Here is a 57671-nt window from a genome sequence, read left to right as displayed (position 1 = left end):
GGGGTGAGCTGACGGCATCGCCGTCACGCGAAGGTCTTGATGGTCTGGATCACGCCGTCGAGCTCCTTGCCGGCGGGATCCTTCAGCGCCGCCTCGCGCAGCCGGCGCGCCCAGTCGGCGGCATCGTCGCGGCGCGCGATCAGCTTGACCGCGGACAGCGCTTTGTCGAATTTCGAGAGGCCGCGGCTGTGGGTGTCGGAATAGCCCTTCACCAGGCGGCGGCATTGCAGCACCTCGACGCCGAGCTGATAGTTGGTCGCGACCGCGTCGGTTGCGACCTTCAGCCATTCATCACGATGCGCGGTCTCGACCGCATGACGCAGCGAGCGGCGGCGCATGCCGCGCATGCCGCCGACGGCGTAGAGCGCAAGGAACCAGGGCAGCGAGTAGGTCCGCACCCGCCGTCCTATGTTGATGCGGCGATCGAGCCAGCCGACCAGGCCGGGCCGTGCATCGAGCCAGCGGGCAAGCCCGGCCGGCAGCGTGCCCATCACCTCTTCCATGCGCGGATGCATGAACTCGGTGGTCTGCAGCAGCTGGTTGTCCGCCAGCTCAAGCTCCTTCTCGACGCGGGCGCGGCGGGTGGCGCGAGTCTTCAAATCGGCGACGCGGATCACGTCGTCATAGCTCATCGCATTGGCGAGATATTTTGCCGCGGTCTGCGTGAAGGCGAAATCATGCGCAGCGCCGTTGCTCGCGCGATCGGCCGCATGCAGCGACTTCAGGATGTCGAGATACTCCGCGCCATAGGCGATATCCTGGAAGTCGACGACCTTGCGCAGGCCGGCCTGAGCCATCGCCACAGCCTGCTGCGGCAATTCCTGCTTCATGCGGGTGATCAGCGCAGCGAGCTGCGGGTCGGACACCGGAGCAGGGGCGGCGGTTGCCTTGGCCGGTTGCGCAGCCGGCGCAACGTCAGGCGTCTTGCCTTGCGCGCGGTCAAAGGCCGCGTCGAAGGTCTGGATGCTCGCCTTCGCGCCCTTGCCGCCGGCGCCGATCACGTCGAGATAGCTCTCGCGGGTAAAGGGCAGCACGCCGGAACTTGCCAGCGCGCCGAACAGCGCGGCCGAGATCACGCTGCCATTGGCGATCGACAGCGCATTCATGTCGAAGATGATCTCGTTCTTGGCGGCAACGCCGATCGCGCCCGATACGGCGCTGCCGTCGGCGATGCCGTTGCCCGGCGCGATCTTCTCGCCGATCGCAAAGGAGCGGTGATTGGAGGCGATCAGCGTGGTGCGGTCCGGCGTCACCAGGCCGCGCAGGATCGAGCGCCCGGCCTCCATGAACTCGGAGGCCATCACGACGTCGACGTCGCCCGGCGTCGGCGTCAGCGACAGGATCGGCTTGCGGCCATCCAGCGGCGGCATTGCCTCGATGTAGTAGATGGTGGCGCCGGTGCGCTGAGCGACGCCGGGCACCGAGGTCGATTGCGCGACCCAGCCATGGTTCTCGGCGAGCTGCACGATCCAGTCGGTGAGCACGCCGCCGCCCTGACCGCCCATCGCGACGATCGCGAGCGAGATCGGCCGCTCGGTCGCATCTCCGGCGGCAGGCAGCGCCAGTTTGACCGTCTCGTCCCTCATGCCAGTGCTCCGAGCGCCGGACGCTTGCGATCGCGCCGCCGCTGCAGCCAGGAGATCACGCTCATGGCGACCTTCGCCTTGAACTTGTCCCAGCCGGTCGGGTTGTGGATCACGTCGGCGCGGTAGAACGACGGGCACAGCACCGCGGCATCCGCGACCTCGCCGCAATTGCCACAGCCGACGCAGGAATTGTCGATCGCCGCCACCGGATCGTCGCGCAGGGGATCGTCGAGCTGCTTCACTGACAGCGATGGACAGCCGGAGAGGCGGATGCAGGCGTGATCGCCGGTGCAGACATCCTCGTCGACGCCGAAGCGTTCCTTGACCACGCGGTTGCCGTCCTTGATCTCCTTGCTGATCTGCGGTTTCACGCGGCGCTGCTTGTTCAGCATGCATTCGGAGGAGGCGACGATGACCTTCGGGCCCGGCTCGTTGGTGGTCAGCGCTTCCTTCAGCGTGTCGCGCATCTTGCCGACATCATAGGTGCGGTCGAGCTGACGCACCCACTCGCCGCCGATGCCTTTGACGGCTTTAACAATGGAATTGTTGGTGTTGCGTCGCCTGTTGACCGCGCGCGAGGACAGGATGTCCTGACCGCCGGTCGCCGAAGTGTAGAAATTATCGACGATGACGAACACGCCGTCATGCTTGTTGTAGACGGCATTGCCGATGCCGCTGGTCAGGCCGTTGTGCCAGAAGCCGCCGTCACCCATCACAGCGATGGACCGCTTGTCGGCCTTGACGTTGAACGCCGAGGTCGAGGCCGGGCCCAGGCCAAAGCCCATCGTGGTGGCGCCGATGTTGAAGGGCGGCAGGATCGAGAACAAATGGCAGCCGATGTCGGCGGAGATGTGATGCTGGCCGAGCTCTTCCTCGACGAGCTTCATCGCCGCGAAGATCGGCCGCTCCGGGCAGCCGGTGCACAGCCCTGGCGGCCGCGCGGGCACGACCTGCTTCAGCTTCTCGACCGCGGGATTGCTGAGCGTCGGCGAGGCGTCCGGTGCCGGCGGACGGTTGCCGAGCAGGCGCGGATCGGTCTTCTCGATGAAGTCGCGGATGCCTGACAGCAGCACCTGCGCGGTGTAATCGCCGCCCATCGGCAGCACGTCCTTGCCGTGGACGCGCGCATTGATGTCCTTGCGGCGGAGCACGGTGTTGAGCGCCTGCTCCAGATATTCGGGCTGGCCTTCCTCGACCATCAGCACGGCGTCCTTGCCGAGACAAAACTCCGATATCTCCGTGTCGATGACGGGATAGGTGACGTTCATGATGTAGAGCGGCACCTGCGTGTTGCCGTAGGCGTCCGAGAGGCCGAGATATTGCAGCGCGCGGATCACGTTGTTGTACATGCCGCCCTGCATGATGATGCCGACCTTGCCCTGCTTCGGCCCCATCCACTCGTTCAGTTTATTGTCGCGGATGAAGTTGATCGCGGCCGGCAGCCGCGTGCGGATCTTCTCCTGCTCATGCTCATAGGACGCCGGCGGCAGCACGATGCGCCCGACATCGCGCTTCGGATTGTCCAGCGCATCCTTGATGGTGTGCTTCGGCCGGACATTGTCCTTGCATTCGAAGCTGCCGTGCATGTGGCAGGCGCGGACGCGCACTTCGAGCATCACCGGCGTGTTGGACACCTCGGAGAGCTCAAAGCCCTTCTCGATCAGATTGACGATGCATTCCTGGTCGGGGCGGGGATCGAGCAGCCACATCTGCGACTTCATCGCAAAGGCGTGCGTGCGCTCCTGCATGATCGAGGAGCCCTCGCCATAGTCTTCGCCGACGATCACCATGGTGCCGCCGGTGACGCCGCCGGACGCGAGGTTGGCGAGCGCGTCGGAAGCGACGTTGGTGCCGACGGTCGACTTCCAGGCGACCGCGCCGCGCAGCGGATACATCACGGAAGCCGAGAGCATCGCGGCAGCGGCCGCTTCATTCGCCGAGCTCTGGAATACGACGCCGAGATCGTCGAGCACGTCCTTGGCGTCGGCCAGCACGTCCATCAGATGCGAGATCGGCGAGCCCTGATAGCCGCCGACATAGGCGACGCCGGATTGCAGCAGGGCCTTGGTGATCGCGAGGATGCCTTCGCCGCGAAAGGTGTCGCCGGCGCCAAGCCTGAGATCCTCGACTTCACGAGCAAACGATCTTTCGGCCATTGTGTCCTCCAAACGTATGCGATAACATACTTTTAGATATGAAATAAGTCAACGCGGCGTCGGCGGTGGGCGACGCGTCGAAGGCCCAAAAACCAGCCGTGGAGGATCGCATGCGCGAAGACACGATCGGCCGAGCCAATGTCGAGGATACGCCGGAACTGAAGGCGTATTATCAGGATCTCGAGAAGTTCGAGGCCGGCGCGCTGTGGACCGTCGCCAACAAGATCGAGCCGTGGCAGCCGCAGTCGGCCTCCGTTCCCACGCTCTGGCGCTACAACGATCTGCGCGCGCATGTGCTGCGCTCGCTGGAGCTGGTGTCGCCGGAGAAGGCCGGTCGGCGCGTGATCTATCTCAACAATCCCGGCCGTCGCGACGTCTCGGCCGCGGTCGGCTGGCTCTATTCGGGCCTGCAGGTGATGCATGCCGGCGAGGTCGCATCCGCACATGCGCATTCGGCCTCCGCCCTGCGCTTCATCATGGAAGGGACGGGCGCCTACACCGTGGTCGACGGCCACAAGATGACACTCGGCGCGCGCGATTTCGTGCTGACGCCGAACGGCACCTGGCATGAGCATGGCGTCGACGCCGGCGGCTCGACCTGCATCTGGCAGGACGGGCTCGACATTCCCCTGGTCAATGCGCTGGAGGCGAACTTCTTCGCCGTGCATCCGAAAATCCAGCAGGAAGACTCCGGCCATCCCGTCGACGACATGACCAAGACCTGGGGCAATCCGGGCCTCAGGCCGGCGGATTCGAAGTGGTCGAAGGGCTATTCGCCGATGTTCAAATATGAGTGGGAGCCGACCTACGAGTCGCTCTCGAAATATGCCGCGGCGACCGACGGCTCGCCGTTCGACGGCATCCTGATGAACTACGTCAATCCGATCACCGGCGGCCATGTGATGCAGACCATCGGTGCCAGCATGCAGATGCTGCGGCCGGGCGAACGGACAAAGTCGCATCGCCACACCGGCAGCTACATCTACCAGGTCGCCAAGGGCAGCGGCTACTCGATCATCGCGGGAAAACGTTTCGAGTGGCAGGAGCGCGATATCTTCTGTGTGCCGTCCTGGGCCTGGCATGAGCACGGCAATGCCTCGGCCAGCGAGGATGCCTGCCTGTTCTGCTTCAATGATTTGCCTGTCATCGAAGGGCTCGGCCTCTATCGCGAGGAAGCCTATGGCGACAATGGCGGCTATCAGGCGATCGCGGCGTAGGTTTCAATGACGGCTTTTTCCTTCAAGCGTGAACTGCGGTTCGGTGACTGCGATCCCTCCGGGATCGCGTATTTTCCGTCCTACCTGAACATCCTCAACGGCGTCGTCGAGGAATTCTGGGCGACCCTCGGCTTTCCCTGGCCGCAGTTGATCGGGGTCCGGAAGATCGGCACACCGACGGTGCATCTGACCTGCGATTTCTCCAGGCCGGCGATGTTCGGGGATGTGCTGACCTTCGCGCTGCAGATCGTGAAAGTCGGCGGCGCTTCGCTCGAATTGCGCCACGTCGTATCAGACAAGGGCGAGCTGCGCTGGCGGGCGCAGCAGGTGCTGGTCGCGACCTCGCTGACCGACCACCGCGCGCTGCGCTGGCCGGATGATGTTCGCGCCGCGCTGGAGTCGCATCTGGATGCGCCGGCGGACCGGGCGGACTGACGGGCGGGGCGAATGTCGATCTCGTTCTTCATGACGTTTCTCGATCCGGTCGGTACGCGGCGGATCAGCGTCGAGGATTTTGCTGATGTCACGGCCATGATCGGATCGGTTCCGGGTCTGACCGAAGGATTGCTGTTCACGCCGCTCGAAAAGCAGGTCGATCATCCCTTTGCCAACGACGGCGGCGGGCCGGCGCTGGCGCTGCAATTGCGGTTTCCGGAGTTATTTGCGTGCGAGGCCGCGATTGGTCGCGATGGCGTTCTTGCCAGACTTGCCGCGTGTGAAGGGCTTTCCAGCCTCGCGGGTCTGGAGGTCACCCATCAGGCGATGCTGACCCGATCCTTCCCTGTCGACGATGCCAGGCATCCCGATGGCGCCGACACGCCATGCAGCTATCTCGTCCATTATCCCGGCGCGGCCGAGGATCCGAACGCCTGGCATCTGCACTATCTGGAGCATCATCCGCCGATCATGCGGACGTTTCCGAACGTGCGACAGATCGAGATCTATACGAGGATCGATTGGGTCGACCGCCTGCCGTCGCAGCGCGTCGAGCACATGCAGCGCAACAAGCTGCTGTTCGACAGCCCCGCCGCGCTGTCGCACGCACTGACCTCCGACGTGATCACGCGGATGCGCGCCGACTTCGTCCAGTTCCCGCTGTTCACGGGGGGCAACAAGCATTTTCCAATGTTGACGAGGACGGTGAGGGCGGCTGGTTCTTGATTGGCTCGATGTTAGGGCGGCGATCGTTTCTACCCTCTCCCCTTGTGGGAGAGGGTCACTTCGCGAAGCGAAGTGGGGTGAGGGGTATCTCTCCCCTCGGCACAAACCCGCAAGCGGAGAGATACCCCTCATCCGGCGCTTCGCGCCACCTTCTCCCACAAGGGGAGAAGGGAAGAGCGGGCCGTGGCTAAGCTATATCAATGCCCGCCGAGATACGCCGTGATCAGCTTGGGATCGTGGATCAGATCCTTCGCGGGGCCTGACTGCACGATCTCGCCGGTTTCCAGCACATAGCCGTAATCCGCAGTCTCCAGCGCGGCACGCGCATTCTGCTCGACCAGCAGGATCGAAACGCCGAGCTCGCGCAATGACGCGATGGTGCGGAAGATCTCGCGCACGATCAGCGGCGCGAGCCCAAGGCTCGGCTCATCCAGCATCAGCAGCTTCGGCTTCGCCATCAGCGCACGGCCGAGCGCGAGCATCTGGCGCTCACCGCCGGACAGCGTGCCGGCGGCCTGCTTTTGCCGTTCCTTCAGGCGGGGGAAGCGGTCATAGACCTCGTCCAGCGTCTTCTGCACGCCGGAGCGGTCGCGCAGGCTGTAGGAGCCGAGCAGGAGGTTGTCGGCGACCGTCATGTCCGAGAACAGCTCGCGCTTTTCCGGCACCAGGCAGAGCCGGCGATCGACGCGGCCTTCGACGTCGATGCGTCCGATGTCGTTGCCCTGGAACACCATCTGGCCGCGTGCCGACAACAGGCCGATCGCGGCCATCAGCAGCGTGGTCTTGCCGGCGCCGTTCGGGCCGATCACGGTGACGATCTGCCCTTCCTCGACGGAGAGGGTGACGTTGCGGACCGCCTCGACATTGCCGTAGCAGATCGTCACGTCGGTCATGGAAAACATGGCGCTCACGCGACGCCTCCGAGATAGGCCTCTTGCACGCGTTCGTCGCTGCGGATCGCCGCCGGCGCGCCCTCGCAGAGCTTTGAGCCGAAGTCGAGCACCACGATGCGGTCGACCAGCGACATCACGAACTCCATGTCGTGCTCGACGATCAGGATGGTGAGATGGTCGGAGCGCAGCGACCGCAGCAATTCGGCCAGCCGCAGCTTCTCCTGGCGGCGCAAGCCGGCGGCCGGCTCGTCCAGCACCAGCAAGGCAGGATCGGCGGCGAGCGCGCGGGCGATCTCGAGGATGCGTTGATTGCCGAGTGGCAGGTTGCCGGCGTGCTCGAACGGTTTCTCGCCGAGCCCGACCCGTTCGAGCTGCTTGAGCGCCTCGTGCCGGGCGCTGGCCTCTTCCTGCCCGTTGAGGCGGAAGGCGCCGGCGAACAGGCCGGAGCGGGTGCGTGCATAAGTGCCGAGCATGACGTTTTCGAGCAAGGTCATCCGCGGACGCAGCTTCACATGCTGGAAGGTGCGGGCGATGCCGGCCTTCGCGATGCGCGATTGCGCGTCGCGGGTGATCGGGCGGCCGGAGAACACGATCTCGCCCTTGTTGACGCGCAGCGCGCCGGTCAGGCAGTTGAACATCGTGCTCTTGCCGGCGCCGTTCGGGCCGATCACGCCGAGGATCTCTCCGGAGCGAACGTCGAAGCTGACATTGTTGACGGCGATGAGGCCGCCGAACCGGCGCTCGACGCAATCGACCTTGAGCAGCAATTCGCCGGGCGTCGGCTGCGGCCGGCGCGGCAGCGGCGGCGCTTGCTTCGGCCATTCATGCTGCAGCTTCGGCAGGAAGCGCGCCGCGAACGGCACGATGCCCTGCCGCGCCCATTGCAGGAACAGGATGAACAGCGCGGAGAAGGCGACGATCTCGAGCTGGCCGGAGGCGCCCTTGGCGATCAGCGGCAGGTAATCCTGCACGCTGTTCTTGAGCAGCGTCACGACGGCTGCACCGACCACGCCGCCGAGCAGGCTGCCGGCGCCGCCGACCATGGTCATCATCAGATATTCGATGCCCATGCCGGCGTCGAACGGGCCGGGGCTGACGAAGCGGCTCATATGCGCGTAGAGCCAGCCGGACAGCGAGGCCAGGAACGCCGCGATCACGAAGGTGACGAGCTTGATCTGGAAAGCGTTGATGCCGAGGCTCTCGACCAGGATGTTGCCACCGCGCAGCGCGCGCATGGCGCGGCCGATGCGCGAGTCCAAAAGGTTGTAGCCGAGCAGCAGCACGGCGGCGACGATGCCCCATATCAGGAAATAGATCTGTGCGCTGGTGACCAGCGCATAGGAGCCGAGGCTGATCGGCGGGATCGATGAGATGCCGTTGAAGCGGCCGAGCCCTTCGATGTTGCCGAACAGGAAGCCGATGGCGAGACCCCAGGCGACCGTCGAGAGCGAGAGGAAGTGGCCCTGCAGCCGCAACGTCGCGAGGCCGAGGATCGCGGCGACCGTGCAGGTCAGCGCGACGCCGAACAAGAGGCCGAGCCAGGGCGAATAGCCGTTCAGGGTCGAGACCCAGGCGGTGGCGTAGGCGGCGACGCCGACGAAGGCCGCCTGGCCAAAGGACACGATGCCGCCGACGCCGGTGAGCAGCGCCAGGCCAATCGCGACGAGTGAGTAGATGCCGATATAGTTCATCAGCGTGATGCTGAACGGGCTCAGCACGAAGGGCGCGACGCCGAGGCACAGCACGGCGACAACAGCGGCGAGGCGGAGGTGGGAGCGGCTCATTCCTCGATCTCCTCTTCGGAGTGCAGCGAGGCGAGGGATCGCCAGATCAGGATCGGGATCAAGAGCGAGAACACGATGACGTCCTTCAGCGCGCTGCTCTGGAACGAGGCGAAGCTTTCGAGGATGCCGACGCCGACCGCGCCGATCGCGGCGCCGGGATAGCTGGTCATGCCGCCGACGATGGCGCCGACGAAGGCCTTCAGCCCGAGCAGGAAGCCGGAGTCGTAGAAGACCGTATTCACCGGCGCGATCAGGATGCCGGAGACCCCGGCCATCAGCGAGCCCAGCAGATAGGCGACCGTGCCCGCCCGCGCCGGGCGGATGCCCATCAGGCGCGAGCCGGTGCGGTTCACGGCGGTGGCGCGCAGGGATTTGCCGACCAGCGTGAAGTCGAAGAACAGGTACAGGAGCCCGCTGAACACCAGTGCCGCGATCACGATCAGCATGGTCTGGCCGGAAATCAGCACGCCGGCGATCTCGGTAGACAGCGAGGTCAGCGGTTCCGTGCGCACGCCCTCGGGGCCGAAGAACAGCAAGCCAAGGCCGACCAGTGCGAAGTGGAGGGCGACCGAGACGGTGAGGAGCAGCAGCACCGTGCCGTCGGCGATCGGGCGGAATACGATGCGGTCGAGCAGCGGCGAGATCGGCGTGATCAGCATCAGCGCCAGCACGAGCCTGACAGCGAGCGGCGGATCGGTCTTGGTGACCAGCCAGGCGATGCCGACCACGGCGAGCGGCAGCACGAGATAGAACAGCAGTGCGCGGGGTGCGAGGCGAAGCTCACGCGCGCGCGCCAGCGAGATCAGTTCGATCACCGTGGCGAGGCAGGCGAGACCGACGACGAGACCGCCGGTTCCCGGAAAGCGCTTGGCATCCAGCGCCGCCAGCGTCAGCGCGGTGAAGGCCGCGATGTCGCCGAACGGGATGAAGATCACCCGCGTCACCGTGAAGATCAGCACCGTCCCGATCGCCACCAGGGCATACACCGCTCCGGTGGCGATCCCGTCGATCGCAAGAATGGCTGCGATATCGCTCGTCATGTCGTCGTCTCGTCCCCGTCCTCGCTCGTGCCCTGCCGTCGACTACGGCGCGTACTTCCACGCGCCGCCGGTGAGCCGCACGACGACGAGCGCGCGCTCATCGACGCCGGTCACCGCGCCGGGCTTGAAGTTGTAGACCGCGTGCACGCCGGCCAGTTCCTTGGTGCTGAGGATCGCGTCGCGCAGTGCCGTGTGGAATTCCGCGGTTCCGGGCTTCGCGGTCTTGAGCGCGCGTTCGGCAGCGTTGGCGAAGATCAGCCAGGCGTCGAAGGAGTAGGCCGAGAAGCCGTCGGTGGTCGGGATGTTGTGGGTCTTCTGGTAGACGGTGCGGAAATCCAGCGCGATCTTCTTGGCGAAATGCTCGTCGGGAAGCTGCTCGGCGACGATCACCGGTCCGGCGGAGACCTGGATGCCCTCGGCCGCCTTGCCGCCGACTGTCACGAAGTCGGGATTGACGAGGGCGACGGTGCCGTAGGTGTTGCCCTTGAAGCCGCGCTCGGCGAGCGTCAAGAGCGGCAGCGCGCCTTGCGTGCCTGAGCCGCCGATCAGCACGGCATCGGGCCGCGGCGACATCACCTTCAGGATCTGCGCGGTGACCGAGGTGTCGGTGCGGGCATAGCGCTCATTGGTCTGGATCTTGATGTCGTCGATCGGCTCGGCGGCCTTGGCGCCGTTATAGACGAGATCGCCCCAGGCGTCGGAGAAGCCGATATAGCCGATGTTCTTCATGCCGTCGCGCTTCATGCGGTCGGCGACGATCTTGACCAGCAGCGAGGCCGGTTGCGGCACAGAGATCACCCACTGCTCCGGCGATTCCGGCAGCTTGCCGATCGGCGAGATCGCGATCATCGGCACCTTCAACTCGCTCGCCACCGCCGCCATCGCAATCGTCGAGGGCGCGGTCGCGGTGCCGATCAGCAGGTCGACCTTTTCTTCTTCCACCAGCTTGCGCGCGTTGCGGGTTGCGGCCGAGGGATCGGAGCCGTCGTCGAGCTGGATCAGGCGGATGGTCTCGCCGCCGACGGTCTTCTTGTATTCATAGGCGGCGTTGATGCCGCGGCCGTAGGGGATGCCGATCGAGGAGCCGTTGCCGCTCAGGGACGTGACGAAACCAATCACGATCTCGGCGCGGGCGGCTGGCGCCGCCAGGAAACTGCCGGCGACACCGGCGGCGAGGGTGAGCATGGTCAGAGTCTTGCGCATGGCGTTCTCCTCTCGATGGATGGAATGTGATGGAAATCGGCGCGCCGGCTTTTGCCGGACGCGTGGCGTATGTTGCAGTTGCGAAAATCAGGGAGCGTGCGACCCCGCGCAAAGCGCGGTGCTACAAAGGGGAATCCGCTTCGTAGGGGGTCAGCAGCCATGGCGCCGCCGACCGGTGCCGCGCGCGGCGGCAATGTCTGGAAAAACAGGCACGACAGCGATGCGATGCGCGGCAAGGGGCGCGTCCGGCACGATGACTGTCCACACGATCGTAACCATCCCAAGTGCCTTGCAACGTCGTCGTCACAAACCCGCGGGCTGATGCCTCTGCGGAATTATTTAAAGCCTAAAGTATTTCCGGGGCGTGCGTCAACCGTGTGACGGGGCCATCCGAAAAATATTCATTTCCATAGATCGGGGCGGCCTTCTGCCCGAAATCGACTCATTGGATGGACGGAAAAGGCCGGGCTGGCGGTTGGCCGCGGTCCGCCGAAAGCGGCACAGCGTGTGCGCATTTGACGCGTGAATTAGTTTATGGTTGAAATATATTCGTCCACCGGCGATCTCCCATGATTGTTGCAGGAGCGGGACGATGCGCATCTTCTGGCAAAGCTTTGTCGACGCGAGCGTGAACGCGCCGTACATGGCGCGGCTTGCCGAGTATCTCAACGGCATCGCAGCGCCGGGCACGACCGTGCACGTCGAAGGCATCTCGCCGCCGGATCGCGAGTTCGGGCGGCTCGCCGAATTCCGTTGCGCGGTGCAGGCGATCGACAATGGCATCGCCGCCGAGGAAAACGGCTTCGACGCCTTCGTCATGGGACACTTCCAGGATCCCGGACTCTATGAGCTGCGCTCGGCGCTCGACATTCCCGTGATCGGCGCGGGCGAATCCACGATGCTGGCGGCTTCGCAGCTCGGCCGGCGCCTGGGCCTGGTTACGCTCGATCCCTGCTTCGAGGTCTGGCACTACGAGCAGGCCGACCGTTACGGCCTCGGCGATCGCGTTGTTCACATCACCGGCCTCGGCTGCAAGCCGGAGGACTTTGCCGACGCGTTTGCCGGCAATCAGGATGCGCATGCGCGCATGGTGAAGGATTTTGTCAGTTGCGCGCAGCCGCTGGTGGAGAAGGGCGCCGACGTCGTGATCCCGGCCGGCGTGCTGCCGGGCCTGCTGCTCGGGCGCGAGCGCGGCCTGAAGGTCGGCCATGCGCCGGTGGTGAATTGCGCGGCGGTGGCGCTGAAGAGCGCCGAGATGTGGGTGCAGCTGCGCGCCATCAACGGCACCGAGCCGAGCCGCGGCCCGAGCTTCAAGCGCGCCAGCGACATGGCGCGCAACGATTTCCGCGCCCTGCTGGCGCGCAACAAACGCTGAGAATTTGGGAGAGAACGGCATGATGAAGCCCGAGAAGATCCTTTACGAGACTGAGGTGACGGCGAATGGCGGCCGTGACGGCAAGGCCGCGAGCGTCGATGGGCTGCTGAACGTGTCGCTGTCGGTTCCGAAGTCGCTGGGCGGTCCCGGCGGCGAGGGCACCAATCCGGAGCAGCTGTTTGCCGCCGGCTACGCGTCGTGCTTCCTCGGCGCCGTGAAGCTCGTTGCCCGCACGCGCAAGATCGTGCCGACGGCCGAGCCGTCGGTGACCGCGAAGGTCGCGATGGGTCCCGTGCCGGTCGGATATGCGCTCGCGGTCGAGCTGCAGGTGACTTTGCCCGGCGTCGAGAAGTCGGTCGCCGAAGAGATCGTCGCCGGCGCGCATGAGCGCTGCCCTTATTCGAACGCGACGCGCGGCAACATCGACGTCAAGCTGACCGTGGTCTGAGGCGGCATGGTGACAAAGACCCTGCGCGCACCCTACGACGGAATCGTGATGGCCGCGCCGGTCACGATTCCCTATGTGCGCTACTCCGTCGAGAGCGCGCAATGGTGGATCGGCCAGGCGATCCGTGAACTGGTGACGCAGGCCGGAATCAAGGTCTCCGACATCGACGGGCTTTGTGTCTCGAGTTTTACGATGGGACCGGACTCTGGCGTCGGCCTGACCCAGCATTTCGGGCTCTGTGTGCGCTGGCTGGATACGATTCCGCTCGGCGGCGCCAGCGCGATCGCAGCGCTCCGCCGTGCCGCACGCGCGGTGCAGGCGCATGACGCCGACATCGTCGCCTGCGTCGCCGGCGATGCCAACCACGTCGATTCCTTCCGGCTGACGCTGGAGAATTTCTCCCGCTTCAACCAGGACGCCGTCTATCCCTACGGCGCCGGCGGGGCCAATTCGAGTTTCGCGCTGATCGCGCGCAATTACATGCGGACCTACGGCGTCACGCGCGAGGATCTCGGCAAGATCGCGGTCTCCCAGCGCGCCAATGCGCTGCGCAATCCGCATGCGCTGATGAAGTCGCCGCTGACCATGGAGCAATACCTTGCGGCGCGGCCGATCTCCGATCCCATCCATCTCTTCGATTGCGTGATGCCCTGTGCCGGCGCCGAGGCGTTCCTGGTGATGCGCGACGACACCGCGAAGTCGCTCGGGCTGCCGGCGGCCAAGCTGCTGTCGACCATCGAGCGCTACAATGCTTTCGCCGAAGACCCGATGCAGGTCCGCGGCGGCTGGGCGATGGATATCGACGAGCTCTATGCAATGGCCGGCGTGAAGCCGGACGATCTCGACGTGGTGCAGACCTATGACGACTATCCCGTCATTGTGATGATGCAGTTCGAGGATCTCGGTTTCTGCAGGAAGGGCGAGGGCGCCGACTTCGTGCGGCAGCATGATCTCACCATCGGCGGCGATTTCCCGCATAACGTTTCGGGCGGGCAACTGTCGGTCGGTCAGGCCGGTGCTGCCGGCGCCTATCTCGGACTCGTCGAGGGACTACGGCAGGTGCTGGGAACCGCCGGGCCGACGCAGGTCAAGGATGCGAAACTCGCGCTCGCCTCCGGCTTCGGCATGATCAATTATGACCGCGGCCTCGCCTCCGGGGCTGCGATCTTTGCAGGGCCTTCGCGATGATCGAGCCGATCAAACCGCCGGGGCGTAAGAACCCGCTGCTGCGGACGCGGCTGCCGACCGCGCCGCCGCGGCCGCGCAGCCGCAAATCGCACGGCTTCACGCGCGCCGCCGCCGAAGGCCGCTTCATGCTGCAGTGTTGCGAGGCCTGCGGCACGTTCTGTTATCCAGCGCGCGAGGCATGCCCATCATGCCTGTCGTCGGGGCTTGCCTTCGTCGACGCGCCGCGGCGCGGGACGCTGCTGTCGGAGACGACGGCGCGGGTGCCGAGCGACGTCTATTTCCGCGAGCGCGCGCCCTGGCGCGCCGGCCTCATCAAGATGGACTGTGGCCCCATCATCATCGCGCATCTGCATGCCGACTGCGTGGAGACCGCAGCCGTCCTGATGTCGTTCCAGCTCGACAAGAGCGGTCAGGCCGTGGCCTTTGCCCGACCCGAAGGGGAGACGCCCAACATGGCAGACGACCGGCAGTGGCGCGAACTGACCGCCGATCCGAAATTCCGCCGCGTGCTCGTCACCAATGGCCGCAGCGTGGTCGGACAGGAAGCCGCGATGGCGCTGAAGGCGGCCGGCGCCAAGACCGTGTTCGTCGGTATCGCCGAGCCGTGGCGTCCGTTCCCCGGCGAGAGCGCGCTGCGCGGGCACGAGGGTATCGAGATCGTGGCGCTCGATGCTGCTGACGAGAAGTCGGTGAACGATCTCGCGGCCGACATCGGCGGCAAGGTCGATATCCTCGTCAACACCACGGAATATGTCCGCGCCGGCGGTCTGCTCGATCGCAGGGGTACCAGCGTGATGCGCGACGAGATCGACCAGGCCTATCTCGGCTTCGTCAATCTCGCGCAGGGCTTTGGGCCGGCGATGCGGATGCGCGGTGCCGACGGCGTCAACAACGCGGCGGCCTGGGTCAATGTGCTCTCGGTCTATGCGCTGGCGAACTGGCCGGCGTTCGGCGCGTATTCCGCGTCGCAGGCCGCGTGCCTGTCGCTGTCGCATTGCCTGCGCGCCGAACTGCGGCCGGGCGGCGTCAAGGTGGTCAATCTCTTCACGGGGCCGGTCGACAATGAGTGGTTCCAGACCGTGCCGCCGCCGAAGGTCGCACCGCGCGCGGTGGCGTCCGCGATCGTCTCGGCGCTGAAGAACGGGCTTGAAGACGTCTACGTCGGCGACGTCGCCGAAGAGATCAGGCAGCGCTTGGCGGCCAATCCCAAAGCGCTCGAGCGCGAGCTCGACCGATAAAATCAAACTGCAACCAAGCCGGAGGACGACAACATGCAAAGCAAGAATCTCCTGGAGCTGGCGAGTGCGATTTCATCCGGCGCGGTGCGCGTCGTCGACCTGACCTTCACGCTCAGTCCGGATTTCCCGGTCATCGTGCTGCCGCCGGAGTTCGGCCAGGCCGCGCCGGTGCGCATCCAGGAGATCTCGCGCTATGACGGCCGTGGGCCGGCCTGGTACTGGAACAACGTCACCTTCGGCGAGCATACGGGGACGCATTTCGATGCGCCAATCCACTGGTTCACCGGCAAGGATCTCGCCAACAACGCCGTCGACACCATGCCGACGCGGGACATGATGGCGCCGGCCTGCGTGATCGACTGCTCGGCACAGGCTGCGAAGGACCCAGACTTCCTGCTGTCGATCGCGGATGTCGAGGCGTGGGAAGCCAAGCACGGCAAGATTCCCGCGCGTCACTGGGTGTTGCTGCGCACCGACTGGTCCAAGAAGGGCTGGCGCGACTACGCCAATCTGCGCGACGACGGCGCGCATACGCCGGGGCCGAATCCGGCGGTGATGAAGTGGCTGGTGGAGGAGCGCGGCATCATCGGCTTCGGCACCGAGACCATTGGCACCGATGCCGGTCAGGCCGGTCATCTCGATCCGCCGTATCCGGCGCACCACTTCCTGCATGGCGGCGGGCGTTATGGTCTGCAGTGCCTGTGCAATCTCGATCAGCTGCCACCGACCGGTGCGGTGATCGTCGCGGCGCCGCTGAAGATCCAGAACGGCTCGGGCAGTCCGCTCCGGGTCATCGCGCTGGTGGCGTCGTGAGCTGACACGACGCCTGACAACCAAACTCCTCAAGAAGAAAAGTGACATGACCCTGATCAAGCGCCTGCTGACCTCAACTGTCCTGCTCGTCGCCATTCCCTCGCTCGCGCATGCGGAAATCCTCGTTGGCTTCGTCACCGCGCTCAGCGGACCGGTGTCGTCGATCGGGATTCCCAACGGCAAGGGCATTGCGGCCGGGCAGGCCTATATCGGCGAGATCGGCGGCGAGAAGTTCAGGGTCATCCAGCTTGACGATGCGTCCGACGCGACCGCGTCGACGCGGAATGCGCGCAAGCTCGTCGAACAGGACAAGGTCGACATCCTGATGGGCACCTCCGGCGCGCCGCAGACGCTGGCGATGGCAACCGCCGCGATCGAAATGAAGGTGCCGATGATCGCGGTGTCGCCGATCGCGCCGGTGCCGGCAGGCGAGGGCGGGCCGTGGGTGGTGCAAACGCCGCAGCCGACGCCGCTCCTGGTGCAGGGCATCGTCGACCACATGAAGGCGAAGGGCCTGAAGACCGTCGCCTTCCTCGGCTTCTCCGACGCGTTCGGCGATCTCATGTACAATTCGCTGGTGGAGGCGGCCAAGGGCACCGACATCAAAGTGGTCGCCAATGAGCGCTACGCGCGATCGGATTCCTCGGTGACCGCGCAGGTGCTGCGCGTCGTCGCCTCGAAGCCCGATGCGATCATGCTGGGCGGCACCGGCACGCCCGGCGCGCTGCCCGTCATCGCGCTGTCCGAGCGCGGCTACAAGGGGCCGCTCTACGGCAACCACGGCATGATCAGCGCCGACTTCCTGCGCCTCGCCGGCAAGGCGGCGAACGGCATCATCTGCCCGACCGGGCCGGTGACGGCGGCGGAGCAACTGCCTGACAGCAATCCGATTCAGAAGGTGGCGCTGGCGTTCCGCGCGGCGTTCGAGAAGGCGAGCGGCGAGCCGCCGACCGACTCGTTCTCGTCCTATTCGTTCGACGGCTGGCTGGTGCTGGCCGATGCCGCCAAGCGCGCGCTTGCGACCGGCGCCAAGCCGGGCACGCCGGAGTTTCGCCTCGCGTTGCGCCAGGCGCTGTTCACGACCAAGGACGTGGTCGGCACCCAGGGCGTCTATTCCTACACGCCGGCGGATCGGCACGGCGTCGACGCACGCTCGCGCATCATGGTCCAGATCGAGGACGGCAAATACAAGCTGCTGCCTTGACCAACCGGGGGATCGTCAATTATTTTATATTTAAAGTAATTGGCGCGCCGCCCTGTTGCCCGCGCCCGGCCTGACGGAGGAGAGTGTGCCGCACAACGCCAGCGAAGCCGTCGGAGCCGCACCCGCCTGGGCGCGCGCGATCGAAGCGTTTCCACCGTCGGATCGGATCTTGTCCACGATCCTGACACGGCAGGCCGCGCGCTATGGTGATCGCGTGCTGTTGGTCTCCGGCGAGACGCGCTGGACTTACGCGGAGACCGCCGACATCGCGGCAGCGTCAGCGCGGACGCTGCACGACGCCGGCATCCGGCCGGGCGACCGCGTCGCGCTGATGTGCTCGAACCGTCCGGAATTCCTGCAGGTCTATCTCGGCTGCGCCTGGCTCGGCGCCATTGTCGTCCCTGTTAACACCGCGTTGCGCGGCTTTCAGCTCTCGCACATCCTGCGCAACTCGCAGCCCTCGCTGCTCGTCGTCGAGGCGCCGATGCTCGGCGCGTTCGATACTGTGGAGAGCGACGTCGCGCTGCCGGCGCTGACATGGATCATCGGCGACATCGCCGAGGTTGCTGATGCGAAGCGGCGGTTGATGCCGTTGCCCTCTCTCGGCGCCAAGCTGGAAGCCGGCGCAACGCGCCCCGGCGACACCGTCGCCATTCTCTACACGTCGGGCACCACGGGCCCGGCCAAGGGCGTCTGCTGCCCACAGGCGCAGCTGTACTGGTGGGGCGTCTACTCGGCGCGCGCGCTCGGCATCCGCGAGGGCGATGTGCTGTTCACGACGCTGCCGCTGTTTCACACCAACGCGCTGAACGCGTTCTATCAGGCGATCCTGAACGGCTGCACCTACGTGCTGGAGTCGAAATTCTCCGCCTCGGGCTTCTGGTCCGCCGCGAAGCGCCATGAGGCAACGGTCGCCTATCTGCTCGGGGCGATGGCGACGATGCTGCTGGCGCAGCCGAAGGGCATTGACGATTCCGCGCATCGCGTCCGCGTCGCGCTCGGCGGCGGCGTGCCGGCGCAAATCCACGCACCGTTCCTGGAGCGTTTCGGCGTGCCGCTGGTCGACGGCTATGGATCGACCGAAACCAACTTCGTTTTCGCGGGCACGATCCCGGCCGATCGCCCGGGCACGATGGGCTATCTCGCCGACGGCGTGGAGGCGCGGATCGTCGATGCCGACGACTCGGTGCTGCCGGACGGGCAGGCGGGTGAGCTGGTGCTGCGCCCGAGGGAGCCGTTCGCCTTCGCCACGGGCTATTTCGGCATGGCGGAGAAGACGGTCGAGGCCTGGAAGAATCTCTGGTTCCACTCCGGCGACCGCGTGGTGCGGGACGCGGACGGGCACTATCGCTTCATCGACCGCATGAAGGACTCGATCCGCCGCCGTGGCGAGAACGTCTCGTCCTGGGAGGTCGAGCAGGTGCTGATGGCGCATCCCGCCGTCGAGGCCTGCGCGATCTATCCGCTGCCGTCGGAGCTTGGCGAGGACGAGGTCGCTGCCGCAATCAAGCTGGAAGCCGGGCAGGCGCTGGAGGCGATCGACATCGTCAGGCATTGCGAGGGCAAGATGGCCTATTTCGCGATTCCCCGTTACGTGCGCTTCCTAAGCCAGATGCCGCTGACGGAGAATGGCAAGATCAAGAAGGGGTCACTTCGTGACGCGGGCGTGACTGGCGACACGTGGGATCGTGACAAAGCCGGCTATCGTGTGAAGCGCTAAAGCGCGATGAGATTGGGTTGAATCGTCATCGCGCTTTAGGTCTTTGTTTGAGCATGATCTTTTCGGAAAACCGCTTCACACTTTTCCGGATCATGCTCTAGCTCTTTTGCAGGGCGTCGCGGACGGCGCCTTTGAGCTCGTCGAGCTCTTCGATCAATCCGTTGACCCGCTCCTGCGGCACATCAGCCAGCAGCGATGCAAGCCACGAGCCATGGCTCTTGGCCATGCGGCGGAACGCCTTGCGGCCCTCGACGGTCATGCAGACGATCTGGACGCGGCGATCGAGCGTGGAGGGCGTACGGGTGATGTAGCCGTCCTCGACCAGACGATCGACGATCGGGGTGAGGTTACCGGCGGAGACCATCAGCCGCTTCGGCAGTTCGCCGAGCACGAGCCCGCTCGGCTCGCGGTCGAGCTGGGCCAGCACGTCGAAGCGCGGCATCGTGAAATCGAATTCCTCGCGGAACCGGCGCCGCAGCTCGCCCTCGATCAGGGTGGTGCAGGCCAGCAGGCGGAGCCACAGCCTCGTTTGTGCCCGGTATTCGCCATCCTGGTCCGGCCCGTCCTTGGCCGTAACCGGCGAGGGCTCCTTCACGAGTGCCAAATCAAATCTCCCGGCCTGCGATCATCAATGCAAGATAGTTGAGGCCAAAAGTAAATTCAAGCGCGCCTCGGTCACGCACGACGCCTGCGCGCGACCGTCTTGACGGGCGCTCGTCGACCAAATAGTTTAAGTATAAAATAATTTAGGGTCGACGGCGGCCGCCTCCCGCGGCCACCGTGCCATCAGCCGAGGAGGCGAGCCCATGAGCAGCGCTGCGAAAGTCATCACCCGCGACTGGATCGACTGGCCGTTCTTCGAGCCGCGCCACCGCGCGATCGGCGACGCGCTCGATCGCTTCGTCGGATCGGGCGCGCTCGATGCGATCGATCATCAAGACGTCGACACCGCCTGCCGCAAGCTGGTGCGCGCGATGGGGCAGGCGGGCCTGCTCGACTGCGCGGTCGCCGCGCCCGATGGCGATGCCGCCATGATCGATTCCCGCTCGATCTGCCTGTCGCGGGAGTCGCTCGCTTATGCCGACGGCCTTGCCGATTTCGCCTTTGCGATGCAAGGCCTCGGCTCCGGCGCGATCGCGCTGGGCGGCTCAAAGGAGCTGCGCCAGGCGGTGCTGCCGAAGGTGCGATCCGGCGAATGGCTTTCGGCCTTCGCGCTGTCGGAGAAGGACGCAGGCTCCGACGTTGCCGCGATGGCGTGTTCGGCGCGCGAGGATGGCGATGCCTATGTCATCAACGGCGAGAAGACCTGGATCTCCAATGGCGGCATTGCCGATGTCTACACGCTGTTTGCGCGCACCGGCGAGGCGCCGGGCGCGCGCGGCATCTCGGCCTTCGTCGTGTTTCCCGATGATCCCGGCTTTGGCATTGCCGAACGGATCGACGTGATCGCGCCGCATCCGCTGGCGACGCTGCGTTTCGACAACTGCCGGATCCCGGCAAGCCGTCGGCTCGGTGCGGCCGGCGGCGGCTTCAAGCTGGCGATGCAGACGCTCGATATCTTCCGCGCTTCGGTGGCGGCTGCCTCGCTCGGCTTTGCCCGCCGCGCCATCCACGAGGCACTGGCGCATGCGCGCAGCCGGCGCATGTTCGGCGCGACGCTTGGCGATCTGCAGCTGACGCAGGCCGCGCTCGGCGACATGGCGACCGAGACCGACGCGGCTGCGCTTTTGACCTACCGCGCGGCCTGGCGCCGTGACGTCCAAAAACTGCCGACCACGCGGGAAGCCGCGATGGCAAAGCTGTCGGCGACCGAGACCGCGCAGCGCGTCATCGATCGCGCCGTGCAGATGTTCGGCGGCCGCGGCGTCCGCTCCGGTGAGGTGGTCGAGAGCCTGTACCGCGAAATCCGCGCACTGCGCATCTATGAGGGCGCGACCGAGGTGCAGAAGCTGATCGTCGCGCGCGAACTGCTGAAGCCGCGCTAGTTCAGAATGCCTTGCCGTCGCGGGCGAGGCAGAAGAAGTCGGCACCGCCGACCTGGCCGCCCTTCAGCGTGATCTCGATCTGTGCATGCGCGCGGTCCGAGGATGCACGGCACAGCGGTGCGCCCGAGGCCAGGGGCGCGATCGCCGTCAGGGCGTAGATCTCCATCGCCGGCAGGGCGCGGCCGGAGGTGTCGCCGCCGGCAACGACAGTGCGTTCAAGCCGTGCCGCCTGCAGGATGCGATCGAGCGCCTGGCCGAGCCCGGTGCCGATCTGGTCGTTCACCGCGGCCATCGTCGAGCCGCTCGCCTCGATGGCCGCGTTGAGCGCGGCGATTGCGGGATCGTCGGGACCGCTGGCGGTGATCAACAGCGGATCGCGTCCGGTGGAGATCGCGGCAAGCCCGTGCTCGGCAGCGCGGCCAATTTCCTTGGCCCATTCGGCTTGATCGACCGCGCGCGCTGCGTCGAGCCGCACGATCTCAAAGCCGTGCCGCGCGGCGTGCGCGATCTGCTCGGCCGTGACAGGCGAGCAGGAGCCGGAGACGCAGGCGATCCGTTTCGCGGGCGTGAGCGTCTGGCTCGCCTTCGTGTTCGGGATCAGGCCTTCCGATTGCCAGTAAGCGACCAGCGCCTGCTCCACGCCTTGCGATCCGACGGCGAACAGCCGGGCGCCGCGGTGTTCCCAGATCAGGCGGCCGGCTGCGACCAGCGATGCCTGATCGAGCACGTCGAGCGAGATGATCTCGTCGCCATTGCCGATCGCCTTTGCGAGGAAGCGGTCGGCGCGTCCGCTGGCCATCGTGACGAAATCCACCAGCCCGATCCGCCGCGCGGTCTGGCGCGCGAGGTGGCGGCCGAGATCGGCCTCATCCATCGGCGTGACGGGATGACGCGACATGGTCGGATGGCGGTCGAGGCGGTGGCCGACGCCGTTGACGGTCGCGAACAAATGTCCGAACGCCTGGTAGCGGCCCATCGCCGGCGATCCCACCAGCAGCGGATGCCATGTGCCGCCGAGACGCGGCACCGCAAGGTCGATCGCGCGACCGATCGAACCGATCTGCGGCGAGGAATCGAACGTCGAGCAGACCTTGTAGTGCGAGATCGGCGCGCCGACGTTGCCGATCGTCTCGAACACCGGCGGGAGGTTTTGGTCCATCCATGCCGGGTCCTTCGACCGCGCAACGCCGGCAATGCCGATGCCGCGGAAGTGCAGCGATGCGGCGAGGCGCTCCGCCGTCGGCAGTTCGAGGAACAGGATCGTCGGCAGGCCGGCGAAGGTGAGGGCCTCCATCGCCGCGGACGAGCCGGTGTAGTCGTCGCCATAGAAGGCGATCAACGGACCGTCGGGAAGACGCAGGGGACGGCTCATGCCGATGCCTTCATCGCGGCGTCCCATGCCGAGCGCAGCTCGGTGACGCCGGCCGCGGGTCCATCGGGATGCGCGAGGATGCCGCCGCCAGCTGCAAAAATCAGGTCGGGTGAACGCAAGGCCCGATAGGTGGGGGCGGCCTGCGCGGCGGTCTGTCCGGACGAGAACACCGGCATCGCGATGCACGGTTTGTCATCGTATAGCGGCGTCAGCGCGGCCCGTGCCGATCTCACCACGCTGTCATCGGTCTCGCTGAACTTGTTGCCGATGCCGTTGACGTGCATGTGGTCGGCACCGGCGAGCCGCCAGATCTTCTGCCAGGCCGTGAATTCCCAACCGAGCGCGGGATGACGATTCAGCGCACCCCAGCCATTGCGATGCGCGTGAACAGGCAGTTGCGTATGACGGCCGAGCTCGATCATGCCAACCAGCCCGACCGAATTGATGCTTGCCATCACGCAGCTGCCGCCTTCGCTCAACACGAGGTCGTGGCGGCGGCGCATCTGGTCGATCTCGCCGGTCAGGTTGAAGGCGATCATCACCTTCTTGCCGGTTCGCTCGGCGTTGTCGTTGACGACGCGCATTATGGCGCGCACCCGCGCATCGAACGGGCAGTAGGCACCGTCCGATTGCAGCTCGTCATCCTTGATGAAGTCGATGCCGGCTTCGCACAGCGTGGCGACGAGGCTTGCCGTCTCGTCCGGGCTCATGCCGATGCTCGGCTTGATGATGGTGCCGATCAGCGGCCGGCCGTTCACGCAAGCAAGCTTGCGCGTCCCGGCGACACCGAATTTCGGGCCGGGATACGCATCCGCGAAGGTGCGGGGCAGCCGCAGGTCGAGCAGCCGAAGCCCGGTGAGCTGGCGCAATTCCCAGAGATTGCCGGCGATCGTGGCCATCAGGTTCGGCAGCGACGCGCCGATATTGTCTGATGGCCATGACAGCGTGACCCGCGCGCGGCGCCAGGAGCCGCCGGCATCGATCGGCCGGGCCACCGGCAAGGACGGCGTCGCCACCGCATCGAGCAGCTCGATCGCCTCGACGCGCGCGGCGGCGCGCTGTTTCAGCTCCGGCGTCTCGCCGGGCACGGCGACGAAGGTCCCGCTCGACTGCTCGCCCGCCATCGTTTCCGCGGCAAGGCGCGGATCGACGGAGGTTTCGATCAGGTAATCAGCTTCGATGCGAACAGGACTTGTCATCACGTGACCGGTGCCGCCGGGAGGTCAGAGTTTCGCAAGGTCCGGGAACGGACGCACGGGATCCTTGCCGTCCCAATTCTTGGCTGCTTCGCGGATCAGGTCAAACATCCTGCCCTTGGGGCCGGCAACCTCCGACAATTCGATCACGGTTCCCGGATGATACTCGGTGTCGAAATAGACGAAGCGGCCGCGTGTGCCGACTTCGCCGCTCATCACGGCTTTGAACCCTTGGGCTTCCAGCCGGGTCAGATCGGAATCGTAATCCTCGGTCCAGTAGGCGACATGCTGCAGTCCGGTATGTCCGGCCTTGAGGAAATCGGCATACATCGACGGCACCTCGTTGCGGATCTGGATCAGCTCCATCTGCAGCGAGCCGGAATTCGCCAGCGCCACCGAATTGTGCGGCTCGTAGGCCCCGCCACGATAGCGGTAGTTCACGATCGGCACGCGCGGATTGTAGAACCACGGTCCAACGCCGAGCTCGCGGCTCCAATAGTCCATGGCCTGCTCGATGTCTTTGACGACATAGCCGGCCTGCCTGATCTCGCCGAAGAAGCGGCTCATACGGTCAACTCCGTTTGTTCTAGAATTTGAGGAAGCCGGTCGACAGCCACGGCACGGCGGCGACGACGGCAAGGCCGAGGAACAGGGCGGCGACGTAGCCCCACATGTGCTTCAAGCCTTCGTCGGGCGAGATCTTGCTGATGGCGCAGGCGCCGTAATAGCCGACGCCGAATGGCGGCGCGAACAGGCCGATGCCCATGGCGAGGATCACGACCATCGCGTAGTGCACCTCATGCACGCCGGCCTGCCGCGCGATCGGAAACAGCAGCGGGCCGAACAGCACGATCGCCGGAATGCCCTCGAGCACGCTGCCGAGGATCACGAAGGCCGGGATCGAAATCGCGAGGAAGCCGTAAGCGCCGCCCGGCATCTTCGCCATCGCGGAGGCCAGCTGTTGCGAGAAGCCGGATTGGGTCAGGCCCCAGGCCATCGCGGTGGCGCAGCCGATGATGAAGATGATTGCGCCGGTCAGCGACGCCGTCTCGACCAGCATCGGCTTCAGCCGCCGCCACGGAAACTGGCGATAGATCAAGAGGCCTGCCAGCACCGCATAGACGATGCCGATGGTCGAGACCTCGGTCGCGGTGGCGACGCCCTCGACGATCGCGGTGCGGATCAGGAAGGGCAAGAGGATGCCGGGCAGCGCAATCAGGGTAAGTTTCGCGATCTCACGCTTGCTGTAGCGCTGCACATGGCTGAGATCCTCGCGCCGGTAGCGCCACCACACGACGGCGCAGAGTGCCGCGCCGAGCACCAGCGCCGGCAGCAGGCCGCCCGTGAACAGCGCGGCGATCGAGATGCCCGTCACCGAGCCGATGGTGATCAGCACGATGCTCGGCGGAATGGTTTCGGTCTGCGCGCCGGTCGCCGACAGCAGCGCGACGAGATCGCCGGGCTTGGCGCCGCGCCGCTGCATTTCCGGAAACAGCACCGGCGCGATCGCGGCCATGTCGGCGATTTTCGAGCCCGAGATGCCCGAGACCAGATACATCGCGCCGATCAGGACGTAGGACAGTCCGCCTCTGACATGGCCGAGCAGGCTCGCGAGGAACTGGATCATGGCGCGCGCCATGCCGGTCATCTCGATCAGCGCACCGAGGAAGATGAACAGCGGCACCGCGAGCAGGATCAGATGCGACATGCCTTCGTCGAGGCGGCCGACCATCACCATCATCGGCGTGGTCGTGGTCAGCGCGAGATAGCCGAAGGTCGCGAGTGCAAAGGAGAAGGCGATCGGCACGCCGGCGAACACGTTGGCTGCGACGACGCCGACGAAAAAGATGATGAGGTTATAGCGTCCGAGCGGCTGCAGGATCGGTCCGGCGAGCCAGAAGGCGGCGATCAGCGCGGCTGTCGTGAGCAGGGCGGCGAGAAGCAGTGTGGGGCGATGGCGCTGCAGCAGACGGATGACCGATGTGATCACCATCAACGTCAATCCGACCGGGATCGCCGCGGCGCGCCAGGCGTTGCTGATCTCGAGCGCCGGCGTCACGATGACGGCTTCCTCGCTGGCATAGTCGAAGGCCGGATGCAGGATCAGCAACAGCAGCGCCAGCGGAGCCATGGTCGCCATCGTCTCGAGGAAGGCGCGCGCGGCCGGGCCGGCATGGCTGATCAACCCGGTCATCCGCATGTGCTCGCCGCGGCGCAGTGCGATCACCGCGCCAAGCATCGATAGCCAGAGGAACAGGATCGACGCCAGCTCGTCCGACCACACCAGCGGGCGATGCAACACGTAACGGCTGACGACACCGGCGAGCAGGATGCCGATCTCGACCAGCACCAGACCGGCGGCGACCGTTTCGACGGTCGCGCCGAGCCAACGGTCGAACGCTGCGCAGGCGTTCAGGATGCTCCGCGGCGCCGAGCCGGCGGAGACGCGAACGCTCTCCACGCCCGCGAGCTGATGTTCAGCGACCGTCATCGTGCCCTCAGGCCAGCTTGCCGACGGCGCTTTCGAGCAAGCCCCAGGCTTCCTCGCCGAAGCGGCCCTTCCACTCGCCGTAGAAGCCGGCGTCGCGCAGCTTGGCGCGGAACGAATCGGGCGTGGGCTTCGAGAACGCCAGGCCCTTTGCCTGCAAATCGGCCTGCACCGTCGCGTTGAAGGCCTTGATGTCCTCGCGCTGCTTCAGGCCGGCATCATTGATCGCATTTGACACGATGGCCTTGATGTCGGCGGGCAGTGCGTCGAACGCGCGGCCGTTGGCGACGAACCAGAAACCGTCCCAGATGTGGTTGCTGATGGCGCAGTATTTCTGCACCTCGTAGAGCTTTGCCACCTGGATGATCGGCAGCGGATTTTCCTGTGCGTCGACGATGCGGGTCTGCAGCGAGGAGTAGACTTCGCTGAATTGCAGGCTGGTCGGCGAGGCCGACAGCGCCTTGAACATGGAGATGCTGAGCGGGCTGACGGGCACGCGGATCTTCAGCCCGTCCATGTCCTTGGCGCTCTCGATCGGCTTGGCGCCGCTGGTGATCTGGCGAAAACCGTTGTCCCACATCTTCTCGAAGGCGTAGAGCCCGACCTTGGCCATCGCGGCGCGGACATGCGCGCCGAGGCTGCCGTCCATCGCCTTCCAGACCTGGTCGTAATCGGCAAACGCAAAACCGACCGCGTTGATCGCGGCGACCGGCACCAGCGTCGCGACGACGAGCGCCGACGGCGTGAAGAAATTGATGGCGCCGCTACGCACCTGCGCCAGCATGTCGGTGTCGCCGCCGAGCTGGTTGTTCGGGAAGATCGCCAGTTCCGCGCGGCCCTTGCTCTCCCTGGCGATGCGCTCGGCGGCTTCCTGCGCGCGGATGTTGAGCGGATGCGTCATCGGCAGGTTGTTGCCGTATTTCAGCGAGAACTCGGCGGCGCGTGCGGGACGCGGCAGCGCGCCAATGAGGCCGGCGGCCGGAATGATCGAGAGCGCCTGCAGGGCGCGGCGACGAGACAGGCTCATGGGTTTCCTCCGCGGTATTCTGATGTTATTTGATTGGCTTGATGTCTTTCCGTGCTAAAAACATCTGATATTGCTGCAGTGTCAAACCCTAAGAATGATGGTTTTTGATGGTTTTGAGGGCGCGATGGATAAGCTGACAACGCCCGGCCTGAGCCGCATCGTCGACGTCGCGCGACGCGCGGGCGTCTCGACGGCGACGGTGGACCGCGTGCTCAATCGCCGGCCCGGCGTGCGCGCCATCACCAAGCAGCGCGTATTCGCGGCGGCATCCGAGCTGAATTACATGCCGGCCGAGGAGCTGCAGGCGGCGATGACGCCGAAACCGATGCGGCTGTTGTTCGTGCTGCCGGCCGGCACCAACCGCTTTCTCTCGACGCTCGGCCAGCTGATCGCGCATTCGGATGTGCGGCTCGCGCCGTTCAACGTCCGCTGCCAGGTCGACCACATCAAGAGCTTCAATCCGGAATTGCTGGCGCAGCGGCTCTGGCATCATCGCGACAAGGTGGATGGAATCGCCTTCATGGCGCTGGAGCATCCGGCGGTGCGGGAAGCCGTCGACATGCTCGCCGCGCGCGGCGTGCCGACCGTCACGCTGATCTCGGACATCCTCAACGCCCGCCGCGCCGCCTATGTCGGGCTCGACAATCGCGCCGCCGGGCGCACCGCCGGCTTCATGATCGCCCGCTTCATCGGGCCGCGACCGGCGAAAGTCGCGATGATCGCGGGCAGCCTGAGCTATCGCGCGCATGAGGAGCGCGAGATGGGCTTTCTGCATCTGTTCGAGGAACTGTTTCCGGCGATCAAGGTGGTCGGTCTGCGCGAAGGCCATGACGATGCCGACCGCAACTACCGGCAGACCCGCATGCTGCTCGGCCAGCATCCGGATCTCGCCGGAATCTACAACATCGGCGGCGCGGCCGACGGCGTCGGGCGAGCGCTCAAGGAGATGAATCGCGCCCGTGACGTCGTGTTCGTCGGCCACGGCCTGACGTCGGACACGCGCGGCCTCCTGATCGATGGCACCATGGACGCCGTGATCACCCAGAATCAGCTGGCGACGGTCATGAGCTGCATCGGCATCTTCAACAATCTGCGGGCGGGGCGGGACGCGATGCAAGGAATCGAGGCATCGCGCAGCGAGATCATCTTCCGCGAGAACATTCCGCCGCTCGGCAGCTGACACATTCGGCGCATACCGACGCTGCCGCACTCTCGCTTGTGTCGGCTTGATCTGGCAGACACAATGGTCGTGAACGGGCGATGATGGCCCCGTCAATGACGTTCGGAGACCCAGAGAATGCCTTTCGATTTGATCCTGCGCGGCGGCCGGGTGGTCGACCCCTCCCAGAAGCTCGACGCCGTGACGGATGTCGCGTTTGCCGCCGGCAAGGTGGCGGCGGTCGGCAACGGCCTCAGGCCCGATCCCGGAACCGAGGTGCGCGACGTCTCCGGCCTGATCGTTTCACCTGGCATCATCGACCTCCACACCCACGTTTACTGGGGTGGCACATCGCTCGGCATCGATGCCGAGGAGTTTTGCCGCACCTCCGGCGTCACCACCTCGGTCGATACCGGCAGCGCCGGGCCGGGCAATTTCGCGGGCTTCCGCAAGCATGTGATCGAGCCGAGCCAGGTGCGCATCCTCGCCTATCTGCACGTCTCGCATGCCGGCATCTTCGGCTTCTCTGATCGCGTCATGGTCGGGGAAAGCGAGGAGATGCGGCTGATGAATCCGATCGACGCCGCCCGCGTCGCGGACGAGAACCGCGATCTCATCGTCGGCATCAAGGTGCGGGTCGGCCTGCATGCCTCGGGCACCTCGGGGATCGTGCCGCTGGAGATCGCGCTCGAGGTGGCCGAAGAGGTCGGCATGCCCCTGATGGCGCATATCGATCACCCGCCGCCGAGCTATGAGGAGGTGTTGGCGCGGCTGCGGCCGGGCGACGTGCTGACCCACGCCTTCCGGCCGTTCCCCAACACGCCGGCGACTGCACAGGGCACGGTGAAAAAGGTCGTGCTGGAGGCGCGCGAGCGCGGCGTTCTGTTCGACATCGGCCACGGCAAGGGCTCGTTCGCGTTCAAGACGGCGCGGGCGATGCTGGCGAACGGTTTCTATCCGGACACGATCTCGTCCGACGTCCATGCGCTGTGCATCGATGGGCCGGCGTTCGACCAGGTGACGACGATGTCGAAATTCCTCTGCATGGGCATGTCGCTGCCGGACGTGATCGCGGCCTCGACCGTCAACGCCGCGATGGCGCTGCGGCGGCCCGAGCTCGGCAGCCTGAAGCCGGGCTGCGCAGGAGATGCGACGCTGATTTCGGTGAAGCAGGGGCAGTTCGACTATGTCGACGTGGTCGGCGAGCATCTGATCGGCGATCGCAAGATCGTGTCCGAGGGCGTCGTCATCGGCGGCCGCTGGTGGCATCCGACGTAGTCGCGATCAAAAGCTGGCGGCGATCTCGGTGAGGCGGCGATGCGCCGTCTCGCGGGCGACGCGGATTGGATCGGCTGGTCCCGTCGTCGGCCCGATCGGCACGAATCTGACGTTGCCGATGCCGATGAAGCGCAAAGCCTCGCGCAAGTAAGGCGTCGCCATGTCGATGCGGCCGCGGTTCATCCCCGTGACGAAATCGCTGCCGCTGGCGATGATGACGACGGTCGGCCGGTCCTTCAGCAGCGGCAGATAACCCTGCGCCGGATCGTATCGGAACGTCAGCCCGGGCTGGGTGATGACGTCGATCCACTGCTTCAGCTTGTAGGGGATGCCGAAGTTCCACATCGGTGTCGAGATCAGCACGCGATCGGCGAGCGACAGCCGCAGCGCGATTCGCTCGACCATCGAAAAGGCGTCGCGCTGCGACGGCGTGAAGGGCTTGCCGCCGATCCGGGCGTATTTGGCCTCCAGCACATAACCCTCGAAATCGGGCAGCGGATCGCGCCAGAGATTCATGGCGTCGATGTCCCAATCCTGATGCGCTTGCACGAAGCGTTCGACGAAGACGCGCGCGCCGGCGGCCGATTCCGAATCCGCCCGCGGCGAGCAGCTCAGGTGGAACAGCTTTGGCATCTGCCGTTCACCCGAGCGCCTTGATCACGGTATCGGCGTTGGTGACGACGGCGACGTTCTGCATCGCGAAGTTGACGGAGGCGTTGTGCCAGTCTGCATTCATGGTCGAGCAGCAGTCCTCCGGCACGATCATGAAATAGCCCTTGTCGGCGCCGGTGCGCGCGGTGTGCTCGACCGACATGTTGGTCCAGGCGCCGGTGTTGATGATCATGTCGCGGCCGGTGGCCTTCAAAATGGTCTCCAGCCGCGTGCCTTCCCAGGCGCTCATCCGCATCTTCTCGACGATGAAATCACCCGCGCGAGGCTCGAGTCCCGAGACCGGCGCCGCGCCCCAGCTGCCGCGGACCATCGCCTTGCTGTCGACGAGACCCTCGAACAGCGGCGCGTTCAAGGTGACGCCGGGCGCGCCGGCCTCGACGACGAACCAGACATGGATGATGGCGACGCCGCGGGCGCGCGCGACTTCGGCGAGCCGCCGCACATTGTCGACGACGCGCTGCTGCTTGGCATGCGCGGGCGCGCCGGAATCCGCGAACGCCCCGCCATCCATGATGACGTCGTTCTGCAGATCCTGGATGATCATCGCGCAGCGCTGCGGATCGAGCTGCATGTCGCCGGCCGACAGGTTCGGCGCCGGCACGGATGAGGTGGCGCCGCTGCTGCGCCGGCCGCTCATATAGGGCTCGTGACGCGGCCCGACCTTGGTCGGGATCGCATAGACCGAATGCGTCGCGGTGAGATAGAGCGTACGGAAATCGGGTCCGCCCCAGGTGAGGTTGGCGACGAGCTCGGGCAGCCGCACCTTGCCGAGCAGGTCGCCGGCGGGCGAATAGACCCAGACGCCGCCGGGTGCGGTGACCCAGACATTGCCGCGCTGGTCGCACTTCATGCCGTCGGGGACGCCGGCCTGCAGCTCGGAGGTGATGCCTGAGGCGAACACGCGCGGATTGGTCAGCGAGCCATCGGCGCTGACATCGAAGGCGCGGATCAGCGTCTGCACGGTGTCGTTGACATAGAGGATGCGCTCGTCCGGCGAGAAGCACAGCCCGTTCGGCTGCTCGAACATGTGGCGATCGACCACGAGCTTCGGCGCGCCGCCGCCGGGTGGCACGCGATAGACGCCCTGGAAGCCGAGCTGCCGCGGCCGCTCGACGCCATAGACCGGCATGCGGCCGTACCAGGGATCTGAGAAATAGATCGCGCCGGAGGAATGGACGCAGACGTCGTTTGGGCTGTTGAGCTCCTGATTCTCGTAATGCGAGGCGATGACCTCACGCCGTCCGTCCGGCCGCTCGCGAATCAGCGAGGAGGTCGCATGCTCGCAGACGATCAGATTGAGGTCCGCATCATACGTCAAGCCGTTGCATTTATTCGCTGGACGCTTGACCTCGACCACGCCGCGCCGCGCATCCCAGCGCCGCCGCACGTCGCCGGGCATGTCGGAGAACAGCAGGAAGTGATCCTGCGGATGCCAGATCGGTCCCTCCGTGAAGTCGAAGCCCGTCCCCACCTGGCCGACCGGTGCGTAGGGATCGATCAGGTCTTCGAATTCCTTGCGCAGGGTGACGTGGGTCATCGGAGCCTCCCGCGTTACGCCGGGAACCAGTTGCGCTGCGGCAGGCTCTGCACGACCGGGCCGGGCACCTGGTCGTGCAACCGTCCCACCACATTGCCGCCCTCGATCTTGGCCGGGCGATCATGCACCGGCAGCAGATAGCGCGAGCTCGACAGCAGCTTCTTGATCGCGGCCTTCTCGGCGCGCTTGCTGGTGCCGTGATTGCCCGTGGTGCGCGGCTCGGAATCGTGGATCTCGTTGAAGGGCGTCACGATCTGGTCGTTGAAATCATAGATCACGTCGCCGCAGATCGTCGCGATTCCGTCGGCGGTGTGGACGTGGATGTTCATCGAGCCTTCGGTATGCGCATTCGCCGCCTCGCAATAGACGCCGGGGATCAGCTCGACCATGCCTGTGATTTCCAGGTCGAGGAAGCGCAACGCGCTCTTGGTGTGCAGGCGGTCGATTAGATGCTTGATGTCGGGTGCCGGATATTGCGGATGCATCAGGCCGGAGACGGAATATTCCAGCTCTTTGCGGTTGAGCACGACGGTCGTGTTCATCGGGAACAGGTCGTCCTTGCCGGCGTGGTCGATATGCAGATGGGTGTGGCAGACGTAGCGGACATCGCCCATCCGCACGCCGTGACGTGCCAGCTGGTTCTCGATCATGTTCTCGTGGAACTGGAGGCCGCGCATGCCGAGCGTCTCCATGATCTGGTTCGAGCGGTAGCCGGTATCGATCACGATCGGGTAGGCGCCACCGGTGATCAGGAAGCCGAGCGTCAGCACACGCCGGGTGCGGCCGCAATCGCGCCCGAGTACCAGGAAGCTCGATTCCAGCTCGATATCGCCATAGTCCAGGATCTTGATCTCCAGCGGCATCTCATCCCTCCCAATTCCCTGTTATCGTCTGTCGCATCGCCGTCACGTCCCGAGGCGATAGACGCGTGATGCGGTCCTGTTGAAAATCGCTTCGCGCTGTTCCGGCGTCAGCCGCGCGGCGGCGGTACGGAAGGCGTCGATCAGATCGCGATAGCTGGTCCAGAGCTTTTCGATCGGAAAGTTGGAGCCGAACAGGCAGCGTTCGGCGCCGAAGATCGCCACCGTGTCTGACATGATGTCGCCGATATGCGTGGCATCGTTGCGATGGATGAAGGTGCCGAGCCCCGACAGCTTCGAGACCACGTTCGGGCATTGCGCCAGCCGCGCCATGCCGGTGCGCCAGGCTGAGCGGCCCTGCGGCGACAGATCCTCGAGCATGCCAGCGTGCTGCAGGACGAAGGTGACATCAGGGCTGGCTTCGGCAAGGCCCGCCGCGTCGGCCATCTGCGGCGCGAACACCTGCAGGTCAAAGCTCCAGCCGTAGTCGGCGAGGCGGGCGACGTTGCGTTTGATCTTCGGATCGGTGCACAGGTCGGGACGGGCGGCGAAGCGATAGAGCGGGTTCTCGTGCCAGTGCAGCTGCATCCGCACGCCGCGCATCAGCGGATAGCGCTTGAGGCGGTCGAGCTGCGGACGGACATCGTCAACGCTGAAATCAGCGTAAGCGACGATCGCGTGGGGCCAGCCGTGCTTGTCGGCGGTGTGCTGCACCCAGGCCGCCTCGTCCTCGAACCTGTCGTTCGGCCAGTTGGTCTGGACATAGACCGAGCGGGTGACGCCGGTGCCCTTGAGGTCGTCGAGATACTCTTCGATCGGATAGTCACGGCGGATCGGCTCATAGGGGCCGAAGATGCGCGGCTGCATCGGGCCGGACAGCCAGGCGAGATCGGCCTGACGCCAGATGTGATGATGTCCGTCGACGATGTCAGTCACGCAGCTCTCCTGAGTCTTCCGAGCGACAGCAGGTGCGCGACCACGGCCGCGCTCGATCCGCCGTCCACGATGTCATCGACGAAGCGTTGGATCGCGACCAGCGCCTCGGTCTGCGGCTTGAAGCCGGGCGTGGTGGCGAGCGGCGTCAGCCAGCTCACGCGCCACGCCCGCCGCGACAGTTTTGCCACGGCATCGCGCAGCGCTGCGGGATCGCCGCGCTCCAGCCCGTCGGAGACGATCACGACGGCCGCGCCGCGCGCGTAACCGCCGAACCGGGGCACGGCGAGGAAGGCCTGCAGCGCATCACCGATCCTCGTGCCGCCATCCCAATCGCTGACGATGAAGGCGGCCGCGTTCAGCGCCTGCTCGCGCCGCTTCAGCCGCATCGGCCGGGTGATCCGGGTCAGGCGGGTGCCGAAGGTGAAGATCTCGACACTGCCCGCCGCCTGCGCCAGCGCATGCGCGAGCTTCATGTTCTCCTCGGTGCGCGCCTTCATCGAGCCAGAGACGTCGATCAGCAGCAGCATTTTTCGCGGGCGCTGGCGCCGGCGGAGCCGTCCGAGCTTCAGCACTTCGCCGTCATTGCGCACGCTCTCGCGCAGAGTCCGGCGCAGATCGGCGAACGGGCCACGCCGCGCGCGCCGCCGCCGGTGACCGCGCCGCCGCGGCAATCGGGTCGGCGCTTCGCGCGCGAGACGCCGCAACGCATCGCTGGTGGATGGCTGGGCGAAGCGGCGCTCGACCAGGGCTTCCGCGCGGGCGGCGGCGAGGCCGGATTCATTGGTCTCGTCGGCGAGCGGCGGCTCGCCGTCGCCACGGCCTTCCTCCTGCAGGCGGACGACCTCGTCATCCTCACCCTCGCCGTACTCGATCGCTTCGCTACCGCGGAAATGGAGGTCGAACAGCCGATCGTAGGTGGCGCGCCGCTCCGGCGGCGGCGCCAGCGTGGCGAGCCCGGCCTGTCGGATGTGCTCCATGCTGCGCGGGCCGAGCAGTTCGACCGCGGCCAGGAACGAGGTCGTCTGCTCCGGCGCGACCGAAAAGCCGTTGGCGCGCAGCAGCGCGACGAAGGTGACGAAAATTTGCGCCGCGCGCGGCAGCTTCGGATCGTCGCTCACGCGGCTGCCTCCGCAATGATGGCGTCGAGCCGCGGCGAGATGTAGTGCAGGTCCTCCTCGTCCTTCAGCGCGACACCGATCGAGCGCTTGAACGCATCCGGCCAGCGCGCGCCGCCGTTGTAGAGCAGGGTGGCGGCCTCCGCCCAGTCGACGGCCTCGGCGATGCCGGGCGCCTTGCTCAGCGGTTCACGGCGGAGCCGGCCAACGGCCGCGACGACCGCGCGCGCGGTGGCCTCGGCGACGCTGGAGGCCCGCATCATCACGATGCGTGCTTCGCGATCGGCGGTCGGATAGTCGATCCAGTGGTAGACGCAGCGCCGCCGCAGCGCCTCGTGCAAATCGCGCGTCCGGTTCGAGGTCAGCACCACCACCGGATGCTCGGCCGCGCGGATCGTGCCGCGCTCGGGGATCGAGATCTGGAAGTCGGAGAGAAATTCGAGCAGGAAAGCCTCGAACTCCTGGTCGGCGCGGTCGATTTCGTCGATCAGCAGCACGGTGGCATCAGGCGCGCGCAATGCCGCGAGCATCGGACGCTCGATCAAAAATGACTCGCCGTAGATGTCGATGGTTTCCTCGCCGGCTTGCCGGATTGCGAGCATCTGGCGCGGATAGTTCCACTCGTAGAGCGCGGCGGACGCATCGATGCCTTCGTAGCATTGCAGGCGGATCAGCTTGCGGCCGAGCACGGCGGCGATCGCCTTTGCAGCCTCGGTCTTGCCGACGCCGGGCGCGCCCTCCAGCAGCAGCGGCTTGCCGAGTGCGAGCGAGAGATAGGAGGCGGTGGCGATGCTGTCGTCGGCGAGGTAATAGGCCGCACGCAGCGCCTTCTCCAGCGCCTCCGGGCTGTCGATGCCGACGATGTTGCTGCGGACCGGCATGTCGACCTCAGCGCCGCGCCTGCGGCCGCGCGCCGCCCTGCGCCTTGATCGCGCGCAGCACCTTTTCCGGCGTGATCGGCAGATCGTCGATGCGCACGCCGACGGCGTTGAAGATCGCATTCGCGACCGCCGGCAGCACCGGATTGGCGCACATCTCGCCCGGACCCTTGGCGCCGAACGGGCCATCCGGAGCAGGGCGCTCCAGCACCGCGATGTCGTGTGGGCAGATGTCGCCCGGGCCGGGCATCAAATATTCGACGAAGTCGCGCGGCCCGTGCGAGGGATCCGGATAATAAGGCTCGGGCGTCTCGTACAGCGCGTGGCTGACGCCCATCCAGGCGCCGCCGACCAGTTGCTGCTCGACCAGCCGCGGGTTGAGCGCGCGGCCGAGCTCGTAGGCCGAGTCCATCCGCACCATCGCAACCTCGCCGGTCTCGTCGTCGACCTCGACCTCGGCGACCATGCAGGCATGCGCATAGCACGTCGCCGGCGACATCTCGCCGGTCTCAGGATCGACGTTGGACAGCGGCACCAGGAAGATGCCGCGGCCGGAGATGGTCTTGCCCTGCTTGAACTGGGCGGCGATCGCGACGTCCTTGGTTGAAATTGATCGGTGCGGCGCGCCCTTGACATGGATGTTGCCGCGGCCGTCGGTTTCGAGATCGGCGGCATTGACTTCCAACTCCTCGGCGGCAGCCTCCATCATCACACCACGTGCCTCGCGGGCCGCCGCCATCACGGCGTTGCCGACACGATGCGTGCCGCGCGAGGCGAACGAGCCCATGCAGTGCGGGCCGGTATCGGAATCGGCGGTGTCGACATAGACATCCTCGACGGGGACGCCGAGCGTCTCCGCGCAGATCTGCCGCGTCACCGACTTCATGCCCTGGCCGAGATCGATCGACGACAGCGCAACCGTGAACTTGCCGCTTGGGTTCGAATGCACCAGCGCCTGGCTCGGATCGCCGCCGAGATTCATGCCGATGGGATAGTTGATCGACGCGATGCCGCGTCCGCGATGCCGGGTCATGTCAGCGCCTCCTGGTGCCGAAGACGGAGGAGAAGCGGGTGGCGCCGTGCGACGGCGCGTTCGGCCGCGGCGGCGTCGGTGACGACGGCGGAGGAGGCGGTGGCGGCGGCTCTCGTGTCGCGACGGGGGCGCGGTCATAGGTCGTGCGCTGCTGGGACGGTGCCGCCACCGGCGCGTGGGACTCGGGCGGGGTCGCAGGGATAGCGGCACGGGCGCCGCCACCATCCTTGCGCGAGGACATCCGCCGAAACTCCTCGCGGATCGGCCATTTTGCTTTCTCGGCCGCGACCTGGACGCATTCGATCAGCGCGGTGTTCTTGGCCTCGCGGCGATGCGCCTTCATGTCACCGTCGCGATAGGCATTGAGGATGCGGAACTCCATCGGATCCATGCCGACGAGATGGGCCAGCTTGTCCATCTGGCACTCAATCGCAAAATCCATCGCGGTCACCCCGAAGCCGCGCATCGCGGTTGCCGGCGTGCGGTTGGTGAAGACGCAATAGACGTCGCCATGAACGTTCGGGATGGTGTAGGGCCCGGGCAGATGCGCGGCGCATTTCACCGCGGCGTAGCTCGACAATCGCGTATAGGCGCCGCTATCGAAATAGGCGCGGATATTGCGCGCCACGATCCGGCCGTCGCGCATCACGCCGTCCTTGATGTAGATGCGCTCGGCGCCGCGTGGCGGGCCGTATTGCATCTCCTCCTCGCGCCCGAACACATAGCGGACGGGACGTCCAGTCAGCATGGCGCCGAGGATGCAGAGCGGTTCGGTCAGCGTGTCGACCTTGCCGCCAAACCCGCCGCCGACCGTGCCGCCGATGAAGTGAAAAGTATTGGAAGGGACGTCGAGGATTTTTGCGCAGGTGTCGACCGAGAAGAACAGCGCCTGGGTCGAAGTGTAGACGATGTAGCGGCCGTTGGTGTCGGGAGCGGCGATCGAGCCGTTGGTCTCGGTCGGCGCGTGCTCGATCGGCGACATCTGGTAGCGTTGTTCCAGCACGTGATCCGCGGTGGCAAGCGCCCGATCGGCGTCGCCGAAGCGCAGCTGCTGACGGTCGTAGGTCTCGTGATAGGTGAAGGTGTTTCTGGGATAGACCTCGTTGACCACGGGCGCACCGGGCTTCAGCGCGTCCTCGACGTCGAACACGGTCGCCAGCGGCTCGTAGTCGATCTTGACTTTTGCTATTGCTTCGAAGGCCTCGCGCTCGCTGTCGGCGACGATGGCGACGATCGGCTCGCCCTTGTAGCGGACCTTGTCCACCGCAAGCGATGGCTCGTCGTCCTTGCCGAAATTGATCAGGCTCAGCAGCGTGTTGAGATTGACCGGCACGTCGGCGCCGCGGATGATCCGCCGCACGCCTTGCGCGCGTTCGGCCTCCGAGGTGTCGATGCGGCGCAGCCGCGCATGCGAATGCGTGCTGCGCACGACCTTCAGATGCAGCATGCCCTGCAGCATGTGATCGTTGAAATAGGGCGAGGTGCCCGTGACATGGCCGAGCATGTCCTGACGTTGCGTGGGTTTGCCGATCTCCTTGAGGTTATCGTCGCGCTCGTCGGCGAAGATGTCCTTGCGCAGTTCCAGCATGGCCTGTCCTTTACGCCCGCGCTCGGCCGCCGGAGGCGGCTGCGAGCACGGCGTTGATGATGGGTTCGTAACCGGTGCAGCGGCAGATGTTGCCCGAGATCGCTTCGACGACCTCGTCACGGCTCGGCGATGGATTGCGGTCGAGCAGCGCCTTGGCGGCCATCAGCATGCCCGGGGTGCAATAGCCACACTGGGCGGCGAAATTGTCGGCGAAGGCGCGTTGCAGGGGATGCAGGTTGGGGCCGTCCTTGATGCCGTCGAGCGTCTCGACCGAGCGGCCGGCGACCGTCTCGGCCAAGGTCAGGCAGGACAGATGCAACTCGCCGTCGACCAGCACGCTGCAGGCGCCGCAGCCACCCTGGCCGCAGCCGAATTTCGGCGTCATGTCGCCGATCAGCTCGCGCAGCGCGACCAGCAGATTGGTGCCGCCGTCGACGAAGATCGCGACGTCGCGGCCGTTGTGTCGGAATTGAAGCGCGGTCTTGGCCATGACGATCCTATTCCTGACCGGAGAGCAGGCGGCGCAGATGCACGCCGACGATCTCGCGGCGATACCAGGCGCTGCCGAGCGCATTGTCGCCGGGCGCGGTTCCCTCTGCCGCGGCCGCTGCGGCAGCGCTGATGGTCGCGGCATCGAGCGAGCGGCCCTCCAGCGCCCGCTCGGCGGCGCGGGCGCGAATTTGCGTCGGCGCCATCGAGCCCAGCGCGATCCGCGCGCCGACGATGCGGTTGCCGTTGACAGGCAGGTGCGCGGCGAGTGTGATCACCGAGCCGCCCTTCGGCTTGATCCGCGCGATCTTGCGATAGCGGAACGCGTCGGTCTGGCCCGGCTTCTGGCAGGAGATCGATAGCACCAGCGTGCCGGTCTGCCGCTCGCGTCCTTGCAAAAATTCCTCGATCGGAATGTCGCGGCTGCCGAGCCCGCCTTGCACGGAGACCATGGCATCAAGCGCGAGCAGCGCGACGGTGAAGTCGCCGTATGGATTGGGCGCAAACAGGTTGCCGCCGACGGTGCCCATGTTGCGCACCGCCGGTCCGCCGATCGAGCGGGCAGGGGCGTGCAGGAAGGCGAGGTCGCGCTCAGCCAGGATTCGCGCAAAGGTGACGCCGGCACCGATCGTGACCCGAGAGCCCGTCGCCTCGATCCGCGACAACGCGTGGTCGCTGGCACGCACGATGGTCGAGATCGAGATGTCGCCCTCGTTGAGCGCCCGCATTACCAGCGTGCCGCCGCCGAGATAGCGCGCGCTGCGGTCCGACGACAGCGCTGCCGCCGCGTCACCCGAGCTTGTAAACGTCCTCACCGTGACGGGCATGGATCTTTCCGCGGTTACGCGGCCTCCTTGAGATGCCGGCGAATGGCTTCAAATCCGGCTTGATAGATGTCTTCGGAAACCATCTGCGTGATGCTGTCGCGATCTTCCGGCCTGGTCGTGAAGCGCGACTCCCAGTGCCAGAAGGTGCGGTCGCCGTCGGTGACCGGCAGCAGGCGCACATGCGCGACATAGTTGAACATCGGGATCGGCGTATCGAGCAGGCAGTAGCTAAAGGATTGCTCGAGGTCGGACAGCGCCAGCAACTGCTCGCGTAGCTCCGGACCGTCCTTCAGCTTGAACCGCCTGACGCAGCCGATCTTGTCGGCGGATTGCGCGCGCTCGATCGCGCTGGTCGCGACAGCCGGGTGCCAGCGGTCATGGCCGTTGAAATCGCGCAGCACATTCCACACCGCATCCGTGGATGCGTCCAGGATCGTGCTCTTGACGATATGCGGCACGGCTAGCCTCCAAAAGCCCGTTTCAGCGCGTCGAAGCCGCCCTGAAACACGCCGCCACCGATGTTGTTGACCAGCTCCGTTTCGCGTTCCGGCGCGCAGTCGAATTCTGCAGTCCATTCCATAAAGGTCTGGTCGCCGTCGGTGACCGGCGTCAGCCGGAGCGTCGCGACATAGTTTTCGACTCCCATTGGCGATTCCAGGATCGAGTAGGTGCAAAACATGTCGTAGTCGGACAGCCCGAGCAGCTTTTCGCGGATGCGGTCGCCGTTGCGCAGGCGAAAATCCCTGACGCAACCGATCTTGTCGGAGGGCTCGCCGCCCTCGATGCGGCTTTCGGCGATCGCGGGATGCCAGTTCGGCAGCCCGTTGAAATCGCGCACGCGGGCCCAGACGCGGTCGTTGCGCGCATTCACGACAGTTGAGACGTAAACCCTGGCCATGGTGCGCTCTTAGTCCTTCTTGCGCGGCGTGCGTTCCGGCCGCGGCTCGGCGGAGCCTTCCGGCGAGGCCGCGGGTTTCTCGCCGCCACCGCCGCTCTTGCGGGTGGAATCCTTGATGCCCTGCATGTCGCGGGCCTCGCGGATCAGGCCGGGCATTTTTGCGAGGCTGCCGCCTTCGACGCCGATATCCGACAGGATTGAGTCGATCAGCGGCGCCTGCACGCGGTAGCGCAGGGCAGAATCGATCACCTCGTCGGTGGCGCTGCGGCCGCTGCCGCCACCCCCGCCATTGCCGTTGAGGCCGTCGACCTGGAGGATGCGGATGCCCTCGATCTTCTCCATCGGCTTGACGCTCTCGCGCACGATGCCCTCGATTCGGTCCAGCAGCTTGCGGCGGAACAGCGAGTAGCGGGCCTGGTCGGTGAGCACGTTCTCGGCCTCGTTGAGCAGCCGCTGCGCCTCGGCCTCGACCGCGGCGCGGACCCGCTCGGCCTCCGCCGCGATCCTTGTCTCCTCGGCTTGCTTCTCGGCGATCAGCACCTCGACCGTCTTGCGCCGCTTTGCGATCTCGCTTTCACGGGCGGTAATCACGCGCTCGGCAGCTTCCGTGGCGCGGACGCGGGCATCTTCCGCGCTGACCTTGGCGGCGGATTCTTCCAGCGATTTCTGATAGAGCGCGATGGCCTTCTCCATCAGCGCCGTCTCGACGTCCTTCTCGCGGTTGACCTCCAGCTTGCGCAGATCGCGCTCGCGGCCGATCCGGGCTTCGTCGAGGCCACGGTCCGAAGCAATACGCGCGCGCTCGACTTCCTCGCGGGCGACGATCTCGGCCTCTTGCAACGATTGCGTACGGGCGACCTCGAGCTGCTCGATGGCGCGGCGGCGCTCGATCCGGGCGGCTTCCAGCGCCTGTTCGCGTGAGACGTCCGTGGTCTCGACATCCTTGCGGGCGACGATCTCGGCCTGCTTGACCTGCCGGTCGGCGTCGATCCGCGCCGCGCGCTTGGCGGCGAGCGCGATGACGCGTTCCTCGTCGGCCAGCTCGATCGTCTTCTTCTGGTCGATGTTGAGCACCTCGCGGGTGCGGGAGGAGGCGATCCGCTCGCTCTCCAGCGCGAGCTCGACATCGATACGCTGCCGCTCGATCGCGTCGCGTCGCTTGAGGTCGGCGGCTTCCACGGCCTCGGTGCGCTCGATCTCGAGACTCCGGGTTTCCTTCTCGGCGCGGATGCGCTGGGCGGCGACCGTCTTCTCCTGGGTGATGCGGGCGGCCTCAATCGCCTCGCGCGAGGCGATATCGGCTTCCTCGACCGTACGATTGCGCGCGATCTCCAGCGCCCGGACCCGCTCTTCCTGCGCGATACGCGAGGCTTCGGTGGCCTCGCGCGCGGAAATGCCGGCGATCTCGATCGCCTGGTTGCGATCGATCTCCAGCTTGCGGGTGGAGTGGTCGGCGCTGATCCGCTCGGCGGCCAGCGTCTTCTCGCGCACGATGCGGGCGGCCTCGACCGCCTTCTGCGCCTCGATCTCGGCCTCCTGGATGGTGCGGACCTGCTGGATTTCCAGCGCGCGGGTGCGCTCGTCGGAAGTGATGCGCTCGACGTTGACGGTCATGGTCTGGCTGATGCGCGCCTTCTCGGTCGCCTCGCGCGCGGCGATCTCGGCTTCCTCGACCGCGCGGGTGCGCTCGATCTCGCGCCGGCGGGTCTCTTCCTCGTTGGCGATGCGGGCGTCGGTGACGACGCGATCCTGCTGGATGCGCGCCTTCTCGACCGCCTCGCGGGCAGAAATCTCGGCTTCCTCCACCGTGCGCATGCGCTCGATCTCGCGCTGGCGGACCTCGCGCTCGGAGGCAATGCGCGTGGTGTCGATCGATCGCTGATTGGCGATCCGCGCTTTCTCGATCTCCTCGCGGGCCAGCAACTCTTTCTCCTCGACCACGCGCGTCCGCTCAATCTCCTTCTGCCGCGTCTCACGCTCGGAGGCGATGCGGGCCTCGGTGATGGCCTGCTCATTGGAGATGCGGGCCTTCTCGATCGCTTCGCGCGCGGTGATCTGGGCCTGCTCGGCCTCGGTCTCGCGCAACGCGCGCTCGCGAGCGACCTCGGTGCGCTGTAGCGCGCGGCGCATCTCGATGTCGCGTTCCTGCTCCAGGCGCGCGGTTTCGCTCTCGCGCTCGATCTCCAGCGCCTGCCGCTCGGCTTCGAGGTTGCGGGTGCGGATCTTGATCATCGAGTCCTGCTCGATGTCGTTGCGCAGCTTCCGCTTGGCCTCGATATCCTCCATCAGGCGCGTCAGACCTTCGGCGTCGAAGCGGTTCGAGGGGTTGAAGAATTCGAGGTCGGTCTGGTCCAGATCCGTGATCGCGACCGATTCCAGCTCGAGGCCGTTCTGCGCCAGCGCCTCGGCGGCGTTGGCCTTGACGCGTGCGACATATTCGCCGCGCTGCTCGTGCATCTGCTCCATGGTCATTTCGGCGGCGACCGAGCGGATCGCGGAGATGAACTTGCCGGAGAGCAGGGTGTGCAACTGCTCGGGCTCCATGGTGCGGCGGCCGAGGGTGGCGGCGGCGATCGAGACGGCTTCGCGGATCGGCTGAACGCGGACGTAGAAATCGGCCTCGACGTCGACGCGCATCCGGTCGCGGGTGATCACGGCGTCCTGCCGGGAGCGGGTGATCCCCATCGGCAGCACGTTCATGTTCACTGGCGTGTAGTCGTGGATGAACGGCAGCACGAAGGCGCCGCCGTTGATCACCACGCGTTCGCCGAGGAAGCCGGTCCGGACGAAGGACACTTCCTTCGACGAGCGGTGATACAGCCAGTTCACGACGTATACGATGATGACGATCGCGACGATTGCGACGATGAGCCAGAGGATCAATTCACCGACCAGCATCCCCGACATCTCTTCCTCCCTTGGTCACGGCGCGCTAACGCGCGCCGATCGCCTTGAATTTGCGAACCTGATCCGTCAGCGCACGCTCCACTGGCAGGCGCTCCATCGAGGAGGCGCCGTAGAAGCCGTGGCAGTTGCGCGTTTTCTTCATGATGAAATCGGCATCCGCGGGGTCCGCGATCGGACCGCCATGCGCGAGCACCAGGATGTTCGGATTGATGCTGAGCGCCGCGTCCGCCCAGGCCTCGATGCGGGCAGGGCAGTCAGCGAGCTTGGGCGCGGTCTGCGCGCCGATCGTGCCGCCTGTGGTCAGGCCCATATGGCAGACGATGATGTCGGCGCCGGCGATCGCCATCGCGGCGGCCTCCTGTTCGCTGAACACGTAAGGCGTCGTCAGCATGTCCTTGTCATGGGCACGCGCGATCATGTCGATCTCCAGCGCATAGGACATGCCGGTCTCTTCGAGATTGGCGCGGAAGGTGCCGTCGATCAGGCCGACGGTCGGAAAGTTCTGCACGCCGGCGAAGCCGAGTGCCTTGAGCTGATCGAGGAACACGTCCATGTCGCGGAACGGATCGGTGCCGTTGACGCCGGCGAGCACGGGCGTTTTGGTCACGACCGGCAGCACTTCGCCGGCCATCTCGACCACGATCGCATTGGCATCGCCATAGGGCATCAGGCCTGCGAGCGAGCCGCGGCCGGCCATGCGGTAGCGGCCGGAATTGTAGATCACGATCAGATCGACGCCGCCGGCCTCTTCGCATTTCGCCGACAGCCCGGTGCCGGCGCCGCCGCCGACGATCGGCTCGCCACGCGCGACCATGTCGCGAAACTTCTTCAACAACACCGCGCGTTCAAACCTGGGCATGGGTCACCTCGCCACTCTCCGCCGTCCGCCGGCGCGTCCGAGCAGGGGACGGAACGCGCTGACGATGGCGGCGGTGAACTCGGGATCGTTGATGTTGCGCTTGACGCGAATGATCTGGCGGTTGCTGGTCGCGCGCACCGTGTGCTCCAGCGAACGGAACAGCGCGGCGTCGGCATCCGGATCCCAGAACGGCTGGCCGGGCGCATCGAGCGCGGAGACGCCACCTTCGGGCAGGACAAATCGCACCGGCCCGTCCATCTGGTTCAGCTTTTCGCCGATCCAGCGGCCGATCCGCTCGTTCTCCTCCGGCGTGGTCCGCATCAACGTGACCTGCGGATTGTGGACGTGGAATTTTCGGTTGCGATAGCGCTCGGGGATGGTGTCGGGCGCGCCGAAGTTCACCATGTCGAGCGCGCCGACCGACCCGACATAGGGCACGCGGCTGCGAACGACTGCGCCGAAGCGATCATCGGTCGCCGGAAACACGCCGCCCATCAGGAGGTCGCAGACCTCTGTCGTGGTGAGGTCGATGACGCCGGCAAGCTGGCCGGAATCCACCAGCTTCTCCATCGAGCGTCCGCCGACGCCGGTGGCGTGGAACACCAGGCACTCGACATCTTCGCGCAGCTCAGCGGCGATCTTCTGCACCGCCGGCGTCGTCACGCCGAACATGGTGATGCCGATCGCGGGCAGGTTGCTCGCCGCCTCGCGTTGCCTGGTCGCGCGCTCGTCAAGCCGTGCCTTGATCATGCCAGCCAGCGCGTTCGCACCGTTGGCGAGCACCGCGCGGGAGATCGAGTTGAGGCCCTGCACGTCGGTGACCGAATACATCATCATGATGTCGGCCGGGCCGACGTAAGGGCCGATATCGCCCGAGGCAACGGAGGAGATGATGATCTTGGGCACGCCGACGGGAAGGGCGCGCATGGCGGGCGCAACCAGCGAGGCGCCGCCTGAGCCGCCTGCCGAGATGATCCCGGCGACATTGCCCTGGCGCCGCAGCCATCGCTCGAATGCGTCAGCCATCGCAGCCACCGATGCACCGCGGTCGGAACCAAATACGCCGGAGCCGCCACGGCCGTGATTGAGTGCGATCTCCTGCGCCGTGACGTCGCAGGTCGCAGCCTTGCCGCTGGTGGAGACGTCGACGAGACGGGCGCGCAGGCCGCTCTCGACAATGATGTCGCGGATGTAGCGCAGTTCTGCGCCTTTGGTGTCGAGCGTGCCGACGACCAGCACGACCGGTGGCCCGGACGTTTGTGTCACGGCCTGCTCGCGCCGTGCCCGCGGGGCCTCTTCGAGCCGCGTCACGCCCGCCGATTGCGTGCGGGCAGCGGCTTCGATGCGCGCGATTGGCACCGGTTGTGACCAGCGTGTCGGCAGCACGGGATTGGAGACATAGATGCGGACCGGTCCCTTGCGCGCGGGCTGAGGCGCGGCGTCGGACGTCGCCTTTGCCGGGCCGGCCTCAACATCGGCATCGAGATCGCCATGCATGCCGACGCCGAGGAGGCGTTGCTGCAGATCGCGGTCGGCGGATAGCCGCGCGGAATCGATGATGCGGTTGATCCGGCCGTTGACCATGATCGCGACGTTGCGCGAGATCGCAGTGGCGACGCCGATGTTCTGCTCGATCACCAGCACCGACATGTCGCCGTCGTCGCCGAGCCGGACCAGCATCTCCTCGACCTGGGCGACGATGACGGGCGCGAGACCCTCGGTCGGCTCGTCCATGATCAGCAGCTGCGGATTGGTCAGCAGCGCGCGCGAGATGGCCAGCATCTGCTGCTCGCCGCCGGAGAGCTGGCTGCCGCCATGGCCCTTGCGTTCGGCAAGGCGCGGAAACGTGTCGTAGACGCGCTCGACGGTCCAGGGACCGCGCCGCAGCCCGGCGGCGAGCGCGAGGTGTTCGTCGACGGTGAGCGAGCGCCACAGGCGGCGGCCTTGCGGCACATAGCCGACGCCAAGTCGCGCGATGCGGGCCGGGCTCTGCTGCGTGACGTCCTCGCCGCGGATCCGCACCGAGCCGCCGCTGGCGCGGACCAGGCCCATGATGGTCTTGCACAGCGTGGTCTTGCCCATGCCATTGCGGCCGACCACCGAGAACACGCCGCTATCGAGCGTGAGGTCGACGCCCTGCAGCGCGTGCGAATGGCCATAATAGACGTCGAGGCCTTTCACCTCGAGGGCGGGCGCGCTGCGGCGGTCAGCCATGGCCGCCTCCGAGATAAAGTTCCTGCACCTCGGGATCGGACTCGATGTCGCGCGGCAAGCCTTCCTTGAAGATGCGGCCGTTGTGCATCATCGTCACGCTCTCGACGACGCGCAGCGCGACGTCCATGTCGTGCTCGATAATGATGTAGCCGATATGCGCCGGCAGCGAAGTCAGGATCTCGATCAGCTCGCGCCGCTCGGTCGGCGACAGGCCTGCGGCGGGCTCGTCGAACAGGATGAATCGCGGCGCACCGGCGAGCGCAAGCGCGATCTCGAGCTGGCGCTGCTGGCCATGGGCGAGCTCGGCGACGCGCTGGTCCTTCACCGATGTGAGATGCACCGCCTGCACCAGCGTTTCGGTGGCGTGCATCAGCGCGTCGTTCTGTCCCGGCCGCAGGAACGAGAAGCGTCCGCGCGAGACGCCGCGGCAGGCGAGGTAAACGTTGTCATGCACGGTGAGGCCGGGGAACAGTGCCGAAATCTGGTAGGTGCGGCGCAGGCCGCGGCGGATCCGCTCGTAAGGTGGAAAGTGGGTGATGTCCTCGCCGAAGAATCGGATCGTGCCGGAGGAGGGCGGGAAGTCGCCGGTGATGCAGTTGAACAGCGTGGTCTTGCCGGCGCCGTTGGAGCCGAGCACCGCGCGCCGTTCGCCCGGCCGCACCGTGATGGTGATGTCGGTCAGCGCTGCGAGCGCGCCGAACAGCCGCGTCACCCCGCGTAGCTCCAAAGCTGCGCCGGCGCCGACTGCGGAGAGACGCTGCGCGACGCTATCCATGGCCGCCTCTGCGTGTACGCGGCGATGCAGTGGTGTTGCGGCGGCGCCAGCGCTCCCACAGGCCGATCATGCCGTCGGACGACCAGAACACGATGGCGAGGAAGCCGAGCCCGATCAGGAGACGAAAACGGTTGCCGTCGAGGCCGAATTTGACCAGCAGATCGAGCGCAAAAGTGCGCAGGATCACGAACACGAAGGCGCCGATATAGGGGCCGACCGGCCGCGTGATCCCGCCGACGACCGCGATGATCAGGATGTCGATGCAGGCGTTGACGCTGACCGAGCCCGGCGAGATCTGCCGGTAGTTCCAGACCTGCAGCACGCCGCCGAGGGCGGCGATGAAGGAGGCGAAGGCGTAGGCCGCGACGCGATGCGCATTGACGTTGAAGCCGAGCGCGGCCATCCGGCGCGGATTGTCGCGCACGCCCTGCAGCGCGAGACCGAACGGCGCGCGCGAGACGTACTGGACCGCGAAGTAGCAGATCGCGGCGACGCCGAGCGCCACGTAATAAAACGCGACGTCGTTGCGCCAGTCGATGCCCCAGATATGCGGGGTGGCGACGGTGTTGATGCCGGTGTGGCCGCCGAAGATCGCCCAGTTCTGGTTGGTGAAGTAGTAGAAGGCAGCGCCGATCGCCAGCGTGATCATGATGGTGTAGATGCCTTCGGTGCGCACCGCGAGCGCGCCGCCAAGCGTGCCGAACGCGGTCGCCAGCGCCAGCGCCATCGGGGTTGCCAGCCACCACGGCCAGCCGAGGCTGATATTGGTGTTGGCGCTGACGCCGAACACGGCGACCATGTAGGCCGAGAAGCCGGCGATGGTCAGCTGCATCAGGCTCACCATGCCGCCGTAGCCTGCGAGGAACATCAGGCTGAGGGCGATGGTGCCGAGGATCAGGGTGGTGCCGAAGATCTCGATCAGGAAGAATCCGTTCGCGATCAGCGGCATGATGACGAGGATCAGCGCCACGAACCAGGCGACCGGGTTCTCGAATTCCGGCCAGGCGCGGATGAAGGCGCGGCGGGCGGCCGAGGTGGGCGGAGTGCTGCGTAGCTGGGTGCCCTGCATCAACGACATCTCATCGCCTCGCGAGCAGGCCCTGCGGGCGGAGCGCCAGCACCAGCACCATGATCAGGAAGGTGACGACGATGGCGTAGGTCGGGATGTAGACCGAGCCGAGCTGCTCGGCGAGGCCGATGATGATGGCGCCGAGCGCAGCGCCCGGGATCGAGCCCATGCCGCCGACGATCACGACCACCAATGACGCCAGCAGGAATCTTGTATCCTCGCCCGGCGACAGCGACTGGAAGGTGCCGCCGACCACGCCCGCGATTCCGGCCAGGCCCGCGCCGAGCGCGAACACCAGCACGAACACCAGCTGGATGCGCACGCCGGTCGCTGCGAGGATGTCGCGATCATCGACGCCGGCGCGCACGATCATGCCGACCCGCGTCCGGTTCAGCGCCAGCCACATCGCGATGCCGATCACGACGGAAGCTGCGAAAATCACCAGCCGCACCAGTGGGTATCCCAGATACACCGGCTCGCCCGACGATTTGATCGCGGTGACCAGCGGCAGCTGGATCGGGCCGATCAGCCAGGCCGGGGTCTGGATCTGGTAAAAGTCGCCGCCGAACACCCAGAGCATCAGATCCGCGAACACGATCGACAGGCCGATCGTCACCATGGTCTGGCGCAGATCCTGGCCCTCCATCCGGCGGAACACCACGATCTGCAGGATCACGCCGACGAGCGCCACGCCGATGAAGGCGACGATAAAGCTCAAGAGCCACGAGCCGGTCCAGGTGCTGATGGCGTAGCCGATATAGCCGCCGAACAGATAGAGCGAGCCGTGCGCCAGGTTGACGTTGCGCATCAACCCGAAGATCAGCGTGAAGCCGCTGGCGACCAGGAAATACAGCCCGCCGAGCGTGATGCCGTTGAACACGGCATTGAGGAACACTCGCTTGCGGCCGATCGCCTGCTCCAGCCCCGGCGGCCAGATCGCAAACACCAGCCACAGCAACACCGCGATCGCGACGATCGCGATCAGCGCCCAGGCCGGATGGCGTTCGATGAACCTGGCCATCGCAGTTTGTCGTCCTCCCTGCGCGACCATCTGGCGGGCCGCGTCACGGGTATCCTAACGAGGGCCGGGCAAACGGATTTGACCGACAGTATCTTTTATCGTCGAGTCACACCTCCTTTCACGGCCGCAACACCTTGGCGGCGCGGCGGTAATCGGTCGGGGCCATGCCGACATTGGCGGCGAAGAAACGGGTGAAGCCGCTCTGCGAGGTGAAGCCGAGATCGACGCTGATGTCGGCGATCGGCGCTTCGGTCGCGACCAGCGCATCGAGCGCCTGCTCCATGATCAGCGTGTTCATGTAGAGGTGCGGCGTGACGCCGGTTTGCGTCCGGAACAGCCGATAGAAATGCGGCCGCGACAGCCCGGACTCGCGGGCAATCGAATCCAGCTCGATCTCGGCGCCGGGGCTTTCCGACATCAGCTTGATCGACTTGCGGACCCGGAAATCGGTGATCGCGGCAATCGCGCGCGCCTCGAGCGCGGCCTCCGATTGCTGCCAGCTCTGCTCATAGCAGCTGTCGATCAGCTGCCGCAGCTCGCAATCGAGGCTGCGCAGCGACGGTGCGCCGCACACCAATGCCGCGGTGCGGCGGATGTGTTTCTCCAGCGCCTCGGTGCGCTTGAAGTGGGTGCGCCCGAAGCGCAGGCTTTGCGCCGTCGCGTTTTCGGGAGCGAACCATTCGGCGTTGACATAGAGCACGAAAAAGATCGCGCCATGGTCCATGTCGGTGGGGAGAAAATTGTGTGGCTCCCACGGGTTGACCGCGACAACGGAGTCTTCGCTCAGCAGCCAGCGCTGCTCGGAGACGTCGATCTGCGCCGGTGTGCCGCCGACATGAAAGATCAGATGCCCTTCGCGATGCGCATGCACGTTGAAGGGGCGGTTCAACTGATAGACCGTTGCGCGGCCGAACCGGCCGTGGAAGACGGCAAGCGCCTTGCTCATGCCCTCCCTCCCGCGGGATGTTCTTGTCTTTTCAACAGCGTTCAACATCCGCGCGGAGATTGCAAGGGCGGCAATTTCGCCCTTGCAACGGGTTGGCTCGCACCTGCGAAAAATACGTCAGTATTTCTTGCACTCCGGAACCGTCCGGCTCGGCAGGCCGATCTTGGAAAACACCGCCGGATCGTAGCCGAGCGTCTGGTTGACGTTCGGGATCACCTTCACGACCTTCGAGAACAGCGCGCCCTTGCCGTCATCGACCACTTCGGTGACGAAATTGGTGCCGATCGCCTGCCGGTTGGAGTCGAGCTTGATCTTGCCGTTCGGCGCGTCGAGCTCGATTTTCGCCAGCGCTTCCCTGAACTTGGCCTGGTTATTGGAGAGATCGCCGTTGACCTGCCGCAGCGCCAGGATCAGCGCCATGGTCGAGTCGTAATAATTGGTCGCAAGCAGCGACGGGCTCGGGAAGCGCTTGGCCGGCGGGAACGCGTCCTGATAGGCCTTCACAAACTTCTGCCAACCCGGATCCTCCCAGGTGTCGGCCTGGCCGCTGGCAGCGATGGTGCCGATCAGCGCGTTCTTGGCGTTGCCCTTTGAGGACAGGATGGTCTGGTCGATCATGATGGAACCGCCCATCAGATGCGCCTTGCCGCCGGCCTGCTGATACTGGTTGAGGAAGTTGACGGCGTCCGCGCCGCCTAAGCCTAGATAGATCGCATCGACATCGTCGGGCAGGGCCGCGATGACCGAGGCAAAATCCTTGGTGCCGAGCGGCACCCATTGCCGGTTTGTGACCTGGCCGCCCGCGCCGCAGAACTCCAGCACCAGGCCGAACACCTGGGTGTAGATGAAGGAGTAGTCTTCGCCGACGGTCGCGATCTTGCGATACTTCTTGGTCTCATAGGCGTATTTGCCGAGGCCGACCTGCCACTGCGCGCCGTCCATGTTGTAGCGGAAGAAGTTCGGGGCAGGGTCGACATAGGTGGTTTCCTGCGCGCCCGACGCGGCGTTGATGAACGTCAGTTCGGGATGGGTCTTGGCAAAGTTCTTCACCGCGATGCCTTCGTCGCCGGACAGCGGCGACAGCAGGATCTGCACCTTGTCCTGCTCGATCAGCTTGCGCACCGCGCGCACCGCGGAATCCGGCGTCGCATCCGTCGAGGCCACGACGAATTCCAGCTCCTTGTCGCCGATCTTCTTGCCGAGCACGTTGAGTGCGGTCTGGTGGCCGCGCATGCCGTCCTCGCCGAGCACCGTGTAGGTGCCTTCCAGGGTCGCGGTGACGCCGACCTTGATCTTCTCCTGCGCGAACGCCGTGCCTGAAAGCAACAGGCTGCCCAGCGCGATCAATCCCACACTGCCTTTCAACATTGCTCTCCTCCCTGTGTCGCCAAATGTTTTGCAGCGGAAACGCAAGCGATCCCGCCCCTTGGACGTCGCGAGGAAAGCTAGCGTAAGGCAGTGACATCGCGGACACCTCAACCCCTCGGTTCCTTGACCGGCAGTCTCATTTTGATTGCTGCGCCGCAATGCAGGGCGCGGTGGGATGACGCATGGGGAAGGCCGGCCGCGTGTTGCCGCATGCGCGATGTGGGCCATGCCCTTACGCTGTCTCCACGTCGCCATCCTGGCGAAAGCCAGGATCCATAACCACCGCATTTGATTGTGAACGGGATCGTGGCCCCAGCGTCGCGCAATGATTGGCATTTGGGGTAATGGGTCCTGGCGTTCGCCAGGACGACGGTGAGTTTGTTGCGCGGTCAAACTACAAGCACAGTTTCGCATTCTCGCGACATGATTTGTCCGAGTTTTCCATCTCGTTCCGCCCTCTCTCTTGAGTGAGGGCGCAGGGAAGACCGGGTGCACGCTGCACCCGAGGTCCCGTGCGCAATGGGTAGGAAGTGGCGCACACGGGCATACAAATGCAGCGGAGGCACGCCGGCCTTCCCTGCGCGATGGTCTTACGGCTTATACGTGCTCGCCCTGGTGAGACTCTGCTTTTGTGCCACCATCGTCAGCGATCGGCTTTGGACCTCTCGCGTACTTGCCACCAACATCGGGGCGGCAGGCCCACACGACTTCATCGTCCGCCGTGCGCGCACACGCCTGTCGCACGCCCTGCGGCCACCGCATCTGCACCCACGTTCGTGGCGTTCGCGAGCGCCCCTCGTGTCGGGTGAGACGGGTGCATTAAACATCTGATTTGGGTCGGATGTCAAGTATTATTCTCCTATTCCGAACAAAACTTCCGTTTATCGTAGGGCGGATTAGCCGAAGGCGTAATCCGCCGCCCCGCAGCCAACCTCCTCACTTCCGAGGGCGGGCAATTGAGTATTAAGACTCGATACCCGCTGTACGTGTGCGGCTAACCCAATTATGCTAATCCGCAAAGTGAATCAGTGAAGCAAGATTATTTATTGCCGCTTTGTGGTTTGCGAACATGAAGATTGTCCGACTGCTCATGCTTCTAGCCGCGATGATCGCAGCAGCGCTGCTCATCGGATTCTTGAAATTTGGCCTTGGGCGCTTGTTTCATCAATCGTTCTGGCTCGGGACAGCCGCAGCGTTGGCCTGTATGGGCGTGTGCTTTGTCATCGTGGTCTGGCGATCTCGCACAACTGCTCTTCGCAGCCAAAGCGCAAGCCTTGCGCCGCTGAGCCCTCAGGGTGAAGACTTGCTCGGCAAATTTCCCGCACCCGTCACTCTGAACGGGTCGCGGGCCAAGTGGTTGCTAATGACCGTGTTGGGGGCTGGAATGACTGCCGCGTCGACATTCGTCGGCATTCTGGCATTCGCCGGCTTACATGCTGGACAAGCTGGGGCCGGTATTGGTTTAGCAATGTCGGTACTAGGCACGTGCTTCTTTGGACTATGTATTGTTAAGGCAGTGCGACTGCTTCGACATCCCTCACTCCTTCTGGACTTGGACGGCTTTGAGTTCTTTGGCCTTTTTAGGCGACGATATCAGTGGAGCGAGGTCAGCGACTTCGGTGTTTTCCAGCATAAGGGCAATGCCAGCGTAGTTTTCAAAACGACGAAGCCCGATCGAAACTATTGGTCCAGAATGAATGCCTACATGGCGGGTGGGCGCGACGGGCAGCTATCTGGAACATACGGCCTGCGAGCAGAGGAGCTAGTTCAACTCATGACAGCTTGGCAGAGCGTGGCAATTGCAAAGCGCGGCGGACGTTCTGCGCGAGTGTCCCGTCCCATGGTCGGCGGGTTCGACCCCGCGTCGGCTTAGGCCGCGGATCGGAGTGATCACCCGACCCTTTATCTTATCCACAATGGTCGGTTCTTTGGCGAAGGGCTGGTTCCGCTCTTGGCCCATCGCGACCTTTTGTTTTGCCGATAGCTATCGGGAAGGCAGCGTAGCGATCGATGGGTCGTCACCATGATCAACGCTTCTGAGAGCAGGTCGCCGCGGCCAGTCCTGCTTCTCAGGCAGGTCCGCTCGTGGCCCGAAGCCGCCGTCGATGAAACAGCCGCGCGTGTGCAGTCCACCGGGCGATTGAGGCCTCGATCCGCTCCGCGATGAGAGGCGTGTCGTCCACGCCGCCAGCCAGATATCAAGCGGTGCTCCCGATTTCCATGTTGCCGGACCAGAGTTCGGCGTTAACCACCGCTAACGATTCCAATCTGAGCGAAATCGCTTCGAAGTTTCTTAAATCTTGCCGGGTTACCCATCCAGGCATGGTGACCTGGGGAAAGATATGAGCAAGCGGGCGAAACGCGGAAGGGCGGAGGCGCTCGCACTCCCAATGGCCGGACGAGTTGCAATTGGTGCCGTAGCCGTCGCCGGATTGGGGTACTGTTTGCTGTTTCGCACGACGAACGTGCAGCCGATACGAAAGCCCTCGACACACCAGGCGATGGCGTCGTCAACTCCGGTTTACGTGTCAACGCCTGTTCATGCCCCAGCGCCATCTCGGGCTCCGGTTCCGGTTCCGGAGCCTCAGGTCGAAGCACCCAAAGCCGCTGACGGTCCCGGTGCATTTGTTCGGCAGGTGGTTGATTACGCCAGCCACCAGACGCCGGGCACCGTGATCATCGATACCAGGAACACATTCCTTTACTTCGTTCTGAACGACAGGCAGGCCATGCGCTACGGCATCGGCGTTGGCCGCGAAGGTTTCACATGGTCCGGTGAGCAGACTGTGGCCCGCAAGACAGAATGGCCGGATTGGCGTCCGCCTGCAGAGATGCTTGTGCGGCAGCCCTATCTGCCGCGCTTCATGGCAGGCGGTCCCGGCAACCCGCTCGGCGCTCGGGCGATGTATCTCGGCGAGACCGAATATCGAATTCACGGCACCAACAAGCCCGATACGATCGGGAAGCGCGTGTCGTCCGGCTGTATCCGGCTGACCAATGACGACATCGCGGATCTGTACGAGCGGGTGAAAATCGGAGCGAAAGTAATCGTGCTTCCGGCAATCGCGGCCCGTCGACCGTCCCAGGCAGCGCCGGTTGACGCCGCTTTGCGATCGCCCGACCCGGCATCGCCGTCGAACCGGCCCTCGGCAGCTAACGCGCAGATGCTGTCTTCTGGGCCGCAGATCGCCGAGGCCAAGTAACCCAGGTTGCGCGTTACGGCCGGCGCTCTACATTCTTGGTAGATCGCGCGGCGGATCGTGCGGGGGGAGCGGAGCGTCGCTGGCGGCATACTTGGCTTCGTCATCGCCGTCGTGATCGTCCTCACGCGGATTGCTGACATCGAGGACTGAACATTCTCAAGAGCCCCAGCCCGAGATGTCGCCTATTGGCCCTGGGGCGAACAGGCGTAGCTCGGTCGCCGCGGCCGGATGGCCACCATCAGACATGACTCAGAAACAATCAGAAATCACCCCGTAATGCAGGCGTTCAAATCCGCTTGAAGGTGAGCTGACCTAAACGGACATTAACTTGCGACGACAAATAGCTCATGCCTTATTTGCCTCAATCGAGCGGGAAGTCTCGACCGACTGGGGAATGTTGTGGACTTGCAAGAACTCGAGGCGCGCTTTCTGGTGTCCTCGCGCGGATGCGACAATGCTGTCGATCTGGCGTCGGCGAGACGCACCGCCGCCGTGTTCATCGACAATCTGCCGATTGCCGATCTCGGCGAGGCCCGCGACCGCCATCATTGGGTTTCCACCTGGATCAGGACGGCGGACAGCTACCATTCGCTCGCCAACCTCGACATGAGGAGCGGCGCGGTCGAACGGGCGCGCGAGGCATGGCTTTGCGCCATGACCGGCTTCGAGGTCGCGAAGCGGATCGTCGATCCCGGCGATCCCGACCATCTGCGCATCGTCGCGAAAATGCAGGCCTGCGTGGACGAGTTTGGGTTGTACCACGCGCGCGCGGTCGAGCGGCTTCGAATTGCGTGCTGCGGTGAGCAGGAGTTGACGGCCTATTACGTGCCGCACGACGGTCCTTCGCCGTGTGCGCCGTCGATCATCTGCATCAGCAACACATGCGAGTCGATCGGCGAATTTCTGGGCCGGCTGCTGCCCACGGCCGTCGGCCGCGGCATGTCGCTGCTCGTCGTCGAAGGGAAAGATCTCGCCGGTCATCCGACCTTCAAATCGGACATCCTGCTCGGCTGCTGCGTGGATTATCTATCCGATCGGCCGGACGTCGATCACGACCGAATCGGCGTCTACGGAGAAGGGATGGCGGCCGCCGAAGCGACCAGCCTGGCGGCCTCGGATCGCCGGATCGCGGCGGCGGTCTGCGACGGTGGCCTTTGGCAGTTCGCCTGGACGAGATCGTCCATCGAATGCATGTCCGGCGTAGCCGGGGAGCTTGACGACGATGAAGCCACGTCGGCACGCCGGATGCGGCTGGTGCGTCGGATGCGATGCCCGATTCTCGTGGTCGCGGGGCCGCGTGAGTTCGTCGATCTGTCGGAGGCCATCAGCCTTCACGCCGATTGCAAGGCTGCCGGCATCGACATGAGTCTGGTGGTCTCCCGCACCGTCGAAACCCCGCTGGGCGGCATCGAGAACTTCCTGACGGCGGACGAATTCATCTTCGGCTGGCTCGGGCGCAAGATGAAGGCCTGCCGGCCGTCGCGGAGCCTGCGCTATCTCTGACGGCGCGCGGCGGCCCGATCTGTCAAAGCGCGATGAGATTGAGTTGAATCGTCATCGCGCTTTAGCTCTTTGTTTGAGCATGATCTCCGCGCAAACGCGTTCCGCGTTTGTCGCGAGGGAAAACCGCTTCACACTTTTCCGGATCATGCTTCAGAGCATGCCCATCGACAGCTTCTGGGAGGCGAGGACCGCATTCTTGGCGATCGAGCTCAGGACGGTGTTGAGCTCGTCCAGCGACTGTTCGTCCAGATTGCCGAACATCGTCATGTTGAGGGATTGCCGCTTCTTGGACAGTTTTGCGATCTCGGTCCGCGCCTTTGATGTGAGCGACATCAGCACATAGCGGGCGTCGTCCGGCGACGGCTCTCGTGCAAGCAGTCCGGCCTTTTCGAGACTCTTGGTCTGATTGGTGACGAAGGCGGGATGAATGCGCAGCTTGTTTGCGACATCCACGCCGGAGACGCCGCGGCCCCCGTCGAGGTCGTTGATGGCGAACAGGATGAGCCACTGCGGCTCGGTGATTCCGAGCAGCTCCGCCCAGCTCTTGTGGATCTCCTCGATCTGAGAGTGGATCTCGACGATGTTCCAAATGAAGGTCTTGATAGATTTGTCGAGCTTCTTCTCGATCATGGTCCCGCCAGGAGTTGTGCGTCGGGGATAGTTTCCCGGACGTCGCCTCACTCCTTTTAGCGGCAAACGCCTGTGCCAGTCTCGCGCGATCCGAATGTCTTTAGCAGTAGATACTGGCCGATTGTCGCAATGCCGACAGCATCGCGGACACGATTCGTTGCACGAATCCTTCGGAAAAATAATTGACAAAAATAACTAATGAGCCGATATTTATCGCACGAGTGAATGCATCTTCTGGTTCAACGGCAGAGAAGGAAGACCTGTAACGCAAGCGACGTTAGACCTCCAAGGAAAACCTCCGGGATGCCCCCCGGAGGTTTTTTCGTTTTGGATACAGTCGATTAGCCCTGTTGCTGCTTCAGGAAAAAGCCGCGCAGAAGGGATGTTGCAGCGGCGCAACACGATCCGAAGAACTCATAATTGATCAAAACAATTGATTGAGTGATTGATTATGAAAAGTAATGTGTCTCTCGAACGACGGAGCAGGGGCACCTTGAAGTCGTTCCGTCGGGGATCCGACCGAATGGTGAGCAATCGGCGGATTTGAGGGGCGGAGGTGTCGTCTCAGCACGAGACGGGCCCGCCCAAGAGCAACTTGGAGGTTAGACACATGACACAACTAAAGAGCCTTATCCTCGGCTCGGCGGCGGTTCTCGCCGCAGTCGGCGGAGCTCAGGCAGCCGATCTTCCCGTCAAGGCCAAAGCGGTCGAGTACGTGAAGGTTTGCTCCCTGTATGGTCCCGGATTCTACTTCATCCCGGGCACCGACACCTGCATCAAGCTGGGCGGCTATCTGCGCGTCGAAACCGCGC

Annotated in this window: 51 protein-coding genes (1 of these 51 only partly in view); 17 read left to right on the top strand and 34 right to left on the bottom strand. The window is 65.2% G+C overall.

Going from position 1 to position 57671, the window contains the following annotated elements; genetic code table 11:
- Positions 1-23: 23 nt before the first annotated feature.
- Both JQ604_RS02635 and JQ604_RS02630 read right to left on the bottom strand, forming a co-directional pair.
- Positions 24-1586, bottom strand: a complete 1563-nt coding sequence (locus JQ604_RS02635; RefSeq protein ID WP_212352647.1) for an indolepyruvate oxidoreductase subunit beta family protein — start codon at positions 1584-1586, stop codon at positions 24-26.
- Positions 1583-3742 (bottom strand): indolepyruvate ferredoxin oxidoreductase subunit alpha, encoded by a 2160-nt coding sequence (locus JQ604_RS02630; protein WP_212352645.1) that lies wholly within the window; start codon positions 3740-3742, stop codon positions 1583-1585. The genes JQ604_RS02635 and JQ604_RS02630 overlap by 4 nt, the downstream gene beginning before the upstream one ends.
- A gap of 110 nt (positions 3743-3852) precedes the next feature.
- On the opposite strand from JQ604_RS02630, the gene JQ604_RS02625 reads away from it, so the two are divergent.
- The 3 genes from JQ604_RS02625 to JQ604_RS02615 are packed head-to-tail and all read left to right on the top strand — an operon-like array spanning position 3853 to position 6120.
- Positions 3853-4959: a cupin domain-containing protein gene (locus tag JQ604_RS02625; protein WP_212352644.1), complete on the top strand. Its 1107-nt coding sequence runs from the start codon at positions 3853-3855 to the stop codon at positions 4957-4959.
- Between the two features lie 6 nt (positions 4960-4965).
- Positions 4966-5394, top strand: coding sequence for an acyl-CoA thioesterase (locus JQ604_RS02620; protein ID WP_212352642.1), 429 nt, complete (start codon positions 4966-4968; stop codon positions 5392-5394).
- Positions 5395-5406: 12 nt separating this feature from the next.
- Complete coding sequence (locus tag JQ604_RS02615) at positions 5407-6120, top strand: hypothetical protein (RefSeq protein WP_212352640.1); 714 nt, start codon at positions 5407-5409, stop codon at positions 6118-6120.
- A gap of 197 nt (positions 6121-6317) precedes the next feature.
- Here JQ604_RS02615 and JQ604_RS02610 read toward each other — a convergent pair whose 3' ends face one another.
- Genes JQ604_RS02610 through JQ604_RS02595 form a run of 4 tightly spaced genes read right to left on the bottom strand, consistent with a single transcriptional unit; the run spans position 6318 to position 11040 of the window.
- Entirely contained in the window at positions 6318-7031 is a 714-nt protein-coding gene (locus JQ604_RS02610; protein ID WP_212352639.1) for an ABC transporter ATP-binding protein, read from the bottom strand.
- On the bottom strand, positions 7028-8797 hold the full coding sequence (locus JQ604_RS02605; RefSeq protein ID WP_212352637.1) for a branched-chain amino acid ABC transporter ATP-binding protein/permease: 1770 nt from the start codon (positions 8795-8797) through the stop codon (positions 7028-7030). Before JQ604_RS02605 ends, JQ604_RS02610 begins: the two co-directional genes overlap by 4 nt.
- The gene (locus JQ604_RS02600) at positions 8794-9837 is read right to left on the bottom strand and encodes a branched-chain amino acid ABC transporter permease (protein ID WP_212352635.1); all 1044 of its coding nucleotides are present in this window, start codon (positions 9835-9837) and stop codon (positions 8794-8796) included. Before JQ604_RS02600 ends, JQ604_RS02605 begins: the two co-directional genes overlap by 4 nt.
- 42 nt (positions 9838-9879) lie before the next feature.
- Complete coding sequence (locus JQ604_RS02595) at positions 9880-11040, bottom strand: ABC transporter substrate-binding protein (protein ID WP_212352633.1); 1161 nt, start codon at positions 11038-11040, stop codon at positions 9880-9882.
- Positions 11041-11632: 592 nt separating this feature from the next.
- Here JQ604_RS02595 and JQ604_RS02590 point away from each other — a divergent pair.
- The 7 genes from JQ604_RS02590 to JQ604_RS02560 all read left to right on the top strand — a co-directional run bounded on the left by JQ604_RS02590 (position 11633) and on the right by JQ604_RS02560 (position 19026).
- Complete coding sequence (locus JQ604_RS02590; RefSeq protein WP_212352631.1) at positions 11633-12415, top strand: aspartate/glutamate racemase family protein; 783 nt, start codon at positions 11633-11635, stop codon at positions 12413-12415.
- A gap of 19 nt (positions 12416-12434) precedes the next feature.
- Complete coding sequence (locus JQ604_RS02585) at positions 12435-12863, top strand: organic hydroperoxide resistance protein (protein ID WP_349631038.1); 429 nt, start codon at positions 12435-12437, stop codon at positions 12861-12863.
- 9 nt (positions 12864-12872) lie between these two features.
- Positions 12873-14051 carry a thiolase family protein gene (locus JQ604_RS02580; RefSeq protein WP_433996219.1) on the top strand — a complete coding sequence of 393 codons (1179 nt, stop codon included), beginning with the start codon at positions 12873-12875 and terminating at the stop codon, positions 14049-14051.
- A complete protein-coding gene (locus tag JQ604_RS02575; RefSeq protein ID WP_212352627.1) occupies positions 14048-15289 on the top strand; it encodes an SDR family NAD(P)-dependent oxidoreductase in 1242 nt (413 codons plus the stop codon). Before JQ604_RS02580 ends, JQ604_RS02575 begins: the two co-directional genes overlap by 4 nt.
- A gap of 33 nt (positions 15290-15322) precedes the next feature.
- Positions 15323-16102: a cyclase family protein gene (locus JQ604_RS02570; protein ID WP_212352625.1), complete on the top strand. Its 780-nt coding sequence runs from the start codon at positions 15323-15325 to the stop codon at positions 16100-16102.
- Positions 16103-16148: 46 nt separating this feature from the next.
- Positions 16149-17306, top strand: coding sequence for an ABC transporter substrate-binding protein (locus JQ604_RS02565; protein ID WP_212352623.1), 1158 nt, complete (start codon positions 16149-16151; stop codon positions 17304-17306).
- A gap of 85 nt (positions 17307-17391) precedes the next feature.
- Complete coding sequence (locus JQ604_RS02560) at positions 17392-19026, top strand: ATP-dependent acyl-CoA ligase (RefSeq protein ID WP_433996217.1); 1635 nt, start codon at positions 17392-17394, stop codon at positions 19024-19026.
- Between the two features lie 97 nt (positions 19027-19123).
- Here the strand turns inward: JQ604_RS02560 and JQ604_RS02555 are convergent, their stop codons facing one another.
- Positions 19124-19621 (bottom strand): MarR family winged helix-turn-helix transcriptional regulator, encoded by a 498-nt coding sequence (locus JQ604_RS02555; RefSeq protein ID WP_433996218.1) that lies wholly within the window; start codon positions 19619-19621, stop codon positions 19124-19126.
- Between the two features lie 211 nt (positions 19622-19832).
- Between JQ604_RS02555 and JQ604_RS02550 the strand changes: the two genes are divergently transcribed.
- Positions 19833-21011, top strand: a complete 1179-nt coding sequence (locus JQ604_RS02550; RefSeq protein WP_212352619.1) for an acyl-CoA dehydrogenase family protein — start codon at positions 19833-19835, stop codon at positions 21009-21011.
- A 1-nt stretch (position 21012) separates the two neighbouring features.
- Here JQ604_RS02550 and JQ604_RS02545 read toward each other — a convergent pair whose 3' ends face one another.
- From JQ604_RS02545 to JQ604_RS02525, 5 genes are read right to left on the bottom strand one after another with little or no spacing between them, the layout of a single operon-like run.
- Positions 21013-22383 (bottom strand): four-carbon acid sugar kinase family protein, encoded by a 1371-nt coding sequence (locus JQ604_RS02545; protein ID WP_212352618.1) that lies wholly within the window; start codon positions 22381-22383, stop codon positions 21013-21015.
- Complete coding sequence (locus JQ604_RS02540) at positions 22380-23582, bottom strand: ribulose-bisphosphate carboxylase large subunit family protein (protein WP_212352616.1); 1203 nt, start codon at positions 23580-23582, stop codon at positions 22380-22382. Before JQ604_RS02540 ends, JQ604_RS02545 begins: the two co-directional genes overlap by 4 nt.
- A 24-nt stretch (positions 23583-23606) precedes the next feature.
- Positions 23607-24146 carry a VOC family protein gene (locus tag JQ604_RS02535; RefSeq protein WP_212352614.1) on the bottom strand — a complete coding sequence of 180 codons (540 nt, stop codon included), beginning with the start codon at positions 24144-24146 and terminating at the stop codon, positions 23607-23609.
- A 19-nt stretch (positions 24147-24165) separates the two neighbouring features.
- Positions 24166-26070 carry a TRAP transporter large permease gene (locus tag JQ604_RS02530; protein WP_212352612.1) on the bottom strand — a complete coding sequence of 635 codons (1905 nt, stop codon included), beginning with the start codon at positions 26068-26070 and terminating at the stop codon, positions 24166-24168.
- 7 nt (positions 26071-26077) lie between these two features.
- Positions 26078-27094: a TRAP transporter substrate-binding protein gene (locus tag JQ604_RS02525; RefSeq protein WP_212352610.1), complete on the bottom strand. Its 1017-nt coding sequence runs from the start codon at positions 27092-27094 to the stop codon at positions 26078-26080.
- Positions 27095-27218: 124 nt separating this feature from the next.
- Between JQ604_RS02525 and JQ604_RS02520 the strand changes: the two genes are divergently transcribed.
- On the top strand, positions 27219-28274 hold the full coding sequence (locus tag JQ604_RS02520) for a LacI family DNA-binding transcriptional regulator (RefSeq protein WP_212352608.1): 1056 nt from the start codon (positions 27219-27221) through the stop codon (positions 28272-28274).
- 117 nt (positions 28275-28391) lie between these two features.
- Positions 28392-29531 carry an amidohydrolase/deacetylase family metallohydrolase gene (locus tag JQ604_RS02515; RefSeq protein WP_212352606.1) on the top strand — a complete coding sequence of 380 codons (1140 nt, stop codon included), beginning with the start codon at positions 28392-28394 and terminating at the stop codon, positions 29529-29531.
- A gap of 6 nt (positions 29532-29537) precedes the next feature.
- On the opposite strand, the gene JQ604_RS02510 is transcribed toward JQ604_RS02515, so the two are convergent.
- The 20 genes from JQ604_RS02510 to JQ604_RS02415 all read right to left on the bottom strand — a co-directional run bounded on the left by JQ604_RS02510 (position 29538) and on the right by JQ604_RS02415 (position 51523).
- Positions 29538-30164: an FMN-dependent NADH-azoreductase gene (locus tag JQ604_RS02510; protein ID WP_212352604.1), complete on the bottom strand. Its 627-nt coding sequence runs from the start codon at positions 30162-30164 to the stop codon at positions 29538-29540.
- A gap of 7 nt (positions 30165-30171) precedes the next feature.
- Positions 30172-31740 carry an isochorismatase family protein gene (locus JQ604_RS02505; protein ID WP_212352602.1) on the bottom strand — a complete coding sequence of 523 codons (1569 nt, stop codon included), beginning with the start codon at positions 31738-31740 and terminating at the stop codon, positions 30172-30174.
- A gap of 14 nt (positions 31741-31754) precedes the next feature.
- Positions 31755-32603, bottom strand: a complete 849-nt coding sequence (locus JQ604_RS02500) for an MBL fold metallo-hydrolase (RefSeq protein WP_212352600.1) — start codon at positions 32601-32603, stop codon at positions 31755-31757.
- Between the two features lie 42 nt (positions 32604-32645).
- Positions 32646-33536, bottom strand: coding sequence for an amidohydrolase family protein (locus JQ604_RS02495; RefSeq protein ID WP_212352598.1), 891 nt, complete (start codon positions 33534-33536; stop codon positions 32646-32648).
- A complete protein-coding gene (locus tag JQ604_RS02490; RefSeq protein ID WP_212352596.1) occupies positions 33533-34654 on the bottom strand; it encodes a vWA domain-containing protein in 1122 nt (373 codons plus the stop codon). Before JQ604_RS02490 ends, JQ604_RS02495 begins: the two co-directional genes overlap by 4 nt.
- Positions 34651-35532 (bottom strand): AAA family ATPase, encoded by an 882-nt coding sequence (locus JQ604_RS02485; protein ID WP_212352594.1) that lies wholly within the window; start codon positions 35530-35532, stop codon positions 34651-34653. The genes JQ604_RS02490 and JQ604_RS02485 overlap by 4 nt, the downstream gene beginning before the upstream one ends.
- Before the next feature lie 7 nt (positions 35533-35539).
- Complete coding sequence (locus JQ604_RS02480; RefSeq protein ID WP_212352592.1) at positions 35540-36562, bottom strand: xanthine dehydrogenase family protein molybdopterin-binding subunit; 1023 nt, start codon at positions 36560-36562, stop codon at positions 35540-35542.
- A gap of 1 nt (position 36563) precedes the next feature.
- Entirely contained in the window at positions 36564-38150 is a 1587-nt protein-coding gene (locus JQ604_RS02475; RefSeq protein WP_212352590.1) for a xanthine dehydrogenase family protein molybdopterin-binding subunit, read from the bottom strand.
- Between the two features lie 10 nt (positions 38151-38160).
- On the bottom strand, positions 38161-38640 hold the full coding sequence (locus JQ604_RS02470; protein ID WP_212352588.1) for a (2Fe-2S)-binding protein: 480 nt from the start codon (positions 38638-38640) through the stop codon (positions 38161-38163).
- Between the two features lie 7 nt (positions 38641-38647).
- Positions 38648-39466: an FAD binding domain-containing protein gene (locus JQ604_RS02465; protein WP_212352586.1), complete on the bottom strand. Its 819-nt coding sequence runs from the start codon at positions 39464-39466 to the stop codon at positions 38648-38650.
- A 14-nt stretch (positions 39467-39480) separates the two neighbouring features.
- A complete protein-coding gene (locus JQ604_RS02460; RefSeq protein ID WP_212352584.1) occupies positions 39481-39924 on the bottom strand; it encodes an SRPBCC family protein in 444 nt (147 codons plus the stop codon).
- A 2-nt stretch (positions 39925-39926) separates the two neighbouring features.
- Positions 39927-40364 carry an SRPBCC family protein gene (locus JQ604_RS02455; protein ID WP_194458956.1) on the bottom strand — a complete coding sequence of 146 codons (438 nt, stop codon included), beginning with the start codon at positions 40362-40364 and terminating at the stop codon, positions 39927-39929.
- A gap of 9 nt (positions 40365-40373) precedes the next feature.
- Positions 40374-43271, bottom strand: a complete 2898-nt coding sequence (locus JQ604_RS02450) for a flotillin family protein (RefSeq protein WP_212352582.1) — start codon at positions 43269-43271, stop codon at positions 40374-40376.
- 25 nt (positions 43272-43296) lie between these two features.
- A complete protein-coding gene (locus JQ604_RS02445; protein WP_212352580.1) occupies positions 43297-44130 on the bottom strand; it encodes a phosphoenolpyruvate hydrolase family protein in 834 nt (277 codons plus the stop codon).
- Positions 44131-44133: 3 nt separating this feature from the next.
- The gene (locus JQ604_RS02440) at positions 44134-46344 is read right to left on the bottom strand and encodes an ABC transporter permease (protein WP_212352578.1); all 2211 of its coding nucleotides are present in this window, start codon (positions 46342-46344) and stop codon (positions 44134-44136) included.
- Positions 46337-47119 carry an ABC transporter ATP-binding protein gene (locus JQ604_RS02435; protein WP_212352577.1) on the bottom strand — a complete coding sequence of 261 codons (783 nt, stop codon included), beginning with the start codon at positions 47117-47119 and terminating at the stop codon, positions 46337-46339. Before JQ604_RS02435 ends, JQ604_RS02440 begins: the two co-directional genes overlap by 8 nt.
- Positions 47112-48197 carry a branched-chain amino acid ABC transporter permease gene (locus JQ604_RS02430; RefSeq protein WP_212352576.1) on the bottom strand — a complete coding sequence of 362 codons (1086 nt, stop codon included), beginning with the start codon at positions 48195-48197 and terminating at the stop codon, positions 47112-47114. The genes JQ604_RS02435 and JQ604_RS02430 overlap by 8 nt, the downstream gene beginning before the upstream one ends.
- A gap of 1 nt (position 48198) precedes the next feature.
- Positions 48199-49209 carry a branched-chain amino acid ABC transporter permease gene (locus JQ604_RS02425; RefSeq protein ID WP_212352575.1) on the bottom strand — a complete coding sequence of 337 codons (1011 nt, stop codon included), beginning with the start codon at positions 49207-49209 and terminating at the stop codon, positions 48199-48201.
- Positions 49210-49327: 118 nt separating this feature from the next.
- Positions 49328-50155 carry an AraC family transcriptional regulator gene (locus JQ604_RS02420; RefSeq protein WP_212352574.1) on the bottom strand — a complete coding sequence of 276 codons (828 nt, stop codon included), beginning with the start codon at positions 50153-50155 and terminating at the stop codon, positions 49328-49330.
- 117 nt (positions 50156-50272) lie between these two features.
- Positions 50273-51523, bottom strand: a complete 1251-nt coding sequence (locus JQ604_RS02415; RefSeq protein ID WP_212352573.1) for an ABC transporter substrate-binding protein — start codon at positions 51521-51523, stop codon at positions 50273-50275.
- Between the two features lie 1069 nt (positions 51524-52592).
- Between JQ604_RS02415 and JQ604_RS02410 the strand changes: the two genes are divergently transcribed.
- Together JQ604_RS02410 and JQ604_RS02405 are read left to right on the top strand one after the other, a co-directional pair.
- On the top strand, positions 52593-53396 hold the full coding sequence (locus JQ604_RS02410) for a hypothetical protein (protein WP_212352572.1): 804 nt from the start codon (positions 52593-52595) through the stop codon (positions 53394-53396).
- A 469-nt stretch (positions 53397-53865) separates the two neighbouring features.
- Positions 53866-54726 (top strand): L,D-transpeptidase, encoded by an 861-nt coding sequence (locus tag JQ604_RS02405; protein WP_212352570.1) that lies wholly within the window; start codon positions 53866-53868, stop codon positions 54724-54726.
- Between the two features lie 345 nt (positions 54727-55071).
- Here the strand turns inward: JQ604_RS02405 and JQ604_RS02400 are convergent, their stop codons facing one another.
- The gene (locus JQ604_RS02400) at positions 55072-55275 is read right to left on the bottom strand and encodes a hypothetical protein (protein WP_212352568.1); all 204 of its coding nucleotides are present in this window, start codon (positions 55273-55275) and stop codon (positions 55072-55074) included.
- A 105-nt stretch (positions 55276-55380) separates the two neighbouring features.
- On the opposite strand from JQ604_RS02400, the gene JQ604_RS02395 reads away from it, so the two are divergent.
- Complete coding sequence (locus JQ604_RS02395) at positions 55381-56229, top strand: alpha/beta hydrolase family protein (protein ID WP_212352566.1); 849 nt, start codon at positions 55381-55383, stop codon at positions 56227-56229.
- A 150-nt stretch (positions 56230-56379) separates the two neighbouring features.
- Here the strand turns inward: JQ604_RS02395 and JQ604_RS02390 are convergent, their stop codons facing one another.
- Entirely contained in the window at positions 56380-56859 is a 480-nt protein-coding gene (locus tag JQ604_RS02390; protein ID WP_212352564.1) for a MarR family winged helix-turn-helix transcriptional regulator, read from the bottom strand.
- 610 nt (positions 56860-57469) lie between these two features.
- Here JQ604_RS02390 and JQ604_RS02385 point away from each other — a divergent pair.
- Positions 57470-57671 carry the 5' end (the start) of a porin gene (locus tag JQ604_RS02385; protein ID WP_212352562.1) on the top strand. It continues 1340 nt past the right edge of the window, so only the first 202 of its 1542 coding nucleotides appear in the window; its start codon is at positions 57470-57472; its stop codon lies beyond the right edge, outside the window.

Origin of the sequence: Bradyrhizobium jicamae (assembly GCF_018130695.1) — a bacterium.
GTDB lineage: Bacteria > Pseudomonadota > Alphaproteobacteria > Rhizobiales > Xanthobacteraceae > Bradyrhizobium > Bradyrhizobium jicamae_B.
Note: the sequence above shows the minus strand (reverse complement) of the source record. Positions and strands in the feature narration are given on the sequence as shown.

Coding starts and splice junctions, on each gene's coding strand:
- JQ604_RS02635 (WP_212352647.1), bottom strand. CDS start 1,586: ATGAGGGACGAGACGGTCAAACTGGCGCTGCCTGCCGCCGGAGATGCG.
- JQ604_RS02630 (WP_212352645.1), bottom strand. CDS start 3,742: ATGGCCGAAAGATCGTTTGCTCGTGAAGTCGAGGATCTCAGGCTTGGC.
- JQ604_RS02625 (WP_212352644.1), top strand. CDS start 3,853: ATGCGCGAAGACACGATCGGCCGAGCCAATGTCGAGGATACGCCGGAA.
- JQ604_RS02620 (WP_212352642.1), top strand. CDS start 4,966: ATGACGGCTTTTTCCTTCAAGCGTGAACTGCGGTTCGGTGACTGCGAT.
- JQ604_RS02615 (WP_212352640.1), top strand. CDS start 5,407: ATGTCGATCTCGTTCTTCATGACGTTTCTCGATCCGGTCGGTACGCGG.
- JQ604_RS02605 (WP_212352637.1), bottom strand. CDS start 8,797: ATGAGCCGCTCCCACCTCCGCCTCGCCGCTGTTGTCGCCGTGCTGTGC.
- JQ604_RS02600 (WP_212352635.1), bottom strand. CDS start 9,837: ATGACGAGCGATATCGCAGCCATTCTTGCGATCGACGGGATCGCCACC.
- JQ604_RS02595 (WP_212352633.1), bottom strand. CDS start 11,040: ATGCGCAAGACTCTGACCATGCTCACCCTCGCCGCCGGTGTCGCCGGC.
- JQ604_RS02590 (WP_212352631.1), top strand. CDS start 11,633: ATGCGCATCTTCTGGCAAAGCTTTGTCGACGCGAGCGTGAACGCGCCG.
- JQ604_RS02585 (WP_349631038.1), top strand. CDS start 12,435: ATGATGAAGCCCGAGAAGATCCTTTACGAGACTGAGGTGACGGCGAAT.
- JQ604_RS02575 (WP_212352627.1), top strand. CDS start 14,048: ATGATCGAGCCGATCAAACCGCCGGGGCGTAAGAACCCGCTGCTGCGG.
- JQ604_RS02570 (WP_212352625.1), top strand. CDS start 15,323: ATGCAAAGCAAGAATCTCCTGGAGCTGGCGAGTGCGATTTCATCCGGC.
- JQ604_RS02565 (WP_212352623.1), top strand. CDS start 16,149: ATGACCCTGATCAAGCGCCTGCTGACCTCAACTGTCCTGCTCGTCGCC.
- JQ604_RS02550 (WP_212352619.1), top strand. CDS start 19,833: ATGAGCAGCGCTGCGAAAGTCATCACCCGCGACTGGATCGACTGGCCG.
- JQ604_RS02545 (WP_212352618.1), bottom strand. CDS start 22,383: ATGAGCCGTCCCCTGCGTCTTCCCGACGGTCCGTTGATCGCCTTCTAT.
- JQ604_RS02540 (WP_212352616.1), bottom strand. CDS start 23,582: ATGACAAGTCCTGTTCGCATCGAAGCTGATTACCTGATCGAAACCTCC.
- JQ604_RS02535 (WP_212352614.1), bottom strand. CDS start 24,146: ATGAGCCGCTTCTTCGGCGAGATCAGGCAGGCCGGCTATGTCGTCAAA.
- JQ604_RS02530 (WP_212352612.1), bottom strand. CDS start 26,070: ATGACGGTCGCTGAACATCAGCTCGCGGGCGTGGAGAGCGTTCGCGTC.
- JQ604_RS02525 (WP_212352610.1), bottom strand. CDS start 27,094: ATGAGCCTGTCTCGTCGCCGCGCCCTGCAGGCGCTCTCGATCATTCCG.
- JQ604_RS02520 (WP_212352608.1), top strand. CDS start 27,219: ATGGATAAGCTGACAACGCCCGGCCTGAGCCGCATCGTCGACGTCGCG.
- JQ604_RS02515 (WP_212352606.1), top strand. CDS start 28,392: ATGCCTTTCGATTTGATCCTGCGCGGCGGCCGGGTGGTCGACCCCTCC.
- JQ604_RS02510 (WP_212352604.1), bottom strand. CDS start 30,164: ATGCCAAAGCTGTTCCACCTGAGCTGCTCGCCGCGGGCGGATTCGGAA.
- JQ604_RS02505 (WP_212352602.1), bottom strand. CDS start 31,740: ATGACCCACGTCACCCTGCGCAAGGAATTCGAAGACCTGATCGATCCC.
- JQ604_RS02500 (WP_212352600.1), bottom strand. CDS start 32,603: ATGCCGCTGGAGATCAAGATCCTGGACTATGGCGATATCGAGCTGGAA.
- JQ604_RS02485 (WP_212352594.1), bottom strand. CDS start 35,532: ATGCCGGTCCGCAGCAACATCGTCGGCATCGACAGCCCGGAGGCGCTG.
- JQ604_RS02480 (WP_212352592.1), bottom strand. CDS start 36,562: ATGACCCGGCATCGCGGACGCGGCATCGCGTCGATCAACTATCCCATC.
- JQ604_RS02475 (WP_212352590.1), bottom strand. CDS start 38,150: ATGCTGGAACTGCGCAAGGACATCTTCGCCGACGAGCGCGACGATAAC.
- JQ604_RS02470 (WP_212352588.1), bottom strand. CDS start 38,640: ATGGCCAAGACCGCGCTTCAATTCCGACACAACGGCCGCGACGTCGCG.
- JQ604_RS02465 (WP_212352586.1), bottom strand. CDS start 39,466: ATGCCCGTCACGGTGAGGACGTTTACAAGCTCGGGTGACGCGGCGGCA.
- JQ604_RS02455 (WP_194458956.1), bottom strand. CDS start 40,364: ATGGCCAGGGTTTACGTCTCAACTGTCGTGAATGCGCGCAACGACCGC.
- JQ604_RS02450 (WP_212352582.1), bottom strand. CDS start 43,271: ATGTCGGGGATGCTGGTCGGTGAATTGATCCTCTGGCTCATCGTCGCA.
- JQ604_RS02445 (WP_212352580.1), bottom strand. CDS start 44,130: ATGCCCAGGTTTGAACGCGCGGTGTTGTTGAAGAAGTTTCGCGACATG.
- JQ604_RS02440 (WP_212352578.1), bottom strand. CDS start 46,344: ATGGCTGACCGCCGCAGCGCGCCCGCCCTCGAGGTGAAAGGCCTCGAC.
- JQ604_RS02435 (WP_212352577.1), bottom strand. CDS start 47,119: ATGGATAGCGTCGCGCAGCGTCTCTCCGCAGTCGGCGCCGGCGCAGCT.
- JQ604_RS02430 (WP_212352576.1), bottom strand. CDS start 48,197: ATGTCGTTGATGCAGGGCACCCAGCTACGCAGCACTCCGCCCACCTCG.
- JQ604_RS02425 (WP_212352575.1), bottom strand. CDS start 49,209: ATGGCCAGGTTCATCGAACGCCATCCGGCCTGGGCGCTGATCGCGATC.
- JQ604_RS02420 (WP_212352574.1), bottom strand. CDS start 50,155: ATGAGCAAGGCGCTTGCCGTCTTCCACGGCCGGTTCGGCCGCGCAACG.
- JQ604_RS02415 (WP_212352573.1), bottom strand. CDS start 51,523: ATGTTGAAAGGCAGTGTGGGATTGATCGCGCTGGGCAGCCTGTTGCTT.
- JQ604_RS02410 (WP_212352572.1), top strand. CDS start 52,593: ATGAAGATTGTCCGACTGCTCATGCTTCTAGCCGCGATGATCGCAGCA.
- JQ604_RS02405 (WP_212352570.1), top strand. CDS start 53,866: ATGAGCAAGCGGGCGAAACGCGGAAGGGCGGAGGCGCTCGCACTCCCA.
- JQ604_RS02400 (WP_212352568.1), bottom strand. CDS start 55,275: ATGATGGCGGTCGCGGGCCTCGCCGAGATCGGCAATCGGCAGATTGTC.
- JQ604_RS02395 (WP_212352566.1), top strand. CDS start 55,381: ATGACCGGCTTCGAGGTCGCGAAGCGGATCGTCGATCCCGGCGATCCC.
- JQ604_RS02390 (WP_212352564.1), bottom strand. CDS start 56,859: ATGATCGAGAAGAAGCTCGACAAATCTATCAAGACCTTCATTTGGAAC.